This is a genomic window from Aeromonas sp. QDB30, assembly GCF_027707645.1.
Taxonomy (GTDB): domain Bacteria; phylum Pseudomonadota; class Gammaproteobacteria; order Enterobacterales; family Aeromonadaceae; genus Aeromonas; species Aeromonas caviae.
On sequence record NZ_JAPCIY010000015.1, the window covers coordinates 1 to 56,462 of the forward strand.

A 56,462-nucleotide genomic window follows, 5' to 3' on the forward strand; every position below is an offset into this window, starting at 1 on the left:
TCCGAAACCCAACAAGGAGTTTCGGATTCTTACACAGCCTGAGGATCGGTCAATGGATCCTTAACTGATCGGCATTACGGCCCGTGCCGGGCTTTTTCATGGGTGAATGGGGTTTGACAGCGCTTTTTCTGGCAGGTAGTTTCGGCCCTTGTATCAAATTCATTCACCTGTGTGACTTCACCATGAGATGGACGGACAACGGATGCTGGGACAAGAGATAAGCCGACGCCGTCTGCTGCTGGGGGCGGGTTGCCTGATGGGGACCAGCCTGCTGTCGTTCCCTGCGCTGGCGAGCCGCAGCACTTCGGGACGGGAACTGAGTTTCTTCAACCTCAATACCGGCGAGCGGGTACGCGCCAGTTATTGGGAAGATGGCCACTATCTGAGCGACGGGCTGGCGGAGCTCAACCATATTTTCCGTGACTACCGTCGCAACGAAGTGTTCAACATCGACAGAAAGCTGTTCGATCAGCTCTTTCTGCTGCAACACAAGTTGGGACGCCACGGCGAAATCCAGCTCATCTCGGGTTATCGCTCCCCGGCCACCAATCAGCAGAAGCGGCGCAAGAGTCGCGGCGTCGCCAAGCACAGCTACCACACCCTGGGGCAGGCGGTTGACGTGCGCATCCCCGGCGTGCAGCTGGCGCACCTGCGCAAGGCCGCCCTGAACCTCAAGGTGGGCGGTGTGGGTTATTACCCTTCCGACAACTTCGTGCACCTGGACACAGGCCCCGTTCGCAGCTGGTGAGTCGGGATTTCCTCAAGGGTTGAGTGCCGATTGTGTCTTTTTGCCGCTGGCATTGAGGGGGACCAAGCTGCTAGGCTCTGGACTCCAGCCAGAGGAGAGAAAGATGAAGCAGATTGTGATCGGGGGGCTCATCGCCCTGTTGTTGACTGGTTGCGGGAAGCTCAACCGCGAGAGCTACGACAAGCTGAAAGTCGGGATGAGCTATGCCGAAGCGAGTGCCATCCTCGGCAAGGCCGAGCGTTGCGACGATGCTCTCGGCACCACGAGCTGTGTCTGGGGAGGGGAAGGCAAGAACATCAAGGTGCGTTTCATCGCCGACAAGGCGACCTTTTTCAGCTCGGAAGGGATTAACTGACCCTTTCCTCTCTTGCCGATGCCCAACAAAAAAGCGCCGTATGGCGCTTTTTTGTTGCTCGTTATCCGTGCGATATGGCCAGGAACTGGCGCGATCAATGGGTGGCGTACTGATAGTTGAAGGTGGGCAGTCCCCACTTGAAGCGTACCGCCAGGAGCCGCAGCACGAAGCCGATGCCGATGGCACCGAAAGCGGCCCAGTCGTTGGGCAGCCCATGGTGCAGCGCAAAGCAGTAGAGCGCGGCGGTGATCAGCGAGACGGCGGCATAGAGCTCGCGCTTGAACACCAGCGGGATGCGCTGGCACAGCAAGTCCCGCAGCACCCCCCCGAACACGCCGGTCACCACGGCCATGATGCAGGCGATGCCGGCCCCGTGGCCCATCTCGAGCGCCCGGGCAGCCCCGAAGATGGAGAAGACCACGAGCCCCAGGGCATCGAGCGCCAGGAACAGCTTGCCAAGGTAGCGCATCAGCGGGGCCGAGATGACCCCGGCCATGGCGGCGCCCGCCACCAGCAGCACGTATTCGGGGTGCTCGACCCAGAGCAGGGGATAGTGGCCCAGCAGCACATCCCGAATGGTACCGCCACCGATGGCCGTCGCCGAGGCGATGATCACGACGCCAAACAGATCCATTCGTCGCCGACCCGCTGCCAGCGCGCCAGTCATCCCTTCGGCCACCAGGCCGAGCAAGAAGAGTGCATGTAACATGAGATATCCCAGGGTGCGAGAAAGGCCCGCATCCTAACAACCCTGCGCTGGGGCGACAAGCTATCTTGGTTATGCATTAGATTAAGTAATGAAAAGGGGGCTTTCGCCCCCTCTTTTGATCATGATGACGCGGTTCAGCGTCCAAGTTGCTCGCTGCGGTATTGGTCCACCCACATGGCGGTGGCGCCACAGATGGCCACCGGCATCACGAAGAGATTCACCACCGGGATGGCGGAGAAGAGGGTTACCAGGGCGCCGAAGCTCAGGCACTTTCCACGACGTTGCTTGAGGGCGTCGCGCATGGTGATGAAGCCGATCTTGTGGTTGTCGAACGGATAATCGACATACTGGATCGCCATCATCCAGGCGCTGAGCAGGAACCAGAGCACGGGTGCCAGGGTCTGGCCCACTACCGGGATCAGGAAGAGGATCAGGCAGCCGATGGCCTTGGGCAGATAGTATTTCAGCTTGGTCCATTCGCGGCCGAAAGTACGGGGCACATCTTTCACCACATCCAGCATGCCGGTGTCATTCATGGCTTCACCGGTGAGGATCTGTTCCACCTTCTCTGCCAGCAGGCCGTTGAAAGGGGCGGCTATCCAGTTGGCCACCGAGCTGAAGATGAAGGAGAAGACCACCAGTATGGTGATGAGGGCGATGGGCCAGAGCAGGTAATCAAGCCAGGAGAGCCAGCTCGGGATCTGCTGGTGCAGCCAGGCGAACAGACCGTCCAGTTGTAGCAACAGGGCGTAGAAGGCACCGGCAAAGAGCACGAAGTTGACCAGCAGGGGGATCAGCACGAAGGTGCGGATGCCGGGCTGGCGGATGAGTGAGAAGCCGCGCAGGAAGTAGTCTGCACCGCTGACCGAATCTTTGACCATGTGGGGTGATTGGCTCATGTGAGCTCCATCAGTGAATGGGGAAAGTGCCAGCATATTACAAACAAGCCTTTGATTTGGTAAAGTCGCCTGCCCGCCTCCTCTTTATTTCGTTACCCACATAGGCCGCCATGCGTCTGAAATTGATCAAACTCGCCGGTTTCAAGTCGTTTGTCGAGCCGACCCGCATCGAACTCAACGCCGACATGACCGCCGTGGTGGGCCCCAACGGCTGCGGCAAATCCAACGTCATCGACGCCGTGCGCTGGGTGCTGGGGGAGAGCTCCGCCCGCCATCTGCGCGGCGAGAACATGACCGACGTCATCTTCAACGGCTCCATCAACCGCAGCGCCCATGGCCGCGCCTCGGTGGAGCTGGTGTTCGACAATCCCCACAACCGGGTACCCGGCGAGTTCGGCCGCTTTACCGAGATCTCGGTGCGCCGCGAAGTGCTGCGCGACGGCTCCAATCACTACCAGATCAACGGCCAGAAGTGCCGCCGCAAGGATGTGACCGATCTTTTCCTCGGCACCGGCCTTGGGCCCCGCAGTTACGCCATCATCGAACAGGGCACCGTCAGCCGGCTGGTGGAGTCCCGCCCCGCCGATCTCAAGCTGTTCATGGAAGAGGCCGCCGGGGTCTCCCGCTACAAGGAGCGGCGCCGCGAGACCGAGCAGCGCATCCGCCATACCCAGGAGAACCTGGAACGCCTTGGCGATATCCGTAGCGAACTGGGCTCGCGCCTCGAACATCTCAAGGCCCAGGCCGAGACCGCCGAGCGCTACAAGCAGCTCAAGAGCCGCAGTCGCGCGGCCCGCAGCGAACTGATCGGCTCGGAACTGTGGGCGCTGGAGACGCGTCTTGGCGAAGCCAAGACCGAACTGGCCCAGACTGAACAGGCGCTGGCGGCCCTCGATGCCAAGCGCACTGCAGACGAAGGGCGTCACGTCACCCTGTCGGTGGCCCGCCAGGAGGCGCAGGCCGAGCAGGCCAGCCGCCAGCAACAGATTTTTCTCGGCGGGCAAGCCATCGCCCGCCTCGAGCAGCAGCAATTGCACCAGAGCGAGCTTGGCCGCGACTGGCAGGCGAGACGGCAGGCCCTCGGCGAGCGTATCGATGGCCTCAAGGCCCAGCTGGCCGGCCAGCTGGAACAGCTGAGCGACAGCACGTTGCAGGGGGAGGTGGCGTCGGCGCGCCTCGAGCAGTGTGAGCAGTTGCTTACCGACCAGCAGAGCGTGCGTGCGGTAGCGGGCGATCGGCTCGAGCAGGCGCGCCAGCGGCAGCAGCAGTGGCAGCAGCAGCTGGGCCAGTTGCAGGGGCGGCTCAACCAGACCCGCGCCGAGGTGAATGGCCTGCAGGAGCTGCAGGCCAAGACCCGGCTTGCCCGCCTCAAGCTGGAAGACGAACAGGCCGGGCCCCTTGGCGGGGAGGGGGAGAACCTGCAACCGGCGCTCGATGCCCTGGCGGCGGAACTCTCGCTCTCCCGCGCCCGCCATGAGGAAGCCGATGCAGCGTGGCAGGCCGGTGTGTCGCGCCATGAAGAGCTCAAGGCAGAGCAGGGTCGCCAGCAGGGCCTGCTGCGCGAGCTGGAGGCGCGCCTCGCCACCCTGGATCAGATCCTGGGGGAGCAGATGGCGGGCGCGACCCTGGCGGATCGGTTGCAGGTTCCCCCCGAGTGGGCCCGGGGGCTGGACAAGGTGCTCGGCCGCTGGCTCACCGCAATTCCGGCGGACGAGTGCAACCTGGCGCAACCCGGACTCTGGATTGGCCCGGCCCAGCCAGCCAGGGCCGGTACCCTGGCGGCGCAACTGGGGGGCGAGCACATTCCGGCTTTCCTCAATGCCATCTGGCTGGCAGAGAGCAGGGAGGAGGCGCTGTCCCGCCTGCACATCCTCTCTGCCGGTGAGTCGCTGCTCACTCCCGCCGGCGACTGGTTCGGCCCCAACTGGGCGGATCTGGGGGAGGGCATGGCCCTCGGTACGCTGGCGCTGCTCGGTGAGCGTGAGCGGCTGCACACCGAGCTGGCCGCGGGTCGGGAGGCGCTGCACAGACTCGACGAGCAGCTTGCCGCCGCCGATGCAGCGCGGGCCCAGCTGCACAGTGCCCATGAGCTGGCTCAGCACACCCTGCGAGAGCAGGAGCTGCGGTGGCAGCAACTGCGCGAAGCCTGGAGTCTGCGCGAGGGGCAGCGCCAGGAGCGCTTGCAGCGCCTGGGCCAGCTGGGGGAAGAGCTGGCCCGGCTGGACAAGGAGCAGGCTGAGGAGGCGCAGCGGCTGGCGTCGGCCGGGGAGCGGCTTGAGCAGGATGAAGCGGCCCTTGGCGAGCTGCAGGAGCAGGGGGAGGTACTCGCCGAGGCGCTGCTGCTCGCCCAGGAGCAGGTGAGCGGGGCGGAGCGGGCGCTGGAAGAGGTGCGCCTTCGCCGGGAGCAGCAGCAGGCGGCCTGCCAGCGGTTGCAACTGGAGCAGCAGAACCAGCGCCAGCTCATCACGCTGCGCGAGCAGGAGCTGGCCCGTCTCGGCCTGGAGCTGGCGGAACTCAAGGAGCCAGGGGCCGCTCCGAGTCAGGATCTGTCGCCCCTGCTGGTCGAACAGCGCAATCTTGAGGCGCAGCAACTGGCCTGTCACCAGCGGCTCGCGGAGCTGGATCGTCAGCTGACCGAGCTGGAGCAGGCCAGAAGCGCCGATCACAAGCAGCTGGTGAAAATTCAAGAGAAGCTGGCGACTCTGCGGCTCGAGCGCGAGCGCAACCTGACGCGCAGGCAGGGACTGCACGAGCAGTTCGAAGAGCTGGGCGTGCGCCTGGTGGACCTCGATCAGGCGGTGCTGATTGCCGCTGATCGCGGCAAGCTGCGCCAGGAGATCCAGACGCTGGAGGCGCAGGTGGAGGCGCTTGGCGCCATCAACCTGGCGGCACTGGAGGAGTATGAGGAGGCGAAAACCCGTTCAAGCTACCTGGAAAATCAGTGCCAGGATCTGGAGCAGGCCCTCGACACCTTGAGCCAAGCCATTAAAAGAATTGATAAAGAAACACAAATACGCTTCCGCGACACTTTCGATAAGGTCAATGAAGATTTAAAATCCCTGTTCCCAAAAGTGTTCGGGGGGGGCAGTGCCTGGCTTGAGCTGACCTCGGATGATCTTTTGGAGGCCGGAGTGAGCATCATGGCAAGACCTCCGGGCAAGAAGAATGCTACCATTGCCCTGCTTTCCGGGGGGGAGAAGGCGCTAACCGCCCTTGCGCTGGTTTTTGCCATCTTCAGACTCAATCCAGCACCATTTTGTCTGCTGGATGAGGTGGATGCACCGCTCGATGAAGTGAACGTCGGTCGCTTCTGTTCTCTTGTCAAAGAGATGTCGAGCACAGTACAGTTCGTTTACATCAGTCATAATAAGGTCTCCATGGAGATGGCCGAGCAGCTGGTTGGCGTCACGATGCAAGAGCCCGGGGTTTCGCGCATAGTGTCGGTCGATATCGGTGAAGCCGTCGCTTTGGCTGAGCAAAACTAGAAAGAGAAGCAGCTAATGCAGGAATTGCGTTACATCTTGGTTGCCCTGGGCGGTATTGCCATCGCGGCATTGCTCATTCACGGGTTGTGGAGCAACAGAAAGAATCGTCAGGCACCGATCAAGGAGAAACCCCTGGGTCGGATGGAGTCCAAGTCCCGTGAGCGTGACAACGACGCCTTCGACAGCGATGGCATCGGTCAGGTGCGTGTGGTGAGCGGTGGACGTCGTGCCGAGCCCAAACTGCGCAGCGACGAGGCCCGTCAGCCCGAACCCCGCCGTGTCGCCCCCGTTCCCGCCTTCGATGATGAAGATGACGACGCCGATCTGCCGCCTCCCGTGGTGCGCAAGCCTGCCGCTCGCCCTGTCCCCCCTCAGCCTGTGTATGAGGAAGAAGAGGACTATGACGAGCCGGTTGCCGCCCCTGTTGAAGAGGCCCCTGCCGCGCCGGTGCGCAAACCTGCCCAGGTGATCCGCCGTACGCCGGTACACCGTTCCCGTCCGCAGCGCGAGCCCATGATGCAGCCGCTGGACGAAGAGCCGCTGGTGGAGCCGGCCTATGCCCAGGCGCCGACCTTCGGTGCACGCGAGCCGGCACCGGTTGCCCAGCAGGCTCCCCGCTACGCCCAGCCGGCTTATGAAGAACCCGCTTACGATGACGAGCCAGCCTATGAAGAGCCGGTTCACGCAGCCGAGCCAGAACCCGCTCCGGCCCCGGTCGAGAAGATCTGGCAGGATGTCTATGTCATCAACCTGATGGCCCGTCCCGGCCACGATCTGCAAGGTGCGACTCTGCTCTCTTCCCTGCTGGCGCTGGGCTTCAAGTTTGGCGAGATGGACATCTTCCACCGTCACGAAGATCTGGGCGGCAAGGGGGAGGTGCTCTTCTCCATGATCAACATGGTCAAGCCGGGTACCTTCAACCCCTATCGCATGGAGCAGTTCAGCACCCCGGGTGTGTCCCTCTTCATGCAACTGCCCCTTCGCAGCAATGCCGCCTTCGCCTTCGAGCACATGTTGCAGGCCGCGGATCAGCTCGCGAGCGATCTCGATGCCATGCTGACCGACGCCTCGCGCAGTCCCCTCAGCGACGACGACATCGCCCGCTACCGTCACGAGCTGGCGGCCTACGAGGCCAGCCGCGACTGATGCGCCATGGGGCTTGAACAATGAAAAGTGCGGTACCCCGGTGCCGCATTTTTGTTTCTGCCCCAGACTGAATGTTCCATCACACTTCGAGACTTTTTCATGAGCGATATCCTCTCCCGCCACCGTCAACTGTGTGAGCTGCTGACCGAGTACGGCCATCAGTACTATGTGCTGGACAACCCCACGGTGCCGGACGCCGAATACGATCGCCTGATGCGCGAGCTGATTGCGCTGGAGGCCGAGCATCCCGAGCTGAAAACCCCGGCCTCGCCGAGCGTGCGGGTGGGAGGCCAGCCGCTGACCGCCTTCAAGCAGGTACGCCACGAGATCCCCATGCTGAGTCTGGACAACGTCTTCAGCAGCGAGGAGTTGCAGGCGTTCGAGCAACGCATGAGTGATCGCCTCAAGCGGGAGGTGAATTTCACCTTCTGTTGCGAACCCAAGCTCGACGGTCTGGCGGTGAGCCTGCTCTACGTGGCTGGCCAGCTGGTACAGGCCGCCACTCGCGGGGACGGCACCACGGGGGAGGAGATCACCGAGAACGTGCGCACCATCAAGGCCATTCCCCTGACCCTGCGCGGCCAGGGGTGGCCTGCGCGGCTGGAGGTGCGTGGGGAGGTCTTCATGCCCAAGGCGGGGTTCGAGGCGATGAACCGCGATGCGCTGGCGGCGGGGGAGAAGGTGTTCGTCAACCCGCGCAACGCCGCTGCCGGCAGCCTACGCCAGCTCGATTCACGCATCACCGCCAGCCGCCCCCTCAGCTTCTATGCCTACGGCGTGGGAGTCGGTGGCGACGAGCTGGGGGAGTCCCACTTCGGTCGCCTCAATCAGCTCAAGGCCTGGGGTCTGCCGCTCAGCCCGGAAGTGAAGCTCAAGGAGGGGGCCGCCGGTTGCCAGGCGTTCCACGACGACATCCTGGCCCGCCGTGGGGATCTCCCTTACGAGATCGATGGCGTGGTCTACAAGGTCGACGACATCGCGCTGCAACAGGAGCTCGGCTTCGTGGCGCGGGCCCCGCGCTGGGCCACCGCCCACAAGTTCCCGGCCGAAGAGGAGATGACGGCGCTTGAGAACGTCGAGTTCCAGGTGGGCCGCACCGGTGCCATCACCCCGGTAGCCAAGCTCAAGCCGGTGTTTGTCGGCGGCGTCACCGTTTCCAACGCTACCCTGCACAATGCGGACGAGATCGCGCGCCTTGGCGTCATGATCGGCGACACCGTGATCGTGCGCCGGGCCGGGGACGTGATCCCCCAGGTCGTGGCTGTGGTGGAGGCGCAGCGCCCGGCGGATGCCCGCGCGATCCTCTTCCCGACCGAGTGCCCGGTGTGCGGCTCGGCGGTGGAGCGGCTGGAAGGGGAGGCCGTGGCCCGCTGTTCCGGCGGTCTCTTCTGCGAGGCCCAGCGGGCGGCCGCCATCAAGCACTTCGCGGCGCGTCGCGCCATGGACGTGGACGGCCTTGGCGATAAGATAGTGGAGCAACTGGTGGACAAGGGGCTGGTGAAGACCCCGGCCGACCTGTTCAGCCTCAATGCCATCCAGCTGGCAGGTCTTGAGCGGATGGGGCAAAAGTCCGCCCTCAACCTGGTGGCGGCCATCGACAAGGCGCGCAGCACCACCCTGCCGCGCTTCCTGTTCGCCCTAGGGATCCGCGAGGTGGGGGAGGCGACGGCGCTCAACCTCGCCAACCACTTCCTCACCCTGGAAGCCCTGCGCGCCGCCTCGGTGGAGCAGCTGCTCGAGGTACCCGACGTGGGGGACATAGTGGCCAAGCACGTCTACTACTTCCTGCGCCAGCCCCACAACATCGAGGTGCTCGACGCCCTGCTGGCCGCCGGTATCCACTGGCCGGTCATCGAGAAGAAAGAGGCAAGCGATCAGCCCTTTGCCGGCAAGACCTTCGTGCTGACCGGCACCCTCACCGCCTTGTCCCGCAACGACGCCAAGGCGGCGCTGCAGGCCCTGGGTGCCAAGGTGGCGGGCTCGGTGTCGGCCAAGACCGACGTGCTGGTAGCGGGGGAGGCGGCAGGCTCCAAGCTCGCCAAGGCCCAGGAGCTGGGGATCACCATCTGGACCGAAGCCGAGTTGCAGGCGGCCATTCAGCCCTGAGGATGCACGTTTGAGCAGACAAACCCGGCCCACTGGCCGGGTTTGTCGTTGGTGGGCTCACTCGACGTAGCTCACCTTGTCCTGCCAGGCATCGGGAGCCGTCAGGTGCCAGCGTGCCAGTTCGCTCTTGCTGAACAGGTATTCCCCGCGGGATGCGGCGCGGGGGGAGAGGGCGCCGGGCGCCGTGCCCGAGAGGATGGCATTGGCCAGTTCGGCGGCTCTCTCTCCCTGGCTGTGGCCGTCGAGCACCAGACCGCCGATGGCGGCTCCCCTGCCCACCGCAAAGGCCCAGAAGCAGAACAGTGGCACCGGGCTGTTGGCGCTGGTCCATGCCAGTACCTGTTGCTCGCTCACATGCTGGCCCTGAGCGTCGGTGAGAGTGTGGTAGAGGCCGAGGAAGAGCGCCTGATAGCCGTTTTCCCGGCTGGCGAGCACTGCCTCCTGCCAGTGTCCATAGTCGGTGAACTGGCGGCTGCTGACCCGGGTCTGGCCGATCGTCAGCTCGCCTCGCCCCTTGAACTCGTGGGCGACGGCGGTGCGGGACACCTCGCTTTCGTCAAACAGCACCAGGGCACGCTCCAGCCCTCCCATAAACTGACTCATCTCGCTGATGCTGCGCTTGAGCAGGGGGCGTTCCAGGACGCCGGTGATCAGGGGGTGGCCGACCAGCCCCTTGGGGCGCGGATTCTCGTTCATCCCGAGAAACACCACGGGCGTTCCCCGGGCGGCGATGGGTCGGGCGAGGGCGTTGATGGCGTTGTCATCCCCCAGGATCACCAGCGCTGGCTGGTGGGTCCGGTAGGCGGCCATTCCCTTGGCGAGCAGTTCGTCACGGGTCTGGCCGGGCTGGCGCTTGGTGTCCAGATAGAGATAGCCGAGGTGATGCGCCTGCTTGAGGTGTTTCTCTAGGCCGGCACTGTAGCTCTGATCCCACTGGTTGCTCTGGTGATAGCTGCTGATCACCAGGATCTCGGCGGCCAGCAGCGGGAGGGAGAGAAGGGAGAGCAGGAGCAAGACCTTGGTCACGTGTGTTTTCCGCAAGGGACAGACTGTTCCCCAGTATGTGCTCTCCCGCTCTCTGGCGCCTCGGTCAATTGTTGTCGGAAGGCGTGCCCCTCTCTTTTTATCCCTTGCCGGGCGGGAGCCCGCATCCCGTCTGGGGTGAGCAAAAAGAGCGCCTTTTGGCGCTGGTCGTGAACTGCCCCACTCCTTCCAAAACCTGTTCTGGATCAAGAAACAGGGTACCGCTTTGGTGCCTAATAGACCCCACATATAGGGGTAAGCATAAAAAAAACACCCATATATAGTGTCATAAAGCTGTGCATAAGTGGTCGCCCTCTCAGTGTCAGCCCAGGTGTTTCAAGCCTTGGCTGACCTTGTTTGCGCCGGGGACGGGCGTGGAGAAGGGGACTCAACGAGGGTGAGCCGAGGGTGGCCACCAGGTCTTTCAATACGGGGAAAATCGATGAAACCGGTAGTGATCAAACGCGATGGATGTCGTGCACCATTCAATGGCCAACTGATCCGCGATGCGGTCAGCCGAGCGGCGGCAGCGGTCAATCAGGCCAGTCCGGCGCTGGCAGAGCGCATTGCCGCCGCTGTCAGCCAGGAGCTGGAGGGGCGAGGGGAGGTAGACATCCACGAGATCCAGAACCGGGTCGAGAACCACCTGATGGCCTCCGACGACAAGGCCATCGCCCGTGCCTACATCGAATACCGTCACGACCGGGATCAGGCCCGCGAGGCCAGGGGTCGTCTGGCCCAGGAGATCCGCGGCCTGGTGGAGCAGACCAACGCGGCCCTGCTCAACGAGAACGCCAACAAGGACTCCAAGGTGATCCCGACCCAGCGTGACCTGCTGGCGGGCATCGTCGCCAAGCATTACGCCATCAGTCACATGCTGCCCCGTGACGTGGTGCAGGCCCACGAGAGCGGCGACCTGCACTTCCACGATCTTGACTACTCCCCCTTCTTCCCGATGTTCAACTGCATGCTGATCGATCTGCAGGGGATGCTGACCCACGGCTTCAAGATGGGCAATGCCGAGATAGACACTCCCAAATCCATCAGCACCGCCACTGCGGTGACCGCCCAGATCATCGCCCAGGTGGCGAGCCATATCTATGGCGGCACCACCATCAACCGCATCGACGAAGTGCTGGCACCCTATGTGGCCATCAGCTGGCACAAGCACCGGGAGGTGGCCGAGGAGTGGGGGATCAGGGACGTGGATGCCTATGCCATGGCCCGCACCGAGAAGGAGTGCCACGACGCCTTCCAGTCCCTCGAATACGAGGTCAATACCCTGCACACCGCCAACGGTCAGACGCCGTTTGTCACCTTCGGCTTTGGCCTGGGGGACAGTTGGGAATCGCGCCTCATCCAGCGCGCCATCCTTGGCAACCGCATCGCCGGCCTTGGCAAGAACAGGAAGACCGCCGTCTTCCCGAAACTGGTGTTCGCCATCAAGGATGGCCTGAACCACAAGCAGGGGGATCCCAACTACGACATCAAGCAGCTGGCGCTGGAGTGCGCCTCCAAGCGGATGTACCCGGACATCCTCAACCACGACCAGGTGGTCAAGGTCACAGGCTCCTTCAAGACCCCCATGGGGTGCCGTTCCTTCCTCGGTGCCTACGAGGAGAATGGCGAGCTGGTCCACGAAGGGCGCAACAACTTAGGTGTCGTGAGCCTCAACCTGCCGCGCATTGCCCTGAAATCCCGCGATGAAGCGGACTTCTGGGACAAGCTGGATGCCGCCCTGCGGGTGGCCAAGACAGCGCTCATGTACCGCATCAAGCGCCTGGACGGGGTCAAGGCCCGGGTCGCCCCCATCCTCTACATGGAGGGGGCCTGCGGGGTGCGCCTCAAGGCCGATGACAACATCAGCGAGATCTTCAAACATGGCCGCGCCTCCATTTCGCTGGGTTACATCGGGGTACACGAGACCATCAACGCCCTCTATGGCACAGACGTCCACCTGTTCGACAGCGAGACCCTGCGCCAGAAGGCCATCGCCATCATCGCGCGGCTCAAGGCGGCCACCGACGAGTGGAAGGAGGAGACCGGCTACGGCTTCAGTCTCTACTCCACCCCGAGCGAGAACCTCTGCACCCGTTTCTGCCGCATCGACGCCAAGGAGTTTGGCGTGGTGGCCGGGGTGACCGACAAGGGCTACTACACCAACAGCTTCCACCTGGACGTGGAGAAGCAGGTGAACCCCTACGACAAGCTGGACTTCGAGGCGCCCTATCCGCCCATCGCCAGCGGCGGCTTCATCTGCTACGGCGAGTACCCCAACATCCAGCACAACCTGGAGGCGCTGGAGAATGTCTGGGACTACAGCTATGACAAGGTGCCCTACTACGGCACCAACACCCCCATCGACGAGTGCTACGACTGCGGCTTCACCGGCGAGTTCGAGTGCACCTCCAAGGGCTTCACCTGCCCGCGCTGCGGCAACCACGACCCGGCCAAGGTGTCGGTGACCCGCCGGGTGTGCGGCTATCTCGGCAGCCCGGATGCGCGCCCCTTCAACGCGGGCAAGCAGGAAGAGGTGAAGCGCCGCGTCAAGCATATGTAAGCGAGCAGACCCCACCCCAGCCCTCCCCTTGGCAGGGGAGGGGGCAAAGAAGCTCCTCCCCCTTTCGAAGGGGGAGGTTGGGAGGGGGTTGGCCGTTAACCCAGAGAACTCGAATGCACTACCACCAGTACTACCCGGTCGATGTGATCAACGGCCCCGGCACCCGCGCCACCCTGTTCGTGTCGGGTTGCGAGCACCAGTGCCCCGGTTGCTACAACCAGAGCACCTGGCGGCTCGATGGGGGCAAGCCGTTCGATGAGGCGATGAGCGATCGCATCATTCACGATCTCAACGACAGCCGCATCAAGCGGCGCGGACTGTCGCTCTCCGGCGGCGATCCGCTCCACCCCGCCAACGTGCCGCATGTGCTGGCGCTGGTGAAGCGGGTGCGGGCCGAGTGCCCCGGCAAGGACATCTGGTGCTGGACCGGTTATCTGCTGGCCGATCTCAGCCCGGCCCAGCGGGAGCTGGTGGCCTTGCTGGACGTGCTGGTGGATGGCAGGTTCGAGAAGGCCCTGGCGGATCCCGGTCTGCTCTGGCGTGGCAGCCGCAATCAGATGGTTCACGACCTCAACGCCTGGCGGAAAGGAGGAGAGCGGATCCCCTGTCTGGTTTGCAGTTGAGGCTTTGGGTGTTTATGGTTAGGCCAACCCCAAGCGCTGTTTACACGAGGAATCCCGATGAACAATCTGCTCAAGATCCTGCTGGCCATCTTTCTCCCCCCGGTCTGCGCCTTTATCCAGGTAGGCTTCAGCCTCCATTTCCTCATCAACATAGTGCTGACCCTGCTGGGCGGTCTGCCCGGCATGGTCCATGCCCTCTGGCTGGTGGTAAGCGACAAGCGCGCCTGAGTCGTGAGAGATCACAAGGCCAGCCCTCCGGGGTTGGCTTTTTTTTGCCTGCCAGATGGGGGCTTCCCGGATGAGCCCCTTTGCCTGACACTGGCGCGTCGCTCATGGAATCGAGCGATACAACGAAGAGGGAATGTCGAGTGCGAGTGAAAGGGTTGTTGCTGTGGGCCGTCCTGGCCCTGCTCGGGGGCTGTGCCAGCCCCACCGCCAAGCTGAATCAGCCTCCGGTGGATGTCACCTGGGAAACGCTGCCCGAATACTGGGTGCTGGTGGGGGATGCCATCAGTTTTAACCCGGTCGGGGGGCTGCCGGCGAAGAGGCCGGTCAAGGGGTATGTGACCCTTCGCTACCTCATCGATTCCAATGGCACGCTGTTCAGCCCAGAGGTACTGGAGTCCCAGCCTCCCGGCGTGCTGGATCTCATCGCCATCTCCGGGCTGGCGCAGCTGCGCTACCGGCCATCGGAGCAGAATCAGCAAGCCATTCCGGCTCGGGTTGTGGCCCGATTCGAAGTGGAAGTGAAATGACAAACACCCCGGCCAGGCCGGGGTGTTTCGTGTGGGCTCTGTGCCATGACGGCGCGGATCACTGCTCCTTGCAGTCGTTGTAGCGGCTCTGCCACTCCCCGGCGTCATCACGCATCTCGACGAACCCCTCTTTGCCCTTGTTCCACCAGACCACCTCGTGATCGTCGGTATAGCGGGCGCCGGAGGCGGAAACCGCCTGGGGCAGGGTGTAATCCTTGCCATCGGGGAGGGAGAGCTTGACGAAGTTCAGGCTATCGTCCGAGAGGGAGAAGTAGCGAACCTGCACTTTCTGGTTCTGTTCACACAGGTAGGTGACGGGATCGCCGCCGGTCACTCCCAGCTTGCCGCTGCCCAGATCGCAGCCGCCGAGCAGGGTGATGGCGCCCGCCCCCAGTAGAAAGAGCTTGGCGTGTTTCATGTTTGATCCTCACAACGGTGTCATATGGCCTTGAGCCTAACAGGATGAGGCACAACTGCAACCTCGTGGCGGGAGCCCTGCGTCGGGATGCGTCCGTCTCCCTCTGGTCCGTGGAGCAGGCAAAAAAACGCCCCGGCAGGCAAGCGGGGCGAAAGGGAGCCGTCCAATGGCTGCAGAAAAGGGTCAGTGGCCGAACCGTGTCGCCTCGAAGCGATTGAGCAGCCGGTGGATGAGGTAGCAGGCGAGCAAGGTGACCACGATGGCAAAGAGGATGCTGCTCACCCGATAGAGGGCGCTGAACACCAGGTCGTTACCCGGGGTCAGGTACTGGCCGAACAGGATGCCGAGGGTGGTGAGGGCACCGAAGCCGACTCCGGAGCCGCTCGCCTCCTTCACATGGGCATAGCTGAACAGCATGGCGCCGAGCCAGAGCACCGGGGTCACCAGCAGCAGCAAGCCGGACCAGTCATAGAGCACCAGCTGCCCCAGGATGCCGAAACTCACCCCCAGCAGGGTGCCCATGGCCCGCTTGCGGGCATAGTCCAGGGCGCCGTTCCAGTGCATGGGGAAGAGCAGCAGCAGGGTGGTGGCCTGGGCGGACATGGAGTCGCGCAGATCGAAGATCTGGAACACCAGGAACGAGAGGGTCGCGATGGACGCCCCCAGCAGGGCTTCGTGGCGCATCCGGTGCGGCGCCTTGGGGGAGGGGGCCGGCCTGGGGCGCTCCTCCACGTCCGGAATGAGGGCCGTCATCAGATAGGCGATGAGCACCGGCAGGACGCTGGCCCAGAGATTGCTGAAGATGAGGTCGTTCAGATCAATCCCGGGGTAGCTGGCAAAGTGCAGCATGATGCTGAGGCTGAGCACCCCGTTGGCACCGAACAGGAACAGGCTGCCCCGGGACATGGCGGCGAAACGGTAGAGGAAGAGCAAAAAGACCAGGGGGGTCATGAGCCCAGGGTGGCCGCCGAACAGGCCGCCGAGCAGCCCCACTTCCAGACCGCACATGGCGGCGGAGGCGATGAGCTGGCGGGCGGCGTGACCGTTCATCACCGGCACCAGGCCGAGCAGCAGCACCGGGGTGACGGTGAAGAAGACCCCGTTGCTCCAGCCGAAGATCTTGCACAGCACAAACCCCAGGGTACAGCCAAAGGCGATGCGCAGACACTGGCGCAGTTCGTTGGGGGTGAGGGGTCTGTGCCACAGGTTCATGGTCGTCATCTCAATAGATGTAGTGCAGCAGGCTGAGCAGACGGATCTGGCCGCGGGCCAGCAGCCCGGTCAGGGTGTTGTCCGGCAGCAGCTGCACCGTGGCGCGGGCCCCGGCCGGCAGATGGGCGGGCAGTTGCTCCAGGGTCAGGTGCAGGCGCAGGCGCTGGGCATCCCGTACCCAGCGATCGGACTCGACGGGGTTCGCAAGCTGGCCGTTGGCGTCAAACTGGCCGGCGCTGACCCCGGCATCCAGGCTGGCGACGCGGGCAGGATAGAGACGACCGGGCTCGCCGTCGAAGGCGACGAGGGCCTGACTGCCGGCGCTGACGTGGCGCAGGCTCTTCTCGCGAAAATCGGCGATCACGTCCACCTGCTCGGAGACCAGGGCCAGCAGAGGGGAACCCGCATTGGCCACGCTGCCAGGCTTGAGCTGCAGGTTGGTGATGATGCCGTCCTGGCTCGCATGAACCCGGCTGTAGGCGAGGTTGAGCTCGGCCTGGGCGAGGCGGTTGCGGGCCTGGCGCAGCAGCAGGTTGTCTTCCCCTGGCAAGCCGCGGTTGACGCGGGCCTGCTCTACCCGGGCCTGGCTGCCGAGCAGGTTGGCACGGGCGGTGCGGGCGGCGCTGTCGGCGTCATCTTTCTGCTGCTCAGAGACCATGTGACGGCGGTAGAGGGCGTCGATACGCGCCGCTTCCCGCTGTTTCTGGTCGGCCTGGGTGCGCAGCGAGCTGTACTCCGCCTCATAGGCGGTCAGGGTTGCGTCCAGCTGGCGGTTCTGCTGCCTGGCCTGGTCCAGGGCGAGCCTGGCCTGATCCACGGCGAGCTGGAAGGGTTCCGGGTCGAGGGCGAAGAGCAGATCCCCCTGCTTGACGTGCTGGTTGTTGGCGACGGCGACTTCGACTACCTTGCCGCTGACCTGGGGGGCCATCCGGGTGACGACCCGGGTGGCCATGGCCTGGGGGGTCAGGGGCATCTTGATGTCGGCCAGCAGAAAGTAGCCAAACACCAGGACGAAGCAGACGATGGCCCACTTTATCCAGCGCTTGAATTGTTGATCCGGTGTCATCTTATTCTCTCTCTTCATGCTGTGCGGCTATCTTGCCAAGGGCGTTGGCGGAGATGCGGTGCACAATGTCTTCAAACTGGGCCAGCTCCTGCTGGCTGATGCCGGTGAGCAGCTCCCGGCGCACGGCGATGATGCGGCCCTCGATCTGATCGAGCAGCGCCTTGCCCGCCGGGGTCAGGGTGACGATGCGGGCCCGCTTGTCCTGGCTGCAGCAATGGCGCTCGATCAGCCCCTGCTCCTCGAGCTGACCCAGGGTCCGCATCAGGGAGGGGAGCTCTATCTCCAGGGCCTCGGCCAGGGTCTTCTGGCTGAGGTGGCCGCCGAGGCGGCTGAGTTTCCACAGGGCGGTCCAGCGGGGATGGGTGAGCCCCAGAGGCGCCAGCTCGAGATCGGCCACGGTGCGCCAGAGCCGGTGCAATCGCCCCAGCTGCTCGGCGAGGGAGAGTTCTCGCAACATCTCCAGATCCTTTTTCATGACGGGCACCTCAATTACTTAGCTTGCGAAGCATTATATTTATTTCGCAGGCTAAGTAAATAGTGTGATACAGCTCACGTTCAGGTTTTTTGCCCGGGCCGTGGTGTTTAAGTTTTTATATGGCTTTGCGGGCCAGCTAACCGACAACGGCCGGGGGAGGCGCTAGAGTGGCCACCTTTGAGGTGCGCCAGGCTGGCCATTGACCCGGCCGGGGGACACCCTCACCCTGGGCTTTCCTGTCCGCTGCAAGGTTGAACGATGAAACTGCGCCACCAGCTAGTCACCCTCTCGCTTGGCTTGTCACTGCTGCTGATCCTGATCCTGGGCTGTCTGCTCGCCCTCTTCATGCGCCACCTGCTGGAGAACAACCTGAAGGAGAAGGGGAGCGATCTGGCCCGGGTGCTGGCGGCGGACAGCCGGGTGGTCCGGGCCCTGGAGAAGGGGAGCGATCCCGGGCTGCGGGATTATGTGCAGGGGATCTGCAGCCGCACCGACGCCGCCTACATGGTGGTGACCGACGAACATGCCAGGCGCCTGAGCCACCCCTCCCCCGAGCTGGTGGGCCAGACCTTCCGGGGGGAGGACATCTGGCCTGCACTCCAGTCGCGCGAGAGCTACTGCTCCCGGGACGTGGGCACCCTGGGTCCCGCCATCCGCTGCTTCGCTCCCGTAGTGGGGCCCGATGGCCAGGCCATCGGTGCAGTGGCGGTGGGTTATCTGATGCGCACCGTGGAGGGCACCTATCAGGAGCGGATCGCCCTGCTGGTCGGCGCCATCGCAGCGGTGCTGGGGTGCGGCCTGCTGCTGGCGCTCTGGGTGCAGCACCTGCTGCGCCGCACCCTGCTGGATCTGGAGCCGGAGACCATCGCCAATCGCTTCGCCCAGCAGGATCTGGTGCTGGAGGGGATCTCGGAGGGGATAGTGGCCCTGGACAACCAGCACAGGATCACCATGCTCAACAGCGCCGCCTTCTATCAGTTGCGACTGCCCGGCACCGGGCGCCACGCCCTGCTGGGCCGCTCCCTGGCGGAGCTGGCCCCCGGCCTCGTGCCCACGTTGCAGCAAGGGGGGGCGGTCAGGTTCACCGTGCAGGGGGATGACTTCGTCGGCCACTGGCAGGAGCTCAGCGGTCGCGAGCCGGGGCGCATGCTCATCTTCAGCCGGCCAGACGGCACCGGCAGCCTGGGCATGCAGGTGACCCACCTGCGCCAGTACGGCGAGATGCTGCGCATCCAGACCCATGAATTCGCCAACAAGCTCAGCAGCCTCTCCGGTCTGCTCCAACTCGGCCACGTGGATCAGGCGGTAGACCTCATCCAGCAGGAGAACGAAGCCTGCCAGAACATGTTGCAGGATCTGCTGCGGGTCATCGAGAACAAGCCGGTGGCCGGGCTCATCCTCGGCAAGTTCAGCCGGGCGCGGGAGCTGGGGGTGGAGCTGGTGCTGGATGCGGGGTCGGCCCTCGGGGAGTATCCGGCCGAGGTGTCGGCGGATCTCATCACCTGCATCGGCAACCTGCTGGACAACGGCATTCGCGCCGCCTGGGGGAACCGCGAGCACGCCGCGCCCAGGGTGCTGCTCTCCCTCGATGATCTGGGGCGGCGGCTGGTGATCGAGGTGGAGGACAGTGGCGAGGGGGTGGACGAGGCGCTGGCGGATCACCTGTTCGACTACGGTGTCAGCCGCCAGACCGGGGATCACGGGGTCGGCCTCTTCCTGGTCAAGAAGACGGTGGCCAGGCGGGGGGGCGTGATAGAATGGCGTCGCACCGCCGAGCAGACGACCCTGTTTGGTATCTATTTGAATAAAAACCAATTGGTGTAAGTCATGAAGCCAATTTTCACGCTGATTATCGAGGATGACGAGCGGATAGGCGCCATGTTGGGGGAGCTGGTCTCCTCCACGGCCGGGTTCTCCCTGATGGGGCGGGCCGGCACCCTGGCCGAGGCGGATCGCCTGATGGCGGGGAGCGAGCCCCGCTTGCTGATGGTCGACATCTCCCTGCCCGATGGCTCGGGCCTGGAGTGGGTGAGCCGGCTGCGCAGCTACAACCGGGAGGTGATGGTGATGATGGTGACCGCCTCCTGCGACGTGGAGACCATACAGCAGGCCCTCAACCTGGGCGTGCAGGACTACGTCATCAAGCCGCTGCGGCTGTTTCGCATCCAGCAGAGCCTGGAGGAGATCCTGGTCCTGCATCGCCGCCTGTGCGAGCCGGGGGAGCTGGCCCAGAGCGACCTGGACCGCCTGATGGGCAAGGCGCGCAACCAGGGTCGGGAGGCGCGGGAGACCCCCAAGGGGATCGACGCCATCACCCTGCGACAGGTGCTGGATCTGCTGGCGGGGGAGCCGGACAACACCTTCTCCACCGACACCGTGGCCCTGCGCCTCTCCCTGAGTCGCACCACGGCCCGCCGCTACCTGGAGTTTCTGGAGTCAGAAGATCGGCTGGACGTGGAGCTCAACTACGGCCAGCGTGGCCGCCCGGAGCGGCGCTACCACTGGCGCCGGGAGTCGTGACCCCGCCGCGGGCACAACGCCGAAGAGGCCGCGCACACCATGCTGCGCAGGCCGCGCAGATAAAAGGGAGCCTTTGAGCTCCCTTTTGTTTTGCCCCGATGCGACCCGGCCCTTCTATCTGGGATCGCCCGAGAAGGGGTGCAGGGCGGTGCGGGCGCGCTCGAACAGGGCGATGAGATGATCCGCCACGGCTCTCACCCGCCGGGAGTGGGCGAGATCGCTGTGGAGCACCAGCCAGATGGGCTGATCCACTCCGAGCTCCGGCAGCAGGCAGACCAGATCCGTCTGGCGGGCCAGGTAGTGGGGCAGCACCGCGAGCCCCAGACCGGCCTGGGCGGCGGCGAGCTGGGCCGCCAGGGTGCTGGTCTCCACCCGGCAGGGGCGGCCGCGCAGCATGCGGGTCATCCATCTGGCGGCGGGCAGGTGGCTCTGGGTTTCGTTCCATCCGATGAAGTCATCCTGATCGAAGCTGGCGGCATCCAGCCCGGGGCTGCGGGCATCCAGGTAGGCGCCGGTCCCGTAGAGGCCAAAGCCCAGGGTGCCCAGGCGCCGCAGGGTGAGGTGGCCGGCATCGGGCTTGACCATGCGCACCGCGAGATCGGCATCGCGCCGGTGCAGGTTCACCGTCTGCACCCCGGTGACCAGCTCCACCCTCAGCTCGGGGTGCTGGGCAAAGAGCGTCGGCAGGGAGGGGATGATGAGGGGATTGGCCAGGTTCTCGGCAGTGGCGAGGCGCACTGTGCCGGCCACCTGTCCCTGCAACTGCCCCGCCTCGCCAAAGGCCAGTCCCGCATGTTCCAGCGCCTCGGCTCGCTCAAGCAGGGCCTCCCCGTCGTCGGTCAGGCGATAGCCCTGCTGGTGGCGGCTGAACAGGGGGAGGCCGAGGGCCGCCTCCAGCCTGTCCAGGCGCCGGGAGACGGTGGCCACCCCCATGCGAAGGGCGTGGGCGGCACCGCTCAGGGTGCCGCTGCGGGCGATGGCCAGGAAGACGCGGGCGTCGTCCCAGAGCAGGGGATCGTGCATAGTGTTTCCATAATCGGAAAATGGGTTGCCAGTTATCTCTATATCTCATTCATTTTCGGAAGACCATACTCCCCTGCAACTTGTCAGGGAGAAAATGCGATGCAACGACGAACACTGGGAGCCAACCTGCAGGTCTCTGCCCTGGTGCTGGGCTGCATGGGGATGAGCGAATTCTACGGGCCGCGGGACGATGAGACGTCCTTGCGGGTGCTGGCGGAGGCGGTGGAGCGGGGCATCGACCTGCTCGACACCGCCGACATGTACGGCCCCCACCACAACGAGGCGCTGATCGGGCGTTTTCTCGCGACCCGGCGGGGGCAGGTGAAGGTCGCCACCAAGTTTGGCATCGTGCGCCAGCACGGGGAGTACAGGCGTACCCTCGACAACAGCGCCCGCTATGCGCGCCAGAGCTGCGAGGGCTCCCTGCGCCGCCTCGGCATCGAGCAGATCGATCTCTACTATGTGCACCGCCTCGATCCGGCCCATCCCGTCGATGAGACCATGGCCGGGCTGGCGCAGCTGGTACAGGAGGGCAAGATAGCCCGCATCGGTCTGTGCGAGGTGAGCGAGGCCACCCTGAGGCGCGCCCATGCCGTGCACCCGGTGGCGGCGGTGCAGACCGAATACTCCCTCTGGACCCGGGAGGTGGAGGCGGCGGTGCTGCCCGTCTGCCGGGAGCTGGGGATTGGTCTGGTGGCCTACTCCCCCCTGGGGCGCGGGTTTCTGACCGGGCGTTACCAGCAGGAGGCGGTGTTCGAGGAAGGGGATTTTCGGGCCAGTCTGCCGCGCTTTCAGGGGGAGAACCTCGCCACCAACCGCACCCTGGTGCAGGCGGTCATGGCCCTGACCCGGCAGAAGGGGTGCACGGCGGCGCAGATAGCCCTGGCCTGGCTGCTGGCGCAATGGGAGGGGATAGTGCCCATCCCCGGCACCCGGCGCCTGACCCACCTTGAGGATAACCTCGGCGCCCTCTCGGTGCGCCTCTCCCCAGCGGAGCTCGGGGCCCTGGGCCAGGCCATCCGGACCCTGCCGGTGGCGGGGGAGCGCTATACTGCCGAGGGGATGAAGGGGGTGAACGCATGAGCGGCCCGCACTCAGCCCGCCCCGGGTTGGCCTGCTCGCTCCGTTGAGGGCACCACCTGGGCGGGAAAATGACAAAGGGAGCCGAGGCTCCCTTCTTTCATGGTGCTGGCGGGCTCAGGCCCCTTCCGGCAGAGGACGGCGTACCCTCGGCTTGAGCTGGGAGAGCATGACCCCGGTCAGGATGAGGCCGCCCCCCAGCAGGTGATAGCCGTGAATGGGCTCCCCCAGGGTGATGACGGCGATGAGGGCCGTGCACAGGGGCATCAGGTTCATGAAGACCGAGGTGCGCTCCGCCCCCAGGGTGGCGAGGCCGCGCATCCAGCAGTAGGCGGCGAAGATGGAGGAGGCGAGGCTGGCGAACAGCACCATGCTCCAGCCCTGGGCGGGAATGGCCAGGGAGTCGGCAGAGAGGGCCACCGGGATGAGCAGCAGCACCGCCAGCAGGATCTGCAGGTAGAGGTTGAGCCAGGGGCCGAACGGCAGTTGCCAGCGGCGGATCAGCAGGCCATAGAGGGCATAGCTGGCCGCCCCCAGCAGCATCATGCCGTCGCCGGGGTTGATGCCGCTGTGCAGCAGTGCCAGGGGGTTGCCCTGACCCAGCAGCCAGAGCACCCCGAACAGGGAGAGGCTCATGCCGAGCAGCGCCTGCTTGCCCGGCTTCTGGCCAAAGCAGCAGGCCCCGATGAGCAGGGTGAGCAGGGGCAGCAGGGAGCCGATGACCCCCATGTTGGTGGCCGAGGTGCTGTGGGCGGCGTAGTAGGCGAGGCACTGGTAGAGCACCATGCCGAGCAGGGAGAGCACCAGCAGCTTGCCGAGCCAGGGGCGGATGTCGGCCCGGCGGCGCCAGAGCTGCGGCAGGCAGAAGGGGGAGAGCGCGAGGGCGGCGATCACCCAGCGATAGAAGGAGATGGCGGCGGGATCCAGCACGCCGGCGGCGGCCTTGGAGACCACGGTATTGGCGGCCCAGATCAGGATGGCGAGCAGGGGGAAGAGAAAAGGCATAGGCACTCCTTGGTACGATGGGGAGAGTCTAGCCTTGTCTTGAACGAGGTAAGTAGCGTAAATAAGACATGTCATAACCGCTTTGGGACAATCTGCATGGGCACCCTCACCCTGGCCGAGCAGGATCGCCTGCTGGCCGACCCCGACCCCCTCTACTTTCGCTACAGCCAGATCCAGGGGGGCAACGCCTGCGCCGAGCACGCCCACCCCTGGGGTCAGCTCAGCCTCATCAGCCTGGGGGTCATGGTGGTGGAGGTGGGGGGAGAGCGGCTGGTGGCGCCCCCGGACTACCTCATCTGGGTGCCGGCGGACCTGCCCCACACCGCCTTCAACGAGCAGACCCTGGATTACACCTCCATCTACGTGAGCCACGCCCTGGCCCCGCGCCTGCCACGGGAACCCCAGCTGCTGGCGCTCACCCCCTTGCTGCGGGCCCTGCTGGAGGACTTCACCCAGCGCCGGGTCGGGCACATGGAGGATGAGTGGGATGCCCGTCAAGGTGAACTCTTCATCGAGAAGCTGGCCCGCACCCGTTGCCAGCCGAGCTACCTGCCCCAGAGCCGGGATCGCCTGCTGGCCCCCTTGCTGGCGGCATTGCAGGCGGCGCCGGAGGACAACCGCACGCTGGTGGAGTGGGCCAGGGCGCTGCACACCACGGAGCGCACCCTGGCGCGGCGCTGCCAGAAGGAGCTTGGCATGAGCCTCGGCCAGTGGCGCACCCGGCTGCGGCTGGTGAAGGCGCTGGACTGGCTGCGGGGCGAGATGCCGGTGCAGGAGATCGCCTGGCGCCTCGGTTACGCTTCCACCTCGGCTTTCATCGCCATGTTCCAGCGCGAACAGGGCTGCGCCCCCCAGCGCTATCGCCAGCAACTGGGCCAACCCGTGGCCTGAACCGCATGAAAAAGGGCGCCCGCAGGCGCCCTTGTGGATCATGGGATGGGCTTAGAAGAAGCCGAGGGGGTTGATGTCGTGGCTCACCAGCAGGTTCTTGGTGTTCTGGTAGTGGTCCAGCATCATCTTGTGGGTCTCTCGACCGATCCCCGACTTCTTGTAGCCGCCAAAGGCCGCGTGGGCCGGGTAGGCGTGGTAGCAGTTGACCCAGACCCGGCCGGCCTGGATGCCGCGCCCCATGCGCCAGGCCAGGTTGCTGTCCCGGGTCCACAGGCCCGCCCCCAGCCCGTACTGGGTGTCGTTGGCAATGGCCAGGGCATCCGCCTCGTCCTTGAAGGTGGTGACCCCGAGCGCCGGCCCGAAGATCTCCTCCTGGAACACCCGCATCTTGTTCAGGCCCGAGAAGATGGTGGGCTGGATGTAGAAGCCCCCCTCCAGCCCGCTCACCTTGGCCGGGCCGCCGCCCAGCAGCATCTTGGCCCCTTCGCCGCGGCCGATTTCCATGTAGCTCAGGATCTTGTCGAACTGCTCGCGGGACGCCTGGGCCCCCACCTGGGTCGTGGTGTCGAGGGGGTTGCCCTGCACTATGGTGCGGGCGCGGGCCAGCACCCGGTCCATGAAGTCGTCATAGATGCTGGCCTGCACCAGGGCGCGGGAGGGGCAGGTACATACCTCTCCCTGGTTGAAGAAGGTCATCAGCATCCCTTCCACCGCCTTGTCGATGTAGCTGCTCTCGTGCTGCATCACGTCGGCGAAGTAGATGTTGGGGGACTTGCCACCGAGCTCCACGGTGGAGGGGATCAGCTTGTCGGCGGCGCAGCGCAGGATATGGGCGCCCACCTCGGTGGAGCCGGTAAACGCCAGCTTCTGGATCCGGTTGCTGGTGGCGAGCGCCTGGCCCGCCTCGGCGCCGAAGCCGTTGACCACGTTGACCACGCCAGGGGGCAGGATGTCCTTGATGAGATCCATCATCAGCATGATGGTGACCGGGGTCTGCTCGGCGGGCTTGAGCACGCTGCAGCAGCCGGCCGCCAGTACCGGGGCCAGCTTCCAGGCGGCCATCAGCAGGGGGAAGTTCCACGGGATGATCTGGCCGACCACGCCGATGGGCTCCTTGAAGTGGTAGCTGACGGTGTTCTGGTCCAGCTCGGCGGCGGAGCCCTCCTGGGCGCGGATGCAGCCGGCAAAGTAGCGGAAGTGATCCACCACCAGGGGCAGGTCGGCGGCCAGGGTCTCGCGCACCGCCTTGCCGTTCTCCCAGGTCTCGGCGACGGCAAGCCGCTCAATGTTCTGTTCGATGCGATCGGCGATGCGCAGCAGCAGGTTGCTGCGCTCGGTGACGCTGGTCTTGCTCCAGCTGGCGAACGCCTTGTGGGCCGCGTCCAGGGCGAGCTCGATGTCGGCGGCGTCGGAGCGGGCCACCTCGCAGAACACCCGGCCATCCACCGGCGAGATGTTCTCGAAATAGCGGCCGGCGCGCGGCGCCACCCAGTCGCCACCGATGAAGTTGTCATAACGGGATTTGAAGCTGACCAGGGCACCTGCCTGACCGGGAGCGGTATAAATCATCTCATCATCCTTATGTGTGTGGTCCTGACCGGCCTGGCGGGCAGTCCGGTTGCTTCCTGTCATCGCAAGGGGCGTGCCAGCGGGCGGCGCTCTACACAAAAAGGTTGCAAAAACGTTATAAAACGGGGTGCCAAGGGGTATCTTGGTTAACCAGTGCCCCCCAGAGCGGCCCCCGAACTGTGCCGTTTCTGAACATCGGGTGTGACACTGTGCCGTTTGTGAACAGGAGACGTGATGAAGGCGCTCCCCCAAGGCGGCCCTATTCGCGAGTGTGTAGAAGGAGGTGTGATGAGCGAGTTGCCTCAATCCGGTGCCAGCCCAATCCAGCGCTCCTGGGAGCGCTGCCTGCATCAGGGGCTGAGCCGCCAGCAGAGCGCCGAGCTGGACTTGCTGCCCCAGGGGGAGCTGTCGGCTCGCCAGGAGCAGCACAGGACGCTCATCGCCTGCTTCCAGCGCTTCGTGCTGCCGCTCTTTGGCCAGTTGCTGGCAGGCAGACCCTGTCGTCTGCTGCTGTGTGACGGCGAGGGGGCCATCCTCGCGGTGAGCGGAGACGACCGGTTTGCCCGCCATGCCGAGCGCATTTTTTTGCGCAGCGGCGCCCGCTGGGGGGAGGCGAGCAAGGGCACCAACGCCATCGGCACCGCGCTGGCCGAGCAGAGCGAGGTGCAGGTGCTGGGGGCGCAGCACTTCTTCGCCCAGCACAGCTTTCTCAGTTGCAGCGCCTGCCCCCTGCTCGGGCCGGACGGGCAACTGCTCGGCGTGCTCGACATCTCCACCGATGCGGCCCACCACGGCGGCGACATGCTGGGCACCGTGCGCCTCCTGGCCATGACCCTGGAAAACGCCCTGCTGGCCCGCCAGCCGGGCTGGCTGGTGGATCTCGATCCCCAGAGCCTCTGGTCTGCCCGCCTGCTGCTGGGGGAGGGGGGCGAGCTGCTCGGGGCCAACCGGGCCGGTCGGCTCTGGCTCGGCCAGCACCCCTTCGACGGTCAGCAGTTGCTGCGCGAGCGCCGCGGCCTGCGGCTGGTGCCGGAGGCGGGGGAGCGCGCCGCCAGGCTCCCCCTGCCGAGCGCGGTTGAGGAGGGGGGATCGCAGGCGCAGCAGGTGCCGCTCAAGATGCTGGAGCGGGGCATCTCATTGCTCATCGAGGGGGAGACCGGCAGCGGCAAGGAGCACCTGGTGCGCACCCTGCACGCCAGTTCGAGCCGTCGGGAGCGGCCTCTGGTGTGCGTCAACTGCGGCGCCCTGCCGGCGGAGCTGGTGGAGGCCGAGCTGTTCGGCTACGTGGGGGGGGCCTTCAGCGGTGCCCGCAGCCAGGGCAGCCAGGGCTATCTGCGCGCCGCCCACGGCGGCATCCTGATGCTGGATGAAATTGGCGAGCTGCCGCTCCAGGCCCAGACCCGGCTGCTGCGGGTGTTGCAGGAGCGCGTCGTCACCCCGGTAGGCAGCCACAGACCCGAGGCGGTGGATTTCTGGCTGGTCAGCGCCAGCCATCGGGATCTGGCGGCCATGGTGGCGGCCGGCACCTTTCGCGAAGATCTCTACTACCGCATCTGCGGCTGGCGCCAGCAACTGGCACCCCTGCGGGCCTGGTCGGTGCCCGAGCGTCAGGGGTTGATCCTGAACCTGCTCGCCCAGATGGACCCGGCGCTACAACTGAGCCGGGAGGCGGAGCAGCGGCTGCTGGCTCACCCTCTGCCCGGCAACGTGCGCCAGCTCAAACAGGCGCTGGAGGTGGCCTGTGTACTGGCAGAGGGGCAGGGCTGGATTGAACCTGCCCATCTGCATCTGCCCGCCGTGGAAGGGGGAGCGAGCTCACCTTTGGGAGGGAGTACCCTGCGCGAGCAGAGTCGGCAGCGGGTGCAACAGACCCTGGCAGAGTGCGGCGGCAACGTGAGCGAGGCGGCGCGCCGTCTTGGCATCAGTCGCACCACCCTCTATCGGGCGCTGCGGGAGGAGGGGTGAAGGGTGTCGCGCCGTCCAGCGCTTGTGTAGACTGCGAAGGCAAGGACGTTTTTTCGTTATGTTTCCATCGCAGGGAGTGCGCAATGACCCATCTCACCACCGACGAGGCCCCCCGCCTCTCTCCCGGCTGCTGGCCGATGCCGCTTGCGCCCCATGGGGCCCGTGCCGGTTAGTCGGCACCCGTCTGCGCCCGGTGCGGCGCGTGTAATAACCTTGGATCTGGATCAGCGCGGTTCGGCGCTTCAAGGTGTAGGGTAAAAGCCCTTTTTCAGGTGTGATGCCGATGATCCCTTCCTATTCCCGCATGACGACGCTGTTGTTCTGGTGCCTGCTGGCGGCGAGCCTGCTGGCCATGGTGTTATTCGAATTCGGACCCGAGCGGCGGCTCGACATCCTGAGCCAGGCCGGTTTGTCCGTGCGTGCCCAGGATGACAGGGCCCACAAGGGCTCCTCCGTCGCCACCCTGAGTCAGGGGGGCGACAGACCCGCCATCCAGTGCACCCTGCGAAGCCAATATGCCTATCCTTTCTGCGAGCTGGTTCTGACCCTGACCGATCCCGAGCAGGGGCTGGATCTCTCCGGCTTCACCGGGGTGCGGGTGAGGCTGGATGTAGAAGGGCAGGGGGTACAGGCCTGGCGCCTTTATCTGCGCAACTACGATCCCGTCTACTCGACGCGGGAAGACGAGAGTTCCCACAAGTTCAACGAAGTGCTCTTCACCGCCAGGGATTTTGGTCGTGAGCAGGATGTCCCCCTGAATGTCTTTGCCCCCAGCTCCTGGTGGGTGCAGCAGTACGACATTCCGCTGGTCCAGCAGGGGCCGGATCTGCACCATGTTTACGCCATCGAGATCGCCTCCGATGACAAGATGTTGCCGGGGGAGCACCGGTTGCGGCTCGAGCGGCTGGAGTTCTATGGCCGCTGGTGCAAGCCGGGGGACTTCTATCGCTATCTGCTGCTGGGGTGGCTTGTCTACGGCGTGCTGCTCTTCCTGGTCCAGAACCTGATGTTCGGGGATCGGCTGCGCAAGGCCAGGGAGGCGCGCCTCGCGGCTGAAGCCCTGAGTGCGAGCCTGTGCGAGCAGAACCGGCGCACCGAGGAGGAGGCCCGTTACGATCCCCTGACCGGGGCCCTCAATCGGCTCGGCGGCGAAAAGCTGCTCGGGGAGCTCGGCGAGATGCCGCTCTCCTTCTTCTACATCGACATCGATCACTTCAAGGGGGTCAACGACGGTCACGGCCACCCGGTGGGGGACGAGGTGCTCAAGCACATGGTGAGCGAGCTGCTGCGCCATTGCGACAGCCTGTGCCGACTGGTGCGCTGGGGCGGGGAGGAGTTCGTGCTGGTCTGCCTCCATTACGACGAGGGACGGGCCGCCGCCCTGGCGGAGCGGCTGAGAGGGGCGCTGGAGGGGTACAGGCACTGGCCGCTGGGGCTCGGTATCACCGCCTCCTTCGGGGTGGCCGAGCGGCGCAAGGATAGCCTGGAGCAGGCGCTCAAGCGGGCCGACGAGGCGCTCTATCAGGCCAAGCAGAATGGTCGCAACCGGGTGGAGGTGGCGCCCGACTGATCCGGCGCTGGAGCCCATGGCCGGGCGGGGCTATCATGCGCCCCATCATTTATCCGAGGAGAGATGCCATGGCACAACACATTGGCGCCCTGACGCTGCTGGTGGCGGATTACGACGAGGCCATCGCCTTCTTCACCCGGGGAATGGGCTTCGAGCTACTGGAAGACACCCCCTCGACGAGCCGGGCAAACCGGGCAAACGCTGGGTGCGGGTCGCTCCCAAGGGGGCTCCCGGCTCCGCCCTGCTGCTGGCTCGCGCGGCCAACGAGGAGCAGCGCGCCGCCATCTGTCGCCAGGGGGGCGGTCGGGTCTTCCTGTTCCTTGAGACCGACGACTTCTGGGGCGATTACGAGCGGATGCTGGCCTATGGTGTTCATTTTTGTGAACAGCCGCGCCTCGAACCCTACGGCACCGTGGTGGTGTTCGAGGACATCAGTGGCAATCGCTGGGACCTGCTGCAACTCGCTGCTGCCAACTGAATCTGAAAACGTTTATCATCCCGCCCGTCATAAAGTCATAAAAGTGTCACAGAAAGTTCTAATAATTGGCGCACCCATCTTCACAGAGGAGAGAGAAGGGATATGGCTAAGCGAATTCTGGTGGTCGAGGACGAGGCACCGATCCGCGAAATGCTCTGCTTCGTGCTTGAGCAGAAGGGATATGAAACAGTAGAAGCAGAAGATTACGCCGATGGACTGGCAAAGGTGCGCGAACCCTACCCCGAACTCATCGTGCTGGACTGGATGATGCCAGGTGGCAGCGGTATCCAGTTCCTCAAGCAGCTCAAGCAGGATGAGATGACTCGCCAGATCCCGGTGGTGATGCTGACCGCCCGGGGCGAGGAAGAGGACAAGGTGCGCGGGCTCGAGGCCGGTGCCGACGACTACATCACCAAGCCCTTCTCCCCCAAGGAGCTCACCGCCCGCCTGCACGCCGTGATGCGCCGCGTCTCTCCCACCTCGGTGGACGAGGTGATCGAGGTGCAGGGGCTCAAACTGGATCCCGTTTCCCACCGGGTCAGTGCCGAGGAGAAGGCCCTCGACATGGGGCCGACCGAATTCAAGCTGCTGCACTTCTTCATGACCCACCCCGAGCGGGTCTACAGCCGCGAGCAGTTGCTCAACAACGTCTGGGGTACCAACGTGTATGTCGAGGACAGGACGGTGGACGTGCACATTCGCCGCCTGCGCAAGGCCATCGAAGAGACGGGGCACGACAGATTGATCCAGACGGTGCGCGGGGCCGGCTACCGCTTCTCGACCCGTCTCTAGGTCAGGGCCAGTGCCGCCAGCGCCTGCCGGCGGGCATTGGACCCGGCTCTTTGCTGCCTCTAGGAGATCTTAATGTTGCAACCTTACGCCTGGCGGCGACAGTTGTGGCGAATGGCGTTCTTCTACAGCCCCTTCGTCTTGGTAGGTTGGTTAATCGATCATCTCGTTCTCTGCCTGCTGGTGGCCACTGTGGTGCACCTGGTCTGGCACTACCGCTTCCAGAAGCGGCTGTCGGACTGGCTGTGGCACGATCGCAGCCTGGTGCCGCCCCACGGCAGCGGCAGCTGGGAGCACATCTTCAACGGCATCTACAAGTTGCAGCAGCGTCACCGGGCCCGGCGCCGGGAGCTGGCGGGCCTCATCCGCCGCTTTCGGGAAGGGGCGGAGGCGCTGCCCGATGCGGCCGTGGTGTTTCGCACCGACGGCAGCATCCTCTGGTGCAACCGGCTGGCGGAGCAACTGCTCGGCTTTCGCTGGCCCGAGGATGCCGGCCAGCACATCGGCAACCTGATCCGTCACCCCGCCTTCGTCGCCTATCTGGGCAAGGGGCAGTATGACGAGCCATTCGAGATGCACTCCCCCATCAACGAGGAGAAGTTCCTCGAATTTCGCATCATGCCCTATGCGGAGGATCAGGCCATGCTGGTGGTGCGGGATGTGACCCGGCTGCGCAGCCTGGAGAAGACGCGCAAGCACTTCGTCTCCAACGTCTCTCACGAGTTGCGTACCCCCCTCACCGTGCTCAAGGGGTATCTGGAGATGACCGAGGAGCTGCCGCCCCCCGCCATGTGGGCCAAGGCGCACAAGGTGATGATGGAGCAGACGATCCGCATGGACAATCTGGTCAACCAGCTGCTCACCCTGTCGCGCATCGAGGCGGCGCCCACCGTGGATCTCTCCCATCTGGTGGACATGCCCGCCATGCTGGGGCTGCTGGAGCAGGAGGCGCGGGCGCTCTCCGGCGAGCGGGCCCACGAAATCGTCTTCATGGTCCAGCCCAATCTGCTGGTGCGCGGGGATCAGGATCAGCTGCGCAGCGCCGTCTCCAACCTGGTCTACAACGCCATCCACTACACCCCGGCGGGGCGCAAGATCACCGTGGAGTGGCGCAAGCAGGGGAGCATGGCGCTGTTTGCGGTGCAGGATGAGGGGGAGGGGATCCCCCCCGAGCATCTGGCACGGCTCACCGAGCGGTTCTATCGGGTCGACAAGGCCCGCTCGCGCCACACCGGAGGGTCCGGGCTCGGCCTTGCCATCGTCAAGCATGCCCTGAGTCATCACGATGCCCATCTCGATATCGAGAGCCGGGTCGGTGCGGGCAGCCGCTTCAGCTTTCTCATTCCCGCCCGCATGGTGCTGGTGAAATAATATTTTGTGTCAATGTGTTAGCAACGATAGAAGGGCTGCATCGCAGCCCTTTTTTCATCCGGGCCACTCTCGGCCCATGTCATCAAAGTGTCATATAAATTCCATAAATTTGTCACTGCCAGGCCAGATACTGGCGCCGTCTTAAAGAACGGACCTTCTGTAACACTGGAGAAGGAGTGGTGCTGGCCCACGGATCATTGCGATCGGGTGTCAACCACGTATAGACGTCAACCTGACGATTGCCTTCTGCAACCTTGGACTTGGAGAGATTGGATGAAACTCAACAAACTGGCTGGTGTCATCGGATTCACCGCAGCAACCCTGTTTTCTGTCAGCGCTCTGGCTGCCGGTGTGGATAAAGACCTGCCGGAATACACACCGACCAGCGGCATCTCGGGCAACCTGTCCTCTGTCGGCTCGGACACTCTGGCCAACATGATGACCCTGTGGGCCGAAGAATTTAAGCGCATGTATCCCAACGTCAACGTGCAGATCCAGGCCGCCGGTTCTTCCACCGCACCGACTGCCCTGACCGAGGGCGTCGCCCAGTTTGGCCCCATGAGCCGCGCCATGAAGGCCGGTGAAGAGGAGGCATTCGAGAAGCGCTACGGCTACAAGCCGACCGCCATCCGCGTCGCCGTCGATGCCCTGGCCGTGTTCGTCAACAAGGACAACCCCATCAAGGGGCTGACCATGTCGCAGATCGACGCCATCTTCTCCAGCACCCTCAAGTGCGGCGAAGCCAAGGCGGCCACCAAGTGGTCTGATCTGGGTCTGGACGGCAGCTGGTCCGGCAAGGATCTGCAACTGTTCGGTCGCAACTCCGTGTCCGGTACCTACGGTTACTTCAAGGAACACGCCCTGTGCAACGGTGACTTCAAGAGCGGCGTGAACGAGCAGCCGGGCTCCGCCTCCGTGGTACAGTCCGTCTCCTCCTCCCTGAACGGCATCGGCTACTCCGGTATCGGCTACGTCACCTCCGGCGTGCGCGCCGTTCCGCTCTCCAAGGATGGCAAGACCTTCATCGAGGCGAGCTCCGACAACGCCATCACCGGCAAGTACCCGCTGTCGCGCTTCCTGTACGTCTACGTGAACAAGCATCCGAACAAGCCGCTCTCCCCGATGGAGCAGGAGTTTGTGAAGATGATGCTCTCCAAGGCGGGCCAGACCATCGTTGCCAAGGACGGCTATGTGCCGGTCCCGGCCAAGGTGGTTCAGGCCGACCTGAAGAAGCTGGGCATCATGTAACAGAACATGCCCTTGCAGAAAAACGAGCCCCATGCGGGCTCGTTTTCATTGGTGCGCCCCAGGATCTTTTTGGTCGCAGGGCGCAGCGCCCGGCTTGCGCCGGGCGGCGGCATTTCCGAGAATAGGGCAACTTCACGGCAAAGGACCCTCTCATGCGCGCATCTTCCCTCTCCAGACTGGCCCTGACGGCCTTGTGCAGCGCCCTGCTGGCCGGCTGCGCCCAGTCGCCGACTGGTCGCAACCAGATGCTGCTTTTCTCCCCCCAGCAGATGAACCAGCTGGGCGCCGACTCCTTCACCCAGATGAAGCAGCAGGAGAAGGTGAGCACGGATGCCAGGATGAATGCCTATGTGGGCTGCGTGGCCAAGGCGGTGACCGCCCAGGTGCCTGCCAGCTATGGCATCACCAGCTGGGAGGTAGTGGTGTTCGACTCCAAGGAGATCAACGCCTTCGCCCTGCCCGGCGGCAAGATAGGCGTTTACAGCGGCCTGCTGAAAGTCGCCAAGAATCAGGACCAGCTCGCCACCGTCATCGGTCACGAGCTGACCCACGTGCTGGCCCAGCACTCCAACGAGCGCCTCTCCCGGGATCAGCTGACCGGTATCGGGCTGGCGGTGGCGGACGCCGCCATCGGCAGCAGCGACAGCCTCGGGGGCGCTGCCACCATGGCCGCCCTGGGCCTCGGGGTCCAGGTGGGGATAGCCCTGCCTTTTGGCAGAACCCAGGAGAGCGAGGCGGACCGGCTCGGCCTCGAGCTGATGGCCCGCGCCGGGTTCAACCCGGCCGAAGCCGTCACCCTGTGGCAGAACATGAGCGCCGCCTCCGGTGGCAAGGCACCGCCCCAGCTGCTCTCCACCCACCCCAGCGACCAGAGCCGGATCGCCAACCTGCAGGCCCAGCAGGCCGAAGTGCAGCCCCTGTACCAGCAGGCGAAAGCATCAGGGCTGGTTCCCCAGTGCAAGGCGTAAGCCTGCGCCTGGCGCGTCCCGCCGATGCCGCCGCCATGACGGTGATGCAGCGGGCGAGCTGGCTGGCGGCCTACGGGGAGGTGCTGGGGGCCGACATGCTGGCCCAGCTGGCGGTGACCGACCACCTGCAGATCTGGCGACACCGGCTCGCCGAGCCCGGCCCCGTTCCCATGCTGGTCTGTCAGGACGACGTGGTCATAGGCCTGCTCTACTGGCAGCCCTCTTTGGAGGAAGGCTTGATGACGGCGCGGATCCGGGCGCTCTACCTTCATCCCGATCACTGGCGTCAGGGTCATGGCAAACGGCTGTGGCAGGCGGTGGCGGTGCAGATGCGCCGGGCCGGTTGCGAGTGTGTCAGGCTCTGGCTGCTGGATGGCAATCACATCGGCGAGGGATTCTACCTGCGCCGCGGCTTCATGTTCGACGGTCAGGAGCGCACCCTGATGAGCCTCGGACACCCTTGCCAACAACGACAAATGTTCCGTTTGCTTTGAGCTGGCTCCCGTTTTTCGCCCCTGGTCACTTTATTTTTTTTGCGAATTAATACAATGTGCCCCATCTGGACAGACCGAGGTGGCCGGGTCCACCGCAAGGGAGTGTGGCATGTACTACGGATTTGATATTGGCGGCACCAAGATTGCCTTCGCGGTGTATGACGGCGCCTTGAATCTCTGTCACGAGGAGCGCATGAGCACTCCCGGCAATGATTACGAAGGGTTGCAGCAGCTGATCCGCGAGCGGGTCGAGGCGGCTGATGCGCGCTTCGGGGTGAAAGGGGCCGTCGGCATCGGGTTTCCGGGGATCCTCAATCGCCTCGACGGGAGCATAGTGGCGGCCAACCTGCCCGCCATCCATGGCCGCCATCTGGGGGCGGATCTGGCCGAACTGCTGGGCCGACCGGTCAAGGTCGACAATGACGCCAACTGTTTCCTCTGGTCGGAAGTGCATCAGGGGGCCGCAGACGGTGCTGGCAGCGCCCTCGGCGTCACCATAGGTACCGGCATCGGCGGCGCCGTCTACCTGGCGGGCAAGCTCATCCAGGGGCGCAACTGGCTGGCGGGGGAGATAGGTCACTACCCGCTGCCCGCCACCATCCTGATGAAATACCCGGATTTGCCCCGTCCCCGCTGTGGCTGCGGGCGCCTGGTCTGTTTCGAAACCTATGCGTCGGGCACGGGCCTGGAGCGGCTATACCACCATGTTCATGGGGAACGGATGAGCGGCCACCAGATCGTCGCCCGTGCCGATGCCCGTGAGGCGGCGGCCCTCTCGACCATCGACTGCTGGCTCGAGATCATCGCCGCTGGCCTCGCCACCGCCATCTCGGTGATTGATCCCGATGTGGTGGTGCTGGGGGGCGGCCTGAGCGCCCTGCCAGCCCTCTATGAGGAGTTGCCCAAACGTCTGCCCGGCCACCTGTTGCCCGGTGTCGCCCTGCCGGCGATCCGCGAGGCCCGCTTCGGTGGAGCCGGCGGTGTGCGCGGTGCAGCCCTGCTCAATCTGTGAGATCGGACAGAGGGTCTGATCTCCCCGAACAAGGAGTCATCATGACCCGTCTTGAAATCTGTATCGACAACCTCGAATCCCTGTTCACCGCCCAAGCGGCCGGCGCAGATCGCATCGAGCTCTGCTCTGCGCTGGGGCTGGGTGGCCTCACTCCCTCCTATGGCTTTATGCAGCTGGCTGCCCGCCACGCCACTGTGCCGGTGTACGCCATGATCCGTCCACGCGCCGGAGATTTTTGCTTCAACGACGGCGAGTTCGAGATGATGCTCTTGGATATCGCGGCCGCTCGTGCTGCGGGCCTGCAAGGGGTGGTGGTCGGTCTGCTGGATGAAGATGGACGGGTACCCGAAGGCAAGCTCCGGCAACTGGTCGAGGCGGCGGGGCCGCTCGGCGTCACCTTCCACCGGGCCATCGATCTCTCCTCCGACTGGCGGCTGGATCTCGAGACGATCGTCGCAGCGGGTTGCGAGCGCATTCTGAGCTCCGGCCATGCGCCGACCGCGCTGGCGGGGCTCGAAACCCTGCAGGCCATGCACCAGGCGCTGGCGGGACGGGCCAGCCTGATGCCGGGGGCCGGGGTCAACGCCGACAACGTGCGCACCATCATCGAATTCACCGGCGTCAATGAAGTGCACATGTCCGGCATGGGCTGGCGCGGCGGCATGGTGCCCCATGGTGTGAACATGGGCACCTCGGACGACGGCCGGGTCAACATCACCGACGGCGCCAAGGTCGCGGCGGTGCGGGCACTGCTGGACAAGGCCTGATGCAGACCGTGCGGCGCCATGGTGCCTCTATCTGTGACGTCAACATGGGCACCTCGGACGACGGCCGGGTCAACATCACCGACGGCGCCAAGGTCGCGGCGGTGCGGGCTCTGCTGGACAGGGCCTGATACAGACTGTGCGGCGCCATGGTGCCTCTCTCTGTGACGTCAACATGGGCACCTCGGACGATGGCCGGGTCAACATCACCGATGGGGCCAAGGTCGCGGCGGTGAGGGCGTTGCTGGACAGGGCCTGATACAGACTGTGCGGCGGCATGGTGCCCTGTTTTGCTCCCTTCTCCCCTTGCGGGAGAAGGGGCGGGGATGAGGGGGCCGATGTGAGGCGTCTCCCACCGGCGGGCAATTGAGGGGCGTCTTGGCAGCACGGTGCAAAAAAGTCTGTTATCATCCCGTCTCTTTTACCATCAGGACCCGGAGCAACCTCTCAATGTCCCAATACGACTCTATCGAACAGAAGGCCAGCTACGGCATCGGCCGCAACATGGGCGACCAACTGGCTCAGCAAGCCTTCGCCGGTCTGGATATCCCGGCCCTGCAACAAGGTCTGGCTGATGCCCTGAACGGTCTGGTGTTCGCGGTCAGCCGTGACGATATCAACGATGCCTTCCAGGTCATCACCGCCCGTATGCAGGAAGAGCAGGAAGCTGCCGCCAAGGCCGCTGCCGCCGAAGGCGAAGCCTTCCTGGCCGACAACGCCAAGCGCGCCGAAGTGAAGACCACCGACTCCGGTCTGCAATATGAAGTCATGGTCGAAGGCAATGGCGCCGTGCCGGTTGCCGGTCAGTCCGTGCGCGTGCACTACCACGGTACCTTCACCCACGGTGGCGTGTTCGACAGCTCCGTTGCTCGCGGCCAACCGGCCGAGTTCCCGGTGACCGGCGTGATCGCCGGTTGGGTGGAAGCGCTGCAGATGATGCCGGTTGGCTCCAAGTGGAAGCTCTACATTCCGCAGGATCTGGCCTACGGTGCCCGTGGCGCCGGCTCCATCCCGCCGTACTCCGCTCTGGTCTTCGAAGTGGAGCTGCTGGACATCCTGTGATCCGGCTGGTGTGATGCAAACGGCGACCCTGGGGTCGCCGTTTGTTTTTGGGCCGCCCAAACGGGCCATGTGCCTTCGGCGGGGATTTGGATATAGTCAGAGCGTCGTCCATTCCGGCCATGTGAGGGAGACACGCCATGGCAGCCATCATCGAGGTCGTCGATCTCGTCAAGCACTTCCCCGGCGTCAAGGCGGTGGACGGGCTCAGCTTTGCCATTCCCGCCGGCAGTTGTTTCGGCCTGCTCGGCCCTAACGGGGCGGGCAAGACCACGACCATAGAGCTGCTGGAGGGGATCCTCACCCCGGACAGCGGCCAGATCCTGTTTCACGGCGCCCCGCGCGGCCCGGATTATCGCTCCCGCATCGGCATCCAGTTCCAGCACACGGCGCTACAGGATTTCCTGACGGTGCGCGATACCCTGCGCCTGTTCGCCAGCCTCTACCCCAATCCCTTGCCACGGGAGCTGCTCATCGATCTGTGCGCCTTGGGCGAGTTCATCGACAGGGACAGTCGCAAGCTCTCGGGGGGCCAGCGTCAGCGCCTGCTGCTGGCTCTGGCCCTGCTCGGGGATCCCGAACTGCTGTTTCTGGATGAGCCCACTACAGGACTGGATCCCCAGGCGCGCCACCACTTCTGGCAGCGAATAGAGGCGATCAAGGCCCAGGGCAAGACGGTGGTGCTCACCACCCACTACATGGACGAAGCGCAGCAGCTGTGCGATCTGATTGCCATCGTCGATCACGGCCACCTGCTCAGTCTGGATACGCCGGCTGCCTTGCTGGCGTAACACTTCGACGGCGTGCTGGTGCGCCTTGGGGGGCACCCGGCCCTGGCTGGGCTCGGCTATCCCCTGCGTCCGGTCGGCGATCAGGTGGAGCTCTGTTGCCCCGACGTGGCGACCCTGTTGCCAGCCTTGCTGGATCTTGGTGTGCCGCTCACCGGCATGCAGGTGCGCTCCCCCAATCTGGAAGATCTCTTCCTGAACCTGACCGGCCACAGCCTGCGGAGCGGCGCATGAGAGGGATGACCGAGTTCTGTCTGACCGTGGCCTCCGGGCTGTGGTACGCCTTGCCGACATGCAATCCCGGGAGTGGACGATGAAGGGATCCCTCAAGCGCATCGGGGCGCTCTTCTATGCCCGCACCCTCGAGTTCGTGCGCGATCGCGCGGCCCTGGTGTGGAACCTGCTTTTCCCGCTCCTGCTGGTCATCGGCTTCTCCCTCATCTTCTCCGGCCCGCCCAAACCGCTGGTGCAGATCGGGGTGGTGGGGGCACTGCCCGCAACCTATGCCCCGCTGCGCGCCGTGCCGCTGCTCAAGATCATCCCCTATGACGAGGCGTCGAGAGGCCAGCTCAAGGTCCGTCACCATCAGCTGGACCTGCTGCTCTCACCCGCCGGGGGGCGTTACTGGATAAATCCGGACGCCCCTCAGGGGGCCATGGCCGAGTATCTGCTGCGCCAGGCGGTGCAGGGGCCCTTGCAAAGAGAGACCCTGAGCGGGCGCGCCATTCGCTACGGCGACTGGCTGCTGCCCGGGGTGATCGGCATGAACCTGATGTTCTCCGGCCTGTTCGGGGTCGGGTTTGTCATCGTGCGTTATCGCAAGAACGGGGTGCTGAAACGGCTGCGAGCCACGCCGCTCGGCGCGCTGGAGTTTCTCTTCGCCCAGTTGCTGTCACGGGTGCTGATCACCCTGGTGGTGAGCCTGCTGGTCTTCTGCGCGGCCTACTGGTTGCTGGATGTGCCCCTCATCGGGTCGGGGTGGCTGCTGCTGGTGATCGCCCTGGCGGGAGGAACGGCCATGGCCTCCCTTGGCCTGCTCATCGCCGCTCGCCTGCAGAACGAGGAGCTGGCGAGCGGTTTGCTCAATCTCATCAGCTTGCCCATGATGTTTTTATCCGGTGTCTGGTTCTCGCTAGAAGGCGCGCCCGCCTGGCTGCAGCAGCTTGCGGCCAGGCTGCCCCTCAGCCAGATCATCGAAGCAGCCCGCGCCGTGATGCTGGAAGGGGCGGGATGGCAGGAGGTGGCAGGCCCTCTGGGCCAGGTCATGGTGTTCGCCCTGGTGTGCATCTCGCTGGGAACCATGCTGTTCAAATGGAGTGCAAAATGAAACCTGTTCTGTGGTTGTTGCTGGTGGCGGCCTTGCCTGTGCAGGCAGGTACCCTGCGTTGCAAGAACGCCTTGCTGACCGAGGGAGACACCACGGCAGAGCTGCTGGTTCGCTGCGGCCAGCCGATGCTCAAGGAAGATCTCACCCGCTTCGAGGAGAACGGCTTCGGGGCGAGAGTGACGGTCAAGTATGCCGAGCGCTGGACCTACAACTTCGGCAAGCGGGAATTCATGCAGTTTGTCACCGTCGAAAACGGCGTCATCACCGACATTGTGGATGGCCCACGGGGAGGATGACCTCCTGGTTTTCTGAAGCCCAGCCTGCGGGAGAGTAACTGTTCACCCAGATGGCATTGACAGGAAAAAGTGAGACGATCATCCCTTGATCCACTGTTGCCCCTTGCCTGATCCCGCCAGCTTGGCACCATCACGTCATGAGCAAACCCATTACGCCACCACCCGGCCTGCCGCTGACCCTCGAGCAAGCCAACGAGCTGATTTACAAGCTGATGGCGCGCATCGCCGAGCTTGAAGACCGCCTCAACCAAAACAGCAATAACTCCTCCAAGCCCCCCTCCACTGATGGCTCGGGGACCCCGCCTGCGCGCAAGCGCCCCGCTTCCGGCAAGGCTCGTGGTGCCCAGCCTGGCCACAAGGGGCAGCGGCGTGAACGTCATCCTGAGGACGACCGACTGACGGCAATACCACACTATCCTGCCCGGCAGTGCGCCTGCTGTGGTGAGCAGGTGGTGTCCCATGACAAGCCCTACCGGGTTCATCAGGTGTTTGACCTGCCCGAGGTCAGCTATGTGGTGACAGAGCATCAGCTGTATCGGGGCACCTGCCGTGGGTGCGTCACCACCAGTGAAGCAGCCCTGCCCGATACGGTGAGCCACAGCCAGATGGGGGCTAATCTGCTGAGCTATATCGCTTTGCAGAGTGGTCAGTTCCACCAGAGCATCAGCAAGATACAGCAGCAGCTCAAGCAGCACTTCGGTTTGAGCTTTAGCCGAGGCGCCATCAGTGAAGCACAAGGCCGGGTCAGCGCCATGCTCACCCCGACCCACCAAGCCATCAAACAGCAAGTGCAGTCTGCCGCCATCATCCATGCCGATGAAACCCGGCACCAGCGGGGCGGTGAGCGACGCTGGATGTGGCTGGCCCTGAGCAAGGTCGCGGTCTGCTTCATGACGGCGTTTGGCCGCGGTCAGGAGGCAGCGAAGCGGTTGCTGGGCAGTGAGCTTGATGGGGTGCTGGTGACCGACCAGTATGCGGGATACCGCTTCATCGACAGCGCCCAGCGCCAACTGTGCTGGGCGCATGTGCTGCGCAACGTGGCGGCGATTGCCGAGAGTAGCGACGCCGTCAACCAGCCTATCGGAGCCCGGCTGGTACTGCTGGCTGACACGGTGTTCAGAACCCGGCATGGCTATGAACAAGGCTGCTTAAGCCGGGAGCAGTACCAGCGAAGGTTGCAGCGATGTCGGCAAAGCTGGCGAAGGCAGCTGGAGCGGGGCAGTGTACTGTGTTCCAAGCGCTACCGTGGGCGCTGCCAGTTACTGCTCAAGGACGATGAGATGCTATGGCGTTTTATGGAAAACGACGAGATAGCGCTGACCAACAATGAAGCGGAGCGGGCGCTGCGTGGCTATGTGCTGTGGCGCAAGGGAAGCTATGGCGTCTGGTCGCATCGAGGCGAGCAGTTCAGGCAGCGTATCCTATCGTTGGTGGAGACGGCCAAGCGATTGGGCCGCTGCCCGCAGGAGTGGCTGAGGGCAGTTGTCAGGTCCTGCATCGAGAAAACCGACTACCCGTTCCCGGAGGAGTTGGTGCTGTCAACACCGTCCCGGTGAACGGTTACGCGGGAGATAAGGTCGCCACTTCCCCGCCTTTTACCTCTTTTTCTGTTGCTTTCCCCTGCCTGTTATCGCCATTTTTCCATATGGGGTCATGCTGCCTCACTCTGGTGCTTTTGGCATAAAACCGAATCTGATGAGTCAGTTGTCAGCAGAAATGGCTGCCCCAATGCGGTGCAGCCGATTTATTTTCGAAAAATAATCCTCATGCCAAGAAGGGTTTTAAGCAGCAGGCTATTTGGCAAATAAGGGTCTACTTTTGATTCTGAGAGTGCATATTCCCCCGTTTAGATATTTTGTTCTGTTGCACCATGGTTGGGCCGGATTGCACCGATTGACAGGTTTTTCTGCGGCTGGATAAGCTGCCAAAAAGCAGGGAAACGATGGCATCTCGCTAGATTTTGATGCCTGTTCGAATCAAACCACAGGGAAGAGTGACATGAAGCAGATACACAAGGCTGGTATGGTGATGGCGCTGTCGCTGATGGCAGCCAATGCGTGGGCGGACGGTACGCTGGATGCCGTCAAGAAGAAGGGATTCGTGCAGTGCGGGGTCGGTGACGGCCTGCCCGGGTTCTCCAACCCGGATGCCAAGGGAACCTGGACCGGGCTCGACGTGGACGTGTGCCGCGCCGTGGCCGCCGCGGTACTGGGGGACGCCAGCAAGGTCAAGTATGTCTCCCTCACCGCCAAGGAGCGCTTTACCGCCCTGCAGTCCGGGGAAGTGGATCTGCTCTCGCGCAACACCACCTGGACCCTGACCCGGGATGGGTCGCTGGGCCTCACGTTCGCCGGGGTGAACTACTACGACGGGCAGGGGTTCCTGGTCAAGCAGTCCCTCGGGGTCAAGAGCGCCAAGGAGCTTGACGGTGCCGCCGTCTGTATCCAGTCCGGTACCACCACCGAGCTCAACCTGGCCGACTATTTCCGCGCCAATGGCGGCATGAAGTACACCCCAGTGGTGTTCGATACCTCGGATCAGACCGTCAAGGGCTTCGAAGCCGGCCGCTGTGACGTGCTGACCTCGGATCAGTCCCAGCTCTATGCCCTCAAGATCAAGCTCACCAAGCCAGAGGAAGCCGTGGTGCTGCCGGAGGTCATCTCCAAGGAGCCGCTGGGCCCAGCCGTGCGTCAGGGTGACGATCAGTGGTTCAAGGTGGTGCGCTGGAGCCTCAACGCCATGCTCAATGCCGAGGAGGCCGGGGTCACCAGTGCCAACGTGGACGAGATGCTCAAGTCCACCAACCCTGACATCCGTCGCCTGCTGGGGCTGGAAGAGCCCAAAGGGACTGTGCTGGGGCTGGATGACAAATGGGCCTACAACATCGTCAAACAGGTCGGCAACTACGGTGAATCCTTCGATCGCAACGTCGGTGCCGGCTCCCCCCTCAAGATTGATCGCGGCATCAATGCCCTCTGGAACAAGGGCGGTCTGATGTACGCGCCACCCATCCGCTGAGTCGACAGTCACCGGGGGGCCTGGCCCCCCATGTTTTCCCTGGCTTTGTCGGAGTCATCCTCATGGCGTTACACGCATCAAACCATAGGAAAGAACAGGGCCGCTGGTGGTATGACGCCAAGGTGCGGGCGCTGCTCTTCCAGTGCCTGGCCATCGCGGCGGTTATCGGGTTTCTGTTCTACATCGTCAACAATGCCCTGACCAATCTGGCCACCCGTGGCATCACCACAGGCTTTGATTTTCTGGGCAACACGGCCGGTTTCGGCATCTTGCAGAGCCTCATCCCCTACGACGAGACCTACACCTTCGGTCGCACCTTTGTGGTGGGCCTGCTCAACACCCTGCTGGTCTCCGTGCTCGGCATTCTGTTTGCCACCCTGCTCGGGTTCGCACTCGGGGTCGCGCGCCTGTCGCGCAACTGGCTGGTGGCCAAGATAGCGGCCGTCTACATAGAGACGTTTCGCAACATCCCGCTGCTGCTGCAGATCTTCTTCTGGTACTTCTCGGTGCTGCGTACCCTGCCTTCCCCGCGTCAGAGCGTGGATATAGGCGGGCTCGCCTTCCTCAACGTGCGGGGTTTCTATCTGCCCAAGCCCCTGTTCGAAGAGGGATTCGGCTACGTGCTCTGTGCACTGGTGCTCGCGGTGCTGCTGAGCTGGGGGCTGGGCCGCTGGGCTCGCCGCCGTCAGGCCCTGACAGGCAGGATCTTCCCGTTCTGGCGCTGTGTGGCCGCCCTGGTCATGCTGCTCCCGGGCATCACCTTCCTGCTGGCGGGCAGCCCGCTCAGCTGGAGCGTGCCTGCGCTGCAGGGGTTCAACTTCCGGGGCGGGCTGACGGTGCTGCCGGAGCTCGCGGCCCTCTTGCTGGCGCTCACCATCTATACGGCGGCCTTCATCGCCGAGATAGTGCGATCCGGCATCCTGGCCATCAGCAAGGGGCAGACGGAGGCGGCTTCCGCCCTCGGGCTCTCGCCCACCAAGACGCTGCGGCTGGTGATCATTCCCCAGGCCATGCGGGTCATCATTCCTCCCTTGACCAGCCAGTATCTGAACCTCACCAAGAACTCCTCCCTGGCGACCGCCATCGGCTACCCGGATCTGGTCTCGGTGTTCATGGGGACGACTCTCAACCAGACAGGGCAGGCCATCGAGGTCATCGCCATGACCATGGGGGTCTATCTCGTCATCAGTATCACCACCTCGGTGCTGATGAACATCTACAACCGCAGAATGACGCTGGTTGAGCGCTAGGGAGCTGTCATGTTCGTGAATGAATTGCAGGAGGCGCTGCCGCCTCCCAACCACCGTCGGGGGCCGCTCGCCTGGATCAGGCAGAACCTTTTCCCCAACTGGTGGAACGGCCTGCTGACCCTGGTGCTGGCCTATCTGTTGCTGCCACTCATCTGGTCTGCACTGGACTGGGCGCTGTTCTCGGCCACCTGGCAGGGGAGCAGCCGCGAGGCCTGCGTCCAGGGCGGTGCCTGCTGGATCTTCATCGAGAGCCGGCTGGGGCAGTATCTCTATGGCTTCTACCCGGCTGATCAGTACTGGCGCATCAACCTGACCTTCGCCGGTCTGGCGGCGCTGCTGGCCCTGCTCATCTGGCCAAAGACCCCGCGCAAGGGGTGGCTGGCGCTCTTCACCCTGCTGGTGTTCCCTGTCATCGCCTTCTTCCTCATCCATGGGGGAGCGGGGCTGGAGGTGGTGGAAACGAACCGCTGGGGCGGGCTGATGCTCACCCTGGTGCTGGCGGTGGTGGGCATAGTCGTAGCACTGCCGTTCGGCATCCTGCTGGCACTGGGGCGCCGCTCCCACATGCCGGTCATCTCCAGCCTCTGTACCGTCTACATCGAGTTCTGGCGGGCGGTGCCGCTCATTACTGTGCTCTTCATGGCGTCCGTCATGCTGCCACTGTTCATGAGTACCGAGGTGGAGCTCGACAAGCTGCTGCGGGCGCTCATCGGCATCATCCTGTTCCAGGCGGCCTATGTGGCCGAGGTGGTGAGAGGGGGGCTGCAGGCGATCCCCAAGGGGCAATATGAGGCGGGGGATGCCCTCGGGCTCTCCTACTGGAAGGTGATGGGCTTCATCATCATGCCCCAGGCCCTCAAGATCACCATTCCTTCCCTGGTGAACACCTTTATTTCCCTGTTCAAGGACACCAGCCTGGTGCTGATCATCGGGCTGTTCGATCTGCTGGCCATCTCCAAGGTGGCCCTGGCGGATCCGGCCTGGCTGGGGTATTCCACCGAAGCTTATGTCTTTATCGCCATGATCTTCTGGATGTTCTGTTTTGGCATGTCCCGCTACTCCATCTATCTGGAGCGCAAACTCAACACGGGCCACAAGCATTAGGAGTCGTTCTGATATGAAAACGGACGCAGTTGTCGAACTGAAAGAGGTCAACAAGTGGTACGGTGAGTTTCACGTGCTGCGCAACATCAACCTGCAGGTGGGCAGAGGGGAGAAGATCGTCATCTGTGGACCATCGGGGTCGGGCAAGTCCACCATGATCCGCTGCATCAACCGGCTGGAAGAGCACCAGAGCGGAGACATCCTGGTCAAGGGCACGGCCCTGACCTCCGATCTCAAGAACATCGAGACGGTGCGCCGGGAGGTGGGCATGGTGTTCCAGCACTTCAACCTCTTCCCCCATCTGACCGTGCTGGAGAACTGTTGCCTGGCGCCCATCTGGGTCAAGCAGTTGCCGCGCAAGGAGGCCGAGGAGATCGCCATGAACTTCCTGCGCCGGGTGCGGATCCCCGAGCAGGCGCTCAAGTATCCGGGGCAGCTCTCCGGTGGCCAGCAGCAGCGGGTCGCCATCGCCCGCAGTCTGTGCATGAATCCCCAGGTCATGCTGTTTGACGAGCCAACCTCGGCGCTGGATCCCGAGATGGTGCGGGAGGTGCTGGATGTGATGGTGGAGCTGGCCCACGAGGGGATGACCATGCTCTGTGTCACCCACGAGATGGGGTTTGCCAAGCAGGTGGCGGACAGGGTGATCTTCATGGACCGGGGGCAAATCATCGAAGAGAACGTGCCGGATCAGTTCTTTGACAACCCCCAGTCCGATCGGACCAAGCACTTCCTCTCCCAGATCCTGCAGCATTGAGGCAGGGCACAACCTTCAGAAAAACAGCCCGCACGCTCGAATGAGCGGCGGGCAAATGTGTACATGGAAGTCGACGACAGACAGAAAGGAGTATGTCAGCCCGGCAACAGGGTGGTGGTGCGCAGATCGCGCACGGCCAGGTTGATCTGCCGGGCCAGACTCAGCGCCTGATGACAGCTCAACGGCTTCACATCGATGATCCCCCCTTGAAACTCAAACCGCCCCAGTGCTTCAACCATGAAACTTCCATGATGGAAGCTCTTGATATAGCGAGCAATTCGACGGGGAGACCACTGCTTGAACACCTTCATGGCAAGAGACCCTGTTGTTTGGACAGGGACACTATGCCGACGGACCGTGACACTGATGTGACACTTGATAAAGATTTGTATGAATCTGTCTTGTGATCGGCTGGCGTGCAGCTCCGGCGTTGAAAAAGTAGTGAGAGTCCGGGGCCGGGGCCCGATATACTGCGGCCATTGCAGACATGACAAAGGTGCCGCACGTGGAGTGGGTGGACATAGTAGACGAGCAGGACAGGGTGATCGGGGTGGCCGAGCGCGCCAGGGTGCGTCAGGAAAACCTGCGTCATCGTGCCAGCTACATCCTGGTGCTGGATGAGGCTGAGCGCATCCTGGTGCAGCGGCGCACCCCGAGCAAGGATTTTTGCCCCGGCATGCTGGATGCCTGCGCCGGTGGCGTGGTGACCACGGGGGAGGCTATGGCCCTTTCCGCCCGGCGGGAGCTGGCCGAGGAGCTGGGGATCCGCGACGTGCCCCTGCAGGATTACGGCACCTTTTATGCCGAAGGGGAGGCGAGCGGCAGCCGCTACCGGGTCTGGGGCGGCCTGTTCAGTTGTCACTATCAGGGGCCGCTGCAACTGCAGGCCGAAGAGGTGAGCGAGGTGCACTGGATGAGCCTGGGCGAGATAGCCGATCGGGCGGGCGAGTTCACGCCTGACTCCCTGCTCGCCATCGCCACCTGGCAGGCAAGGCGCCTGCCATCAGGCCATAAATAGGGGCGACAGGCGTTCGCTCCCCGATCGCTTGGTTGCTGCTCGATGGACCCCTTCGCCTTCTGGTGGAATGGGGTAGACTGGGCCTCTTTGAACCACAGAAGGATGCGTCATCATGATCACGGTCGGTCAATCCCTGCCCGTAGGGGAATTTACCTTTATCACCGCCGAGGGCAAGCAGGTGAAGGATACCCAGGCCCTGTTTGCCGACAAGCGGGTGGTGCTCTTTGCGGTGCCCGGCGCCTTCACCCCCACCTGCTCCAACGCCCACCTGCCGGGCTACGTGGTGCTGGCCGATCAGTTCAGGGCCAAGGGGGTGGAACTGTGCTGTCTGTCGGTCAACGACGCCTTCGTGATGAAGGCGTGGCAGGAGGCACAGAACGCCGCTGACATCACCATGCTGGCGGACGGCGACGGCAGCTGGACCCGGGCACTGGGTCTTGCCAAGGAGACCGGGGCCTTCGGCGGCGTGCGGGCCCAGCGTTTCGCGCTCATCGCCAACGATGGTGTGGTGGAGCGGCTCTTCGTGGAGGCGCCAGGCAAGTTCGAGGTGTCGGATGCCCAGAGCCTGCTGGCGGCGCTGTGAAAGATTAATCGGTGTTTGATTACACCTTGAAATAGCAAGCGGCCCCGTTACACTGAGGCCGCGTTTGGATGGAGCCAGGCAACTTGCCTGGCTCTCGTGTTTGCCGTGGATGAGATAGAACAATATGACCCTGGCTTTTGTTGCCCTGATTGCCGGACTGGCGCTGCTGGTCTGGAGTGCCGACAAGTTCGTGGACGGCGCCGCCGCCACCGCCCGTTACGCCGGTATGCCGCCGCTGCTGATCGGCATGGTGATCATCGGTTTTGGTACCTCGGCCCCCGAGATGGTGGTCTCCGCGCTGGCGGCTTCCCAGGGCAATCCCGGGCTCGCGCTCGGCAATGCCTATGGCTCCAACATCACCAATATTGCCCTGATCCTGGGTCTGACCGCCCTGATCAGCCCCATCGCCGTCGCCTCCCAGGTGGTGCGCAAGGAGATCCCCATCCTGCTCGGCATCACCCTGCTCTCCGGCGCCCTGCTCATCGATGGCAATCTGGGCCGGATGGATGCCGCCATTCTGGGGGCCGTGTTCGCAGTGCTGATGGGCTGGTCCATCTGGGCCGGCATGAACGGCAAGGGGGATGCGCTGGATACGGATACCGAGGAGGACATCGTCTCCGAGGGCATGTCTCTCAAGAGCGCCATCCTCTGGCTCATCGTCGGCCTGGTGCTGCTGATCGGGGCTTCCCGTCTGCTGGTGTGGGGGGCGGTGACCATCGCCCAGGGCTTTGGCATCAGCGATCTGGTGATTGGCCTGACCATAGTCGCGGTGGGGACCTCCCTGCCGGAGCTGGCATCGTCCCTCATCGCCATTCGCAAGAACGAGCACGATCTGGCCCTTGGCAACGTGCTGGGTTCCAACCTGTTCAACACCCTGGCCGTGGTGGGCATCGCCGCTGGCATCCACCCGCTCGAGGTGGCGCCCGAAGTGCTTTCCCGCGACTGGAGCATCATGATGGGGCTGACCCTGTTGCTGCTGGTGATGTGTCTGGGCCGCAAGGGGCAGGGGCGCATCAACCGGCTGGAGGGGGGCGTGCTGCTCGCCTGCTTCGTCGCCTACACAGGCTGGCTGCTGACGAGCCAGTTCATCTAGTCTGACGATGAAATGAAAGAGGGGACGCCGCGGCGTCCCCTCTTTTTTGTGCGCGGGTCCTGGTCTCAGGCCACGGCAACCAGCTTCTGCTTCTGGGCGCTGTCCAGGATCAGGATGCTCGCCTTGGGGAAGAAGTTGAAGGTGGAGGCGGAGGCCCAGGTGTAGGCCCCCATCACCCGACCCACCACCAGCTCGCCGATCTCGAGATCCGGCAGCATGATGCTGTCGCGGATGACGTCCACGCTGTCGCAGGTGGGGCCGGAGAGCACCGCATTGTGCAGTTCGCCGTGGGCATAGGGCGTGCTCACCGGGTAGGTGACGTGGTCGTAGAGCTGGCCGTTGTAGCTGCCGTAGAGACCGTCATCCAGGTAGTACCAGATCTTGTCGCCGCGGTGGGCCTTGCCCATCACGCTGGAGACCGAGGTCATGGCCGGCGCGCTGATGAAGCGGCCCGGCTCGGCAATCTTCTGCACCGTGGCGGGCAGCTTGGCCAGGGCCTCGCGGATCGGGGCGCAGAAACCGTCGATGTCGAACTCGCCGCCGTTATAGTCCACCGGGAAGCCGCCGCCGATGTCCAGCACCCAGGGCTTGAGCCCGAGCTCCCAGGCCTGCTCCATGATCTCGCGGCAGGCGTCGATGGCCTGCACGTGGCGACGGGCGTGGGGCACCTGGGAGCCGACGTGGAACGACAGCCCCATCACCTTGATCCCCTTGGCCTGGGCCAGTTGCAGCAACGGCAGTGCCTGCTCCGGGGTGCAGCCGAACTTCTTGGAGAGATCGACCTTGGTCTCGGGGTTCGGGAAGCTGACCCGCAGCAGCAGTTTCACTTCATCCTTGTAGGGCAGGAACTTTTCCAGCTCCAGCGGGTTGTCATAGACAAACACGGTGCAGCCGAATTCCAGGGCATAACGGATGTCGCTGTCACGCTTGATGGGATGGGTATGGATGCAGCGTCCCGGGCGAACCCCTTGGCTGCGCACCAGATCCACTTCGCCATTGGTGGCCAGATCGAAACAGGCCCCCTCTTCCTTCAAGACAGAGACCACCGCCTCGTGGGGCAGGGGCTTGAGTGCATAATGCAAGCGCACATCGGGCAGGGCGGCCGCCAGGGCCCGATACTGTTTGCGGACGGCTGCCTTGTCGAGCAGCAGCAGGGGGGAGCCGAATTGTTCAACCAACTGACGGTAATCTTGTGCGACCAGGGTCTCGTTCATTCTCTTTTGATAGTCCTTAGGGGGCGTGATATGCCCAAGCCATATGCGATTGAACCGGCGACGGCCGGCTCAGGCGAGCGGTCCGGAGGGACCCACCAGGCACATTGCATAACTCCCTTGCAAAGTGCTTAGTTATGCGCGGGATTATCGGCTTATTGAGTTTGTGTGCAAGCGTTTTGATTGGATATGTTGGCAAGTTTTTCTGGTCGAGACGAAACAGGCTCTTGATACGGGGAGCGATCAGGGCCGTGATGGGGAGCACCTCCGAAGGGAGATTGATAAGTTGTTGATAGTTAACGAACTAATAACATCAGGCCTGGGGGTTGCGGCCAGGTAAAAAGGGGGCGCCGGGGCCAGGGAGTGCGAGACAGCTCACATTTTTTGGATTACCATGCCCGTTTCCTAATCCAAACTAGTTCGGATGAAGGTAGCAGGAGAGCGATGGGCAACCATCCACCGAAGAAGTGAATCTTTCAGGTACCGGGCAACCGGTGTGGACTGCTACTGGACGATACTCTGGAGAGACCCGTTGAATCGGGCGCCGAAGGAGCAAGGTACCGTGATTGCATCGCAATCTGGCGCCGGAAACTCTCAGGCAAAAGGACAGAGGGGATGGGATGGTTGTACCTGGGCTTGAAACTGTTCACGGTCTGTCACGAGAGGGCGTCAGCAAGGTAAAGAGCAGCGCAGGAACCGGAGTGTATGTAAATACATGAGGCTTTCGAGCAGCGCATGAGCCTTGATCACGGCCTCGCAGCAAGAGTGTGAACACGTTTTTGGCCCGCATCCGATCGCCTCTGGTTGATCGCGACACCTATGGGAAGATCATCCTTCTCCTCCTTAATCGTTGTTTTTTAAGGAGGATGCATGTCATCAATTCAATCGGCGCTCGCCGCCATCGATAGCTTTATCTGGGGTCCCCCCCTGCTGATCCTGCTGGTCGGGACCGGTATCTATCTCACCTGGCGATTGGGTCTGCTTCAGATCGTGCGTTTGCCGCTGGCCCTCAAGCTGGTCTTTGGCCGCGATCAGGGGCAGGGCAAGCAGGGGGATGTCTCCAGCTTTGGTGCCCTGTGCACCGCCCTCTCCGCCACCATCGGCACCGGCAACATCGTCGGGGTCGCCACCGCCATCAAGCTGGGCGGCCCCGGCGCCCTGTTCTGGATGTGGATGGCCGCCCTGTTCGGCATGGCCACCAAGTACGCCGAGTGCCTGCTGGCGGTGAAATATCGCCAGCAGGACGCCAACGGCCAGATGGCAGGTGGCCCCATGTACTATCTGGAGAAGGGGCTCGGCTCCAGGCCGCTCGCCAAGCTGTTTGCCCTGTTCGGCATCGGCGTCGCCTTCTTCGGCATCGGTACCTTCCCCCAGGTCAACGCCATCAGTGATGCCATGAGCCTCTCCTTCTCGGTACCCCGTGAAGTGACCGCCGTGGTGCTGACCCTGATCGTGGCGCTGGTGACCCTGGGGGGTATCCAGTCCATCTCCAGCGTGTCGAGCAAGGTGGTGCCCTTCATGGCCATCTTCTACATCGTCGCCTGTGCCGGGGTGCTGGTGAACAATGCAGGCGCCCTGCCCGATGCGGTCATGCTGGTGATCGGGAGCGCCTTCACCGGCCATGCGGCCACCGGCGGTTTCGTCGGCGCCGGCATCATGCTGGCGATCCAGTCCGGGGTGGCGCGCGGGGTCTTCTCCAACGAGTCGGGCCTGGGTTCGGCCCCCATCGCGGCGGCGGCGGCCAAGACCGATTCCTGCGTGGAGCAGGGGCTGGTCTCCATGACCGGCACCTTCATCGACACCCTCATCATCTGCACCATGACCGGCCTGACGCTGGTGGTGACCGGGGTGTGGAGCGGCGATGCAAGCGGTGCGGCCATGACCAGTCTGGCCTTTGCCCAGGGGCTGGATGCCCATGTGGGCCAGTATCTGGTGAGCATCGGCCTCTTGTTCTTCGCCTTTACCACCATCCTTGGCTGGAACTACTACGGCGAGCGCTGCACCGAGTACCTGTTCGGGGTGAAGGCGATCAAACCCTACCGCCTCATCTATCTGGTGCTGGTGGCGAGCGGTGCCTTCCTCCATCTGGACCTGATCTGGCTCTTGGCCGACATCGTCAACGGCCTGATGGCGGTGCCCAACCTCATCGGCCTCATCGGCCTGCGTCACGTGGTGATTGCCGAGACCCGCGCCTACTTCAGCCGGGACCGGGATACGGAATCCGAGCCCGAGCCGCAGACGGCCTGATGAGAAGCGGGCCTGCGGGAAGTCCTGTCAGCGGGCCCCTGTCCATGGCGTCAACCGGGATCCGGGCTGGGATGGCAAAACCCGGGGCTTGATCCCGGCTCCTCTGACAATATCTGTGCGAAATACGCAAAAGCCACGACGCTCATCGTGGCTTTTTTGCATTTTACGCAATGAATGGCGGCGCTTGTTGCCCCCAGTGGGTCAGGGGGAGGGAATATCTCCGGTGAGCCGCTGCGCCAGCGCCCTGCTCACCCGGCTCACCAGGGCCGCCTCCTCCCCCTGCCAGCCAATGGCGTGGGCCAGGGTGGTGGAGGTGCCCGGAGCAAAGCGCAGATCGCCCCCGGCCAGTTCGTAGAAGCGGCTCGCCATCCGGGTGCCCTCGTCCACATCCCCCGCCACCAGCAGCATGGCCTGGGCCAGCACGGCGCCGTCGTGATCCCGGCCCGGCGCCAGCCAGCGCTGGGCGGTGCCGGTCACCTTGCGCCCTCCGATCACCAGGTTGTACTGGCCGTCGCAAAACGAGCCGGGCACGAAGTCGTAGCTGCCCGCAAGACCGTATTCCCCCAGCAGGGCGAGCAGGGGGGCCCCCAGCAGCCGGTAGTAGTGGGCCAGATCCGTGGTGGTGCGGGGCAGCATGAGGGAGAGGTTGAGGATGCCGGCGCAGTGGGGCACGGCGGTGCCGCCGCTGTCGCGCACATGCACCGGCCAGCCCTCGGCGGCAAGCTGCTCGCAGGCGGCCTGGTAGCGGGGCAAACGGGTGTCCTTGCGGGTGATGATGAGGCATTGGGGGCCCTGCCAGAGGAGGGCCCTGGGCTCGCCGTCACCGGCGCACTCCCGCAGCCAGCGCTGCTCCTCGGCCAGGATCTGGTCGGGTGTCTGGTGGGCGGGCGGCGGGGGCAGCAGGGTATAAGGCATGAAAGGCATCCTTTGGCAGAGGCTGCCAAGCACAGTACGCGCGGGGGCAAACAAGGTAAAGCCCCGCATGGCGGCAATGCTGTTCAGATAAGCACTTTTTTGACTGATTATTCATAAATTGGATTTGAGTTGAGGGGGCAAGGCTGTGTCCAGTCGATCTTCCTCCAGCCTTTATCCAGCGGGGCTTGCAATAGAAAGAGGGAGGCATCATGCCTCCCTCGATTTTTTGTCCTGATACTACGTGGACTGGAACTCAAATTCTCTTAAGTGAACAGCATTGCCGCATGGCGGGGCTTTGGTGCAAGGATGGCGGAGTGTCAGGCCTGTGCGGCGGCGCGCCTGGGCAGCAGCAGATTGAGCAGGATGGCGGTGAGGCCGCCGGTGGCGACGCCGTAGGAGAGCACGCTCCTGGCCAGCTCCGGCAGGTGTTGCAGCACCTCGGGCACCTGGGCCACTCCGAGACCCATGGCGAGCGACACCGCCAGGATCATCAGGGCGCGGCGGTCGAGCTCCTCCCGGGAGATGATGCGCACCCCGGCGGCGGCGATGGTACCGAACATGACGATGGTGGCGCCGCCGAGCACGGGTTCAGGTATTTGTTGCACCAGGCTCGCCACCGCCGGGAACAGGCCGAGCAGGGCCAGCATGGCGGCGATGAAGAGGCCGACATGGCGGCTGGCCACCCCGGTCAGCTGGATGACGCCGTTGTTCTGGGCGAAGGTGGACATGGGGAAGGTGGAGAAGACCGCCGCCAGCATGGAGTTGGCGCCATCGGCCAGCACGCCCCCCTTGATCCGCGCCATGTAGACCGGCCCTTCCAGCGGCTCGCCGGAGATGTCGGAAGTGGCGGTCATGTCGCCGATGGCCTCGAGCGCCGTTACCACGAAGATGATGGCGAGCGGCACGAACAGCTGCCAGTCAAAGCCCAGGCCGTAGTGGAGCGGAACAGGCACCATCAGCAGGGGGCCGTCGAAGGTGGGGGCGCTCACTTTGCCCAGCAGCAGTGCCACCGCATAGCCCGCCAGCATGGCGATCATGATGGCGGAGAGGCGCAGCCAGGGGTTGCGACTGCGCTGCATCAGCACGATCAGGCCGAGCACCAGCAGGGAGAGAAAGAGGTTGGTGTGACTGGCGAAGCTGCCGTCCGCCAGGGCGCCGTAGCCGCCCCCCATGCTGATGAGCCCTACCTTGATGAGGGTCAGGCCGATGAGCAATACCACGATGCCGGTCACCAGCGGGGTGATGATCCGTTTGACCAGGTGCAGGAAGCGGCTCATGACGACGATGGTGAGGGCCGCTGCCAGCATGGTGCCGAACAGGGTGCCCAGCAGATCGTCGGTGGGCATGGCCGCCTGCTTGAGGGCGAGGCCGGAGGCGATGATGGGGCCGAGGAAGTTGAAGCTGGTGCCCTGTACCGAGAGCAGGCCGGAACCGAGGGGGCCGAAACGGCGGGTCTGGATGAAGGAGGCGATGCCGGACATGACCAGGGACATGGAGACGATGTAGCGGGTGTCGTCGGCGGGGAGGCCGAGGGCATTGGCGATGATGAGGGGCGGGGTGATGATGGCGACAAACATGGCGAGCATATGCTGCAGGGCGGCGAACAGGGTCTGGGGCAGGGGGGGGACATCCTCGATGCCGTAGACCAGTTCGCTGTGGGCTCGCCTGGGGGGATGGGCCTCTCGGATGGCGCTTGGGGCGGCAGCCTGTTCCATAAATACCTCGAATGTGTGGGGGGAGGGGAGAAAATTGGGCGCTATTTTAGTGATTGGCATCGCGCTTTCCAGCGCTAATTGAGCGCAAACTCGTTTATTTCCTGATGGGTTGAAACGTTTTCCTGTGGCGATTAAGATCCGCCGGTTTGTGTGAGACCGATCCCTCACAAAGGGGAGGGAGGCTGATGCATCAGGATGGGGACGGTGTAGAATGAGCCCTCGGTTCGAAGATGGAGACTCTGGATGCTGAAGCTGTCGGAGTTCTGGAGTGCCCGCGCCCACTCCGAAGATTTTACCCTGACCCGGATGGGCTTCATGACGGTGCGGCTGCGGCTGCTCACCTGTCTGCTGATGGCGGGGCTCCCGAGCTGGGCTCTGGTGGACTGGCTGACCCTGCCAGCCATCCAGTTCGAGGCGCTGTTCCAGGTCAGGATCTTCTGCCTGCTGGCCCTCTCGCCCCTCATCCCCCTCTCTTATCTCATCCACTTCAAGCGCGAGCGCATGAAGCTGGCGCTGGGCTACCTGATGGCGGTGATGATGCTCTTCTCCCTCATCTGCCTGCACAGCTTCGGCGCGGATCAGGAGATGCAGGCGGGCTACATGGCCTTCCCCTATCTGCTCATCAGCCTGTTCGCCATCTTCCCCATTCCCCTCTCCCTCAGCCTGCAACTGGCGGGGGGCATTCTGGCCACCATGCTGGCGGGCAACTGGCTGCTGGTGGGCCAGCCCCTCTGGAGCGTGCAGACCCTCAACCAGGTCTGGCTGCTGGGGCTCTTTGCCATCGCCAGCGCCTGGGTGCAGTGCGGCCAGCTCAACATGCTGCTGCAACTCTATCGGGAGTCCACCACGGACGAGCTGACCGGCATGATGAACCGCCGCCTGCTGATGAAGCAGCTCGAGAAGGCGAGGGCCGCCATGATCCGCAAACAGGCCCCCTTCGCGGTGCTGCTGCTGGATCTGGACCGCTTCAAGCGCATCAACGACACCTTCGGCCATCTGGCGGGGGATGCGGTGCTCAAGGAGGTGGCGGCCACCCTGTCGGAGCAACTGGAGCCCGGCATGGTGCTCGGGCGTTACGGCGGGGAGGAGTTTGCCATCCTGTTGCCCGGTTGCACGGATCTGGCACAGGCCAAGCGGGTGGCGGAGCGGCTGCGGGTCGCGGTGGAGGCGAGGTTGGTGAAAAGCCCCACCTCCGACGAGCTGCTGGAGGTGACGGTGAGCATCGGTCTGACCCTGGCCCAGCGTGGCGAGGGGGTGGAGGATCTGCTCAACCGGGCGGACGAGTGCCTCTACATGGCCAAGATGGCGGGTCGCAACTGCGTGGTGGCCGAGGCCGGCAAACCCGCGGGCGATGCAGGGCGCACAAAAACGGATGCCGCCTGAGGGCGGCATCCGGTGATGACGGGGCTGGCGTCAGGCCAGGGTGTATTTGCCGGAGAGCTGCTGGGCCAGCAGCTTGAACATGTTGAACACCGCCATGGTCTTGCCGGTCGGGGTGCCGTCCTCTGCCAGGAAGAACTCCCCCTTGAACACCAGTATGTCCCCCTTCTGCTCCACCGAGTCGGCGCGCATGCCGTGGATGAAGTCCTCGTGTTCACGAATGATCTTGTTGGCCATCTCCAGCAGGGCAGTCTCGGTGATCCGCTCTTTTTGTGGTTGCATGCTCGTCTCCTTAAACGACTACTGGGCAGGGGCACAAGGGTCGGCATGGCCGGCGCACCCCGCCTCTGATTGAAGAGGGGGCCAGCATACTG

At 64.0% G+C, this 56,462-nt stretch carries 51 protein-coding genes, 3 pseudogenes and 1 riboswitch; of the genes and pseudogenes, 39 read left to right on the plus strand and 15 right to left on the minus strand.

Translation table 11 applies throughout. From position 1 onward, the window contains the following. Positions 1-202: 202 nt before the first annotated feature. Together PG896_RS06835 and PG896_RS06840 are read left to right on the plus strand one after the other, a co-directional pair. Positions 203-748 carry a DUF882 domain-containing protein gene (locus PG896_RS06835; protein WP_039039271.1) on the plus strand — a complete coding sequence of 182 codons (546 nt, stop codon included), beginning with the start codon at positions 203-205 and terminating at the stop codon, positions 746-748. 103 nt (positions 749-851) lie between these two features. Next, positions 852-1,103, plus strand: a complete 252-nt coding sequence (locus PG896_RS06840; protein ID WP_010673445.1) for a hypothetical protein — start codon at positions 852-854, stop codon at positions 1,101-1,103. Positions 1,104-1,197: 94 nt separating this feature from the next. Here PG896_RS06840 and PG896_RS06845 read toward each other — a convergent pair whose 3' ends face one another. Beyond that, entirely contained in the window at positions 1,198-1,812 is a 615-nt protein-coding gene (locus PG896_RS06845; protein WP_010673446.1) for a trimeric intracellular cation channel family protein, read from the minus strand. Positions 1,813-1,946: 134 nt separating this feature from the next. After that, positions 1,947-2,711 carry a sulfate transporter CysZ gene (cysZ, locus tag PG896_RS06850; protein WP_010673447.1) on the minus strand — a complete coding sequence of 255 codons (765 nt, stop codon included), beginning with the start codon at positions 2,709-2,711 and terminating at the stop codon, positions 1,947-1,949. Positions 2,712-2,821: 110 nt separating this feature from the next. Between cysZ and PG896_RS06855 the strand changes: the two genes are divergently transcribed. From PG896_RS06855 to ligA, 3 genes are all read left to right on the plus strand, one after another. Beyond that, entirely contained in the window at positions 2,822-6,196 is a 3,375-nt protein-coding gene (locus PG896_RS06855) for an AAA family ATPase (RefSeq protein ID WP_270835547.1), read from the plus strand. Between the two features lie 15 nt (positions 6,197-6,211). Then, on the plus strand, positions 6,212-7,342 hold the full coding sequence (zipA, locus tag PG896_RS06860) for a cell division protein ZipA (RefSeq protein ID WP_039039273.1): 1,131 nt from the start codon (positions 6,212-6,214) through the stop codon (positions 7,340-7,342). A gap of 99 nt (positions 7,343-7,441) precedes the next feature. After that, positions 7,442-9,448, plus strand: coding sequence for an NAD-dependent DNA ligase LigA (gene ligA, locus PG896_RS06865; RefSeq protein ID WP_270835548.1), 2,007 nt, complete (start codon positions 7,442-7,444; stop codon positions 9,446-9,448). Between the two features lie 57 nt (positions 9,449-9,505). Here the strand turns inward: ligA and PG896_RS06870 are convergent, their stop codons facing one another. Then, positions 9,506-10,474 carry an ABC transporter substrate-binding protein gene (locus tag PG896_RS06870; RefSeq protein WP_053288153.1) on the minus strand — a complete coding sequence of 323 codons (969 nt, stop codon included), beginning with the start codon at positions 10,472-10,474 and terminating at the stop codon, positions 9,506-9,508. Between the two features lie 439 nt (positions 10,475-10,913). Between PG896_RS06870 and nrdD the strand changes: the two genes are divergently transcribed. From nrdD to PG896_RS06890, 4 genes are all read left to right on the plus strand, one after another. Then, positions 10,914-13,031, plus strand: coding sequence for an anaerobic ribonucleoside-triphosphate reductase (gene nrdD, locus PG896_RS06875; RefSeq protein WP_052814900.1), 2,118 nt, complete (start codon positions 10,914-10,916; stop codon positions 13,029-13,031). 113 nt (positions 13,032-13,144) lie between these two features. Then, positions 13,145-13,654 (plus strand): anaerobic ribonucleoside-triphosphate reductase-activating protein, encoded by a 510-nt coding sequence (gene nrdG / locus PG896_RS06880; RefSeq protein ID WP_052815464.1) that lies wholly within the window; start codon positions 13,145-13,147, stop codon positions 13,652-13,654. A 57-nt stretch (positions 13,655-13,711) separates the two neighbouring features. Further along, positions 13,712-13,882 (plus strand): YqaE/Pmp3 family membrane protein, encoded by a 171-nt coding sequence (locus tag PG896_RS06885; protein ID WP_010673454.1) that lies wholly within the window; start codon positions 13,712-13,714, stop codon positions 13,880-13,882. A gap of 146 nt (positions 13,883-14,028) precedes the next feature. Beyond that, positions 14,029-14,409 (plus strand): energy transducer TonB, encoded by a 381-nt coding sequence (locus PG896_RS06890; RefSeq protein WP_234716510.1) that lies wholly within the window; start codon positions 14,029-14,031, stop codon positions 14,407-14,409. A gap of 58 nt (positions 14,410-14,467) precedes the next feature. Here the strand turns inward: PG896_RS06890 and PG896_RS06895 are convergent, their stop codons facing one another. The 4 genes from PG896_RS06895 to slyA all read right to left on the minus strand — a co-directional run bounded on the left by PG896_RS06895 (position 14,468) and on the right by slyA (position 17,580). Continuing rightward, on the minus strand, positions 14,468-14,827 hold the full coding sequence (locus tag PG896_RS06895) for an MliC family protein (protein WP_161470777.1): 360 nt from the start codon (positions 14,825-14,827) through the stop codon (positions 14,468-14,470). Positions 14,828-15,010: 183 nt separating this feature from the next. Next, positions 15,011-16,039 carry a DUF2955 domain-containing protein gene (locus PG896_RS06900; protein WP_180911145.1) on the minus strand — a complete coding sequence of 343 codons (1,029 nt, stop codon included), beginning with the start codon at positions 16,037-16,039 and terminating at the stop codon, positions 15,011-15,013. A gap of 10 nt (positions 16,040-16,049) precedes the next feature. Then, a complete protein-coding gene (locus tag PG896_RS06905) occupies positions 16,050-17,105 on the minus strand; it encodes an HlyD family secretion protein (RefSeq protein WP_010673458.1) in 1,056 nt (351 codons plus the stop codon). Position 17,106: 1 nt separating this feature from the next. After that, positions 17,107-17,580, minus strand: a complete 474-nt coding sequence (gene slyA, locus PG896_RS06910) for a transcriptional regulator SlyA (RefSeq protein WP_010673459.1) — start codon at positions 17,578-17,580, stop codon at positions 17,107-17,109. Between the two features lie 258 nt (positions 17,581-17,838). Between slyA and PG896_RS06915 the strand changes: the two genes are divergently transcribed. Both PG896_RS06915 and PG896_RS06920 read left to right on the plus strand, forming a co-directional pair. Then, entirely contained in the window at positions 17,839-19,404 is a 1,566-nt protein-coding gene (locus PG896_RS06915) for an ATP-binding protein (RefSeq protein WP_010673460.1), read from the plus strand. A 3-nt stretch (positions 19,405-19,407) separates the two neighbouring features. Continuing rightward, positions 19,408-20,100, plus strand: coding sequence for a response regulator (locus PG896_RS06920; RefSeq protein WP_010673461.1), 693 nt, complete (start codon positions 19,408-19,410; stop codon positions 20,098-20,100). 114 nt (positions 20,101-20,214) lie between these two features. Here PG896_RS06920 and PG896_RS06925 read toward each other — a convergent pair whose 3' ends face one another. Continuing rightward, on the minus strand, positions 20,215-21,123 hold the full coding sequence (locus PG896_RS06925) for a LysR family transcriptional regulator (protein ID WP_069785606.1): 909 nt from the start codon (positions 21,121-21,123) through the stop codon (positions 20,215-20,217). A gap of 99 nt (positions 21,124-21,222) precedes the next feature. On the opposite strand from PG896_RS06925, the gene PG896_RS06930 reads away from it, so the two are divergent. Continuing rightward, the gene (locus PG896_RS06930; RefSeq protein WP_201872216.1) at positions 21,223-22,206 is read left to right on the plus strand and encodes an aldo/keto reductase; all 984 of its coding nucleotides are present in this window, start codon (positions 21,223-21,225) and stop codon (positions 22,204-22,206) included. Positions 22,207-22,320: 114 nt separating this feature from the next. On the opposite strand, the gene PG896_RS06935 is transcribed toward PG896_RS06930, so the two are convergent. Continuing rightward, a complete protein-coding gene (locus PG896_RS06935) occupies positions 22,321-23,208 on the minus strand; it encodes a DMT family transporter (RefSeq protein WP_161470782.1) in 888 nt (295 codons plus the stop codon). A 96-nt stretch (positions 23,209-23,304) separates the two neighbouring features. Between PG896_RS06935 and PG896_RS06940 the strand changes: the two genes are divergently transcribed. Beyond that, on the plus strand, positions 23,305-24,099 hold the full coding sequence (locus PG896_RS06940; RefSeq protein WP_103244450.1) for an AraC family transcriptional regulator: 795 nt from the start codon (positions 23,305-23,307) through the stop codon (positions 24,097-24,099). 51 nt (positions 24,100-24,150) lie between these two features. On the opposite strand, the gene exaC is transcribed toward PG896_RS06940, so the two are convergent. Further along, positions 24,151-25,668 (minus strand): acetaldehyde dehydrogenase ExaC, encoded by a 1,518-nt coding sequence (gene exaC, locus PG896_RS06945; protein WP_041213364.1) that lies wholly within the window; start codon positions 25,666-25,668, stop codon positions 24,151-24,153. 288 nt (positions 25,669-25,956) lie between these two features. Here exaC and PG896_RS06950 point away from each other — a divergent pair, with 288 nt between their 5' ends. From PG896_RS06950 to PG896_RS07050, 21 genes and pseudogenes are all read left to right on the plus strand, one after another. Next, on the plus strand, positions 25,957-27,633 hold the full coding sequence (locus tag PG896_RS06950; protein WP_128272612.1) for a sigma-54-dependent Fis family transcriptional regulator: 1,677 nt from the start codon (positions 25,957-25,959) through the stop codon (positions 27,631-27,633). A gap of 283 nt (positions 27,634-27,916) precedes the next feature. Continuing rightward, positions 27,917-29,203, plus strand: a complete 1,287-nt coding sequence (locus PG896_RS06955; RefSeq protein ID WP_270835549.1) for a GGDEF domain-containing protein — start codon at positions 27,917-27,919, stop codon at positions 29,201-29,203. A 68-nt stretch (positions 29,204-29,271) separates the two neighbouring features. Continuing rightward, positions 29,272-29,681 (plus strand): annotated as a pseudogene (locus PG896_RS06960) (VOC family protein). A gap of 102 nt (positions 29,682-29,783) precedes the next feature. Further along, positions 29,784-30,473 (plus strand): phosphate regulon transcriptional regulator PhoB, encoded by a 690-nt coding sequence (phoB, locus tag PG896_RS06965; protein ID WP_010673471.1) that lies wholly within the window; start codon positions 29,784-29,786, stop codon positions 30,471-30,473. Between the two features lie 72 nt (positions 30,474-30,545). Next, on the plus strand, positions 30,546-31,841 hold the full coding sequence (gene phoR, locus PG896_RS06970) for a phosphate regulon sensor histidine kinase PhoR (protein ID WP_161470785.1): 1,296 nt from the start codon (positions 30,546-30,548) through the stop codon (positions 31,839-31,841). A 273-nt stretch (positions 31,842-32,114) separates the two neighbouring features. Next, positions 32,115-33,089 (plus strand): PstS family phosphate ABC transporter substrate-binding protein, encoded by a 975-nt coding sequence (locus PG896_RS06975; RefSeq protein WP_039039286.1) that lies wholly within the window; start codon positions 32,115-32,117, stop codon positions 33,087-33,089. 152 nt (positions 33,090-33,241) lie between these two features. Then, a complete protein-coding gene (locus tag PG896_RS06980; protein ID WP_201955698.1) occupies positions 33,242-34,057 on the plus strand; it encodes a M48 family metallopeptidase in 816 nt (271 codons plus the stop codon). Next, entirely contained in the window at positions 34,045-34,551 is a 507-nt protein-coding gene (locus PG896_RS06985; protein ID WP_052816140.1) for a GNAT family N-acetyltransferase, read from the plus strand. The genes PG896_RS06980 and PG896_RS06985 overlap by 13 nt, the downstream gene beginning before the upstream one ends. Positions 34,552-34,660: 109 nt before the next feature. After that, a complete protein-coding gene (locus tag PG896_RS06990) occupies positions 34,661-35,563 on the plus strand; it encodes an ROK family protein (protein ID WP_109112283.1) in 903 nt (300 codons plus the stop codon). 41 nt (positions 35,564-35,604) lie between these two features. Continuing rightward, positions 35,605-36,330 (plus strand): copper homeostasis protein CutC, encoded by a 726-nt coding sequence (locus tag PG896_RS06995; protein WP_049636301.1) that lies wholly within the window; start codon positions 35,605-35,607, stop codon positions 36,328-36,330. A gap of 38 nt (positions 36,331-36,368) precedes the next feature. Beyond that, a pseudogene (locus tag PG896_RS07000) lies at positions 36,369-36,458 on the plus strand (copper homeostasis protein CutC); the annotation flags it as partial. An 8-nt stretch (positions 36,459-36,466) separates the two neighbouring features. Beyond that, entirely contained in the window at positions 36,467-36,586 is a 120-nt protein-coding gene (locus PG896_RS07005; protein WP_080990052.1) for a copper homeostasis protein CutC, read from the plus strand. Positions 36,587-36,777: 191 nt separating this feature from the next. Further along, the gene (locus PG896_RS07010; RefSeq protein WP_270835551.1) at positions 36,778-37,389 is read left to right on the plus strand and encodes an FKBP-type peptidyl-prolyl cis-trans isomerase; all 612 of its coding nucleotides are present in this window, start codon (positions 36,778-36,780) and stop codon (positions 37,387-37,389) included. 137 nt (positions 37,390-37,526) lie between these two features. Beyond that, positions 37,527-38,408, plus strand: a pseudogene (locus tag PG896_RS07015) (ABC transporter ATP-binding protein). A gap of 79 nt (positions 38,409-38,487) precedes the next feature. Beyond that, positions 38,488-39,501, plus strand: coding sequence for an ABC transporter permease (locus PG896_RS07020; RefSeq protein WP_103857888.1), 1,014 nt, complete (start codon positions 38,488-38,490; stop codon positions 39,499-39,501). Beyond that, complete coding sequence (locus PG896_RS07025; RefSeq protein ID WP_161469726.1) at positions 39,486-39,797, plus strand: DUF2845 domain-containing protein; 312 nt, start codon at positions 39,486-39,488, stop codon at positions 39,795-39,797. The genes PG896_RS07020 and PG896_RS07025 overlap by 16 nt, the downstream gene beginning before the upstream one ends. Before the next feature lie 137 nt (positions 39,798-39,934). Next, positions 39,935-41,353, plus strand: coding sequence for an IS66-like element ISAs21 family transposase (locus PG896_RS07030; protein WP_004576012.1), 1,419 nt, complete (start codon positions 39,935-39,937; stop codon positions 41,351-41,353). Between the two features lie 442 nt (positions 41,354-41,795). Further along, positions 41,796-42,815, plus strand: coding sequence for an amino acid ABC transporter substrate-binding protein (locus PG896_RS07035; protein ID WP_010673482.1), 1,020 nt, complete (start codon positions 41,796-41,798; stop codon positions 42,813-42,815). A 62-nt stretch (positions 42,816-42,877) separates the two neighbouring features. Next, positions 42,878-44,065: an amino acid ABC transporter permease gene (locus PG896_RS07040; protein ID WP_223937699.1), complete on the plus strand. Its 1,188-nt coding sequence runs from the start codon at positions 42,878-42,880 to the stop codon at positions 44,063-44,065. 9 nt (positions 44,066-44,074) lie between these two features. After that, complete coding sequence (locus PG896_RS07045; protein WP_103857885.1) at positions 44,075-45,169, plus strand: amino acid ABC transporter permease; 1,095 nt, start codon at positions 44,075-44,077, stop codon at positions 45,167-45,169. 13 nt (positions 45,170-45,182) lie between these two features. Further along, complete coding sequence (locus PG896_RS07050; RefSeq protein ID WP_270835552.1) at positions 45,183-45,926, plus strand: amino acid ABC transporter ATP-binding protein; 744 nt, start codon at positions 45,183-45,185, stop codon at positions 45,924-45,926. 95 nt (positions 45,927-46,021) lie between these two features. Here PG896_RS07050 and PG896_RS07055 read toward each other — a convergent pair whose 3' ends face one another. Next, on the minus strand, positions 46,022-46,237 hold the full coding sequence (locus PG896_RS07055; protein ID WP_010673486.1) for a DUF1107 family protein: 216 nt from the start codon (positions 46,235-46,237) through the stop codon (positions 46,022-46,024). A gap of 176 nt (positions 46,238-46,413) precedes the next feature. Here PG896_RS07055 and yfcD point away from each other — a divergent pair, with 176 nt between their 5' ends. From yfcD to PG896_RS07070, 3 genes are all read left to right on the plus strand, one after another. Beyond that, positions 46,414-46,944: an NUDIX hydrolase YfcD gene (gene yfcD, locus PG896_RS07060; protein ID WP_223956422.1), complete on the plus strand. Its 531-nt coding sequence runs from the start codon at positions 46,414-46,416 to the stop codon at positions 46,942-46,944. A gap of 112 nt (positions 46,945-47,056) precedes the next feature. Beyond that, a complete protein-coding gene (locus tag PG896_RS07065; RefSeq protein WP_270835553.1) occupies positions 47,057-47,527 on the plus strand; it encodes a peroxiredoxin in 471 nt (156 codons plus the stop codon). A gap of 124 nt (positions 47,528-47,651) precedes the next feature. Continuing rightward, the gene (locus PG896_RS07070; RefSeq protein ID WP_010673489.1) at positions 47,652-48,620 is read left to right on the plus strand and encodes a calcium/sodium antiporter; all 969 of its coding nucleotides are present in this window, start codon (positions 47,652-47,654) and stop codon (positions 48,618-48,620) included. 65 nt (positions 48,621-48,685) lie between these two features. Here the strand turns inward: PG896_RS07070 and PG896_RS07075 are convergent, their stop codons facing one another. After that, complete coding sequence (locus PG896_RS07075; RefSeq protein ID WP_223937700.1) at positions 48,686-49,834, minus strand: type III PLP-dependent enzyme; 1,149 nt, start codon at positions 49,832-49,834, stop codon at positions 48,686-48,688. Between the two features lie 506 nt (positions 49,835-50,340). After that, positions 50,341-50,451: riboswitch (glycine riboswitch) on the plus strand. 250 nt (positions 50,452-50,701) lie between these two features. On the opposite strand from PG896_RS07075, the gene PG896_RS07080 reads away from it, so the two are divergent. Then, a complete protein-coding gene (locus PG896_RS07080; RefSeq protein WP_053288163.1) occupies positions 50,702-52,078 on the plus strand; it encodes an alanine/glycine:cation symporter family protein in 1,377 nt (458 codons plus the stop codon). Positions 52,079-52,279: 201 nt separating this feature from the next. Here the strand turns inward: PG896_RS07080 and PG896_RS07085 are convergent, their stop codons facing one another. Both PG896_RS07085 and PG896_RS07090 read right to left on the minus strand, forming a co-directional pair. Then, positions 52,280-52,993 carry a lipoyl protein ligase domain-containing protein gene (locus PG896_RS07085; protein ID WP_270835554.1) on the minus strand — a complete coding sequence of 238 codons (714 nt, stop codon included), beginning with the start codon at positions 52,991-52,993 and terminating at the stop codon, positions 52,280-52,282. A gap of 317 nt (positions 52,994-53,310) precedes the next feature. Beyond that, positions 53,311-54,708: a nucleobase:cation symporter-2 family protein gene (locus tag PG896_RS07090; RefSeq protein ID WP_053288165.1), complete on the minus strand. Its 1,398-nt coding sequence runs from the start codon at positions 54,706-54,708 to the stop codon at positions 53,311-53,313. 243 nt (positions 54,709-54,951) lie between these two features. Here PG896_RS07090 and PG896_RS07095 point away from each other — a divergent pair, with 243 nt between their 5' ends. Next, the gene (locus PG896_RS07095) at positions 54,952-56,091 is read left to right on the plus strand and encodes a GGDEF domain-containing protein (RefSeq protein WP_010673494.1); all 1,140 of its coding nucleotides are present in this window, start codon (positions 54,952-54,954) and stop codon (positions 56,089-56,091) included. A 30-nt stretch (positions 56,092-56,121) separates the two neighbouring features. On the opposite strand, the gene PG896_RS07100 is transcribed toward PG896_RS07095, so the two are convergent. Then, entirely contained in the window at positions 56,122-56,370 is a 249-nt protein-coding gene (locus PG896_RS07100) for a YciN family protein (RefSeq protein WP_010673495.1), read from the minus strand. Positions 56,371-56,462: the final 92 nt, after the last annotated feature.

Bases quoted from the DNA above. Each gene is read 5' to 3' on its own strand.
- ligA (WP_270835548.1), top strand. From the start codon at position 7,442: ATGAGCGATATCCTCTCCCGCCACCGTCAACTGTGTGAGCTGCTGACC.
- phoB (WP_010673471.1), top strand. From the start codon at position 29,784: ATGGCTAAGCGAATTCTGGTGGTCGAGGACGAGGCACCGATCCGCGAA.
- PG896_RS06925 (WP_069785606.1), bottom strand. From the start codon at position 21,123: ATGCACGATCCCCTGCTCTGGGACGACGCCCGCGTCTTCCTGGCCATC.
- PG896_RS07075 (WP_223937700.1), bottom strand. From the start codon at position 49,834: ATGAACGAGACCCTGGTCGCACAAGATTACCGTCAGTTGGTTGAACAA.
- PG896_RS07080 (WP_053288163.1), top strand. From the start codon at position 50,702: ATGTCATCAATTCAATCGGCGCTCGCCGCCATCGATAGCTTTATCTGG.
- PG896_RS07010 (WP_270835551.1), top strand. From the start codon at position 36,778: ATGTCCCAATACGACTCTATCGAACAGAAGGCCAGCTACGGCATCGGC.
- PG896_RS06915 (WP_010673460.1), top strand. From the start codon at position 17,839: ATGAAACTGCGCCACCAGCTAGTCACCCTCTCGCTTGGCTTGTCACTG.
- PG896_RS06950 (WP_128272612.1), top strand. From the start codon at position 25,957: ATGAGCGAGTTGCCTCAATCCGGTGCCAGCCCAATCCAGCGCTCCTGG.
- PG896_RS06905 (WP_010673458.1), bottom strand. From the start codon at position 17,105: ATGACACCGGATCAACAATTCAAGCGCTGGATAAAGTGGGCCATCGTC.
- PG896_RS06955 (WP_270835549.1), top strand. From the start codon at position 27,917: ATGATCCCTTCCTATTCCCGCATGACGACGCTGTTGTTCTGGTGCCTG.
- PG896_RS06920 (WP_010673461.1), top strand. From the start codon at position 19,408: ATGAAGCCAATTTTCACGCTGATTATCGAGGATGACGAGCGGATAGGC.
- PG896_RS07030 (WP_004576012.1), top strand. From the start codon at position 39,935: ATGAGCAAACCCATTACGCCACCACCCGGCCTGCCGCTGACCCTCGAG.
- PG896_RS06895 (WP_161470777.1), bottom strand. From the start codon at position 14,827: ATGAAACACGCCAAGCTCTTTCTACTGGGGGCGGGCGCCATCACCCTG.
- PG896_RS07050 (WP_270835552.1), top strand. From the start codon at position 45,183: ATGAAAACGGACGCAGTTGTCGAACTGAAAGAGGTCAACAAGTGGTAC.
- PG896_RS06990 (WP_109112283.1), top strand. From the start codon at position 34,661: ATGTACTACGGATTTGATATTGGCGGCACCAAGATTGCCTTCGCGGTG.
- PG896_RS07035 (WP_010673482.1), top strand. From the start codon at position 41,796: ATGAAGCAGATACACAAGGCTGGTATGGTGATGGCGCTGTCGCTGATG.
- PG896_RS07020 (WP_103857888.1), top strand. From the start codon at position 38,488: ATGAAGGGATCCCTCAAGCGCATCGGGGCGCTCTTCTATGCCCGCACC.
- exaC (WP_041213364.1), bottom strand. From the start codon at position 25,668: ATGATTTATACCGCTCCCGGTCAGGCAGGTGCCCTGGTCAGCTTCAAA.
- yfcD (WP_223956422.1), top strand. From the start codon at position 46,414: ATGACAAAGGTGCCGCACGTGGAGTGGGTGGACATAGTAGACGAGCAG.
- PG896_RS06975 (WP_039039286.1), top strand. From the start codon at position 32,115: ATGAAACTCAACAAACTGGCTGGTGTCATCGGATTCACCGCAGCAACC.
- PG896_RS07040 (WP_223937699.1), top strand. From the start codon at position 42,878: ATGGCGTTACACGCATCAAACCATAGGAAAGAACAGGGCCGCTGGTGG.
- PG896_RS06995 (WP_049636301.1), top strand. From the start codon at position 35,605: ATGACCCGTCTTGAAATCTGTATCGACAACCTCGAATCCCTGTTCACC.
- PG896_RS06940 (WP_103244450.1), top strand. From the start codon at position 23,305: ATGGGCACCCTCACCCTGGCCGAGCAGGATCGCCTGCTGGCCGACCCC.
- PG896_RS06855 (WP_270835547.1), top strand. From the start codon at position 2,822: ATGCGTCTGAAATTGATCAAACTCGCCGGTTTCAAGTCGTTTGTCGAG.
- slyA (WP_010673459.1), bottom strand. From the start codon at position 17,580: ATGAAAAAGGATCTGGAGATGTTGCGAGAACTCTCCCTCGCCGAGCAG.
- PG896_RS06930 (WP_201872216.1), top strand. From the start codon at position 21,223: ATGCAACGACGAACACTGGGAGCCAACCTGCAGGTCTCTGCCCTGGTG.
- nrdG (WP_052815464.1), top strand. From the start codon at position 13,145: ATGCACTACCACCAGTACTACCCGGTCGATGTGATCAACGGCCCCGGC.
- PG896_RS06935 (WP_161470782.1), bottom strand. From the start codon at position 23,208: ATGCCTTTTCTCTTCCCCCTGCTCGCCATCCTGATCTGGGCCGCCAAT.
- cysZ (WP_010673447.1), bottom strand. From the start codon at position 2,711: ATGAGCCAATCACCCCACATGGTCAAAGATTCGGTCAGCGGTGCAGAC.
- PG896_RS07095 (WP_010673494.1), top strand. From the start codon at position 54,952: ATGCTGAAGCTGTCGGAGTTCTGGAGTGCCCGCGCCCACTCCGAAGAT.
- PG896_RS07085 (WP_270835554.1), bottom strand. From the start codon at position 52,993: ATGCCTTATACCCTGCTGCCCCCGCCGCCCGCCCACCAGACACCCGAC.
- PG896_RS07025 (WP_161469726.1), top strand. From the start codon at position 39,486: ATGGAGTGCAAAATGAAACCTGTTCTGTGGTTGTTGCTGGTGGCGGCC.
- PG896_RS06840 (WP_010673445.1), top strand. From the start codon at position 852: ATGAAGCAGATTGTGATCGGGGGGCTCATCGCCCTGTTGTTGACTGGT.
- PG896_RS06885 (WP_010673454.1), top strand. From the start codon at position 13,712: ATGAACAATCTGCTCAAGATCCTGCTGGCCATCTTTCTCCCCCCGGTC.
- PG896_RS06845 (WP_010673446.1), bottom strand. From the start codon at position 1,812: ATGTTACATGCACTCTTCTTGCTCGGCCTGGTGGCCGAAGGGATGACT.
- PG896_RS07055 (WP_010673486.1), bottom strand. From the start codon at position 46,237: ATGAAGGTGTTCAAGCAGTGGTCTCCCCGTCGAATTGCTCGCTATATC.
- zipA (WP_039039273.1), top strand. From the start codon at position 6,212: ATGCAGGAATTGCGTTACATCTTGGTTGCCCTGGGCGGTATTGCCATC.
- PG896_RS06835 (WP_039039271.1), top strand. From the start codon at position 203: ATGCTGGGACAAGAGATAAGCCGACGCCGTCTGCTGCTGGGGGCGGGT.
- PG896_RS06900 (WP_180911145.1), bottom strand. From the start codon at position 16,039: ATGAACCTGTGGCACAGACCCCTCACCCCCAACGAACTGCGCCAGTGT.
- PG896_RS07090 (WP_053288165.1), bottom strand. From the start codon at position 54,708: ATGGAACAGGCTGCCGCCCCAAGCGCCATCCGAGAGGCCCATCCCCCC.
- PG896_RS07070 (WP_010673489.1), top strand. From the start codon at position 47,652: ATGACCCTGGCTTTTGTTGCCCTGATTGCCGGACTGGCGCTGCTGGTC.
- PG896_RS07100 (WP_010673495.1), bottom strand. From the start codon at position 56,370: ATGCAACCACAAAAAGAGCGGATCACCGAGACTGCCCTGCTGGAGATG.
- nrdD (WP_052814900.1), top strand. From the start codon at position 10,914: ATGAAACCGGTAGTGATCAAACGCGATGGATGTCGTGCACCATTCAAT.
- PG896_RS06980 (WP_201955698.1), top strand. From the start codon at position 33,242: ATGCGCGCATCTTCCCTCTCCAGACTGGCCCTGACGGCCTTGTGCAGC.
- phoR (WP_161470785.1), top strand. From the start codon at position 30,546: ATGTTGCAACCTTACGCCTGGCGGCGACAGTTGTGGCGAATGGCGTTC.
- PG896_RS07045 (WP_103857885.1), top strand. From the start codon at position 44,075: ATGTTCGTGAATGAATTGCAGGAGGCGCTGCCGCCTCCCAACCACCGT.
- PG896_RS07065 (WP_270835553.1), top strand. From the start codon at position 47,057: ATGATCACGGTCGGTCAATCCCTGCCCGTAGGGGAATTTACCTTTATC.